Consider the following 50619-nt stretch of genomic DNA (forward strand, 5'->3'; position numbering starts at 1 on the left):
CGCTCATGCCGCTCATGCCGCTCATGCCGCTCATGCCGCTCATGCCGCTCATGCCGCTCATGCCGCTCATGCCGCTCATGCCGCTCATGCCGCTCATGCCGCTCATGCCGCTCATGCCGCTCATGCCGCTCATGCCAGCAGGGCCGTTCTCCATACGCCCCATCCCCATATCGATCATACTGCGTACGGGCCGCGGATCCATAGGGGGTATCGGTCCTGCCATGCCCAAGGCAGGAGCGAGTGTGCCGCGCGCAAAGCCGGTACGGTCTTCTGGCTGGATGAAGATTGTCCATGCCCGGTTCTCAGTCGGGGTCACGATCAGATCATAGGTTTCAGCCGGGCCGATGCGGAATTCCTCAACACGCACGGGGTGAACATCCGATCCATCAGCGGCAATGATATCGAAATCGAGCCCCGGTATCCGAAAGTCGAACAGGGTCATGGCCGACGCATTGACGACACGCAGCCGGATCCGCTCGCCGGGGGAAAAAAGGCCAGTCCAGTTGTCATCCGGCGATTGCCCGTTGATGAGGTAACTGTAAATCACCCCGCTGACATCAGAGATATCCGTGGCTGACATTCTCATGTGCGACCACATCAGTCGGCTCGCCAGAGCGTCATGCAATCCATGCTGGCGGGCTTCATGAAACAGCGAGGCCACACTGCGCTGGCGGAAATTGTAATAATCGTCTTGCTGCTTGAGGTTGCTGACGATGTCATGCGGCGCGACATCGCTCCAGTCTGACAGGACAAGAACATAATCCCGTTCATAGCGATGAAGTGGCGGCCCTGCCGGATCGATCACCAGCGCGCCAAAAAGCCCCTGCGCCTCCTCCATGCCGGAATGGCTGTGATACCAGTACGTGCCCGATTGGCGCAGTGGGAAACGGTAGGTGTAGCGACCCTTGGCAGGAATGCCGGCAAAACTCAGGCCCGGCACACCGTCCATGTTGGCTGGCAGCCTGATGCCATGCCAGTGGATCGAGGTAGGCTGATCAAGATGGTTGATGACATTCAGCACCATCTCGTCACCCTCGCGCCAGCGCAGGGTGGGGGCAGGGGCGCTCCCATTGACTGTAAAGGCGCGCCCCCTGCGCTTGCCGACCTGCCAGGGTGCCGTATCGACAGTCAGGTCGTAGGTGGAGGCGGGCGCAGGCGGAATGGCTGAGGGGTCATATATGTGTGCCGCAGGTGTCATGGCGGGCATGGCGCGGGCGGACGAGGCAACGCCGAGCCCCGCCAGCCCCGTGACGAATTTCCGGCGATTGAGCGCCGGTCCCTTGCGTGTCAAGGCAATCATGAAACAGGTCCTGAATGATCGGAACGGAACGCGCAGCCTGAGAAAATCAGACCGGCATACGGATCAGCGATTCAGGAAAAGCGGGGCGGTCTGGGGTCCGGAACCCGTTGCTGGCCTGCCAGAGCGAAGCCGGACGAGGCCGCATAGCGGGTTACTTGCACGGCGAGCGGACGGGCAGGTGACGTGGCACCAAGAGCGACATGGCCAGTTGTGCAGGACAGGCTCGGGGGGCAACCATGGCAGCCTTCCCCATGCAGTTTGTGCTGGGGCTGTTCCGCCTTGCCAATCATGCCGTTTGTGGCTGCGTCAGGCTGGCGCACCCCACTCATGGTGACGCTGGGGTGATGCATCGCACATCCCGCATGGGTGCTCTGAACCGTCATTACGCCGCAACCGGTCAGCTGCGCGCTAGCCGCCTGCGCCGGGAACGCCCCGCGCAGGATCAGGCAGAATGCAGCGAGCATCACGATCCATAGAGGCGTGCAGCGGTTCGGCATGTCGTCCCATAGACGTTACAGGGAAATAATCGGATCAGTTGCGACACTCTCTCAGAGGTATACGTTGATTGCAACCGTATTGATCACCATCTCGGTCTGGTCATATTGGCAAGGAGCATGAAACAATGAGCGAGACCCTTGATTTCAAGGTTGAAGGCATGTCCTGCGGGGGCTGCTCGAGCCGCCTCGAAAAGGCACTGCTCGAGATCCCCGGCGTGACGGATGTCAAGGCCAGCCACGAGACGGGCAATGTGCGCGTCACCACGGACGGTCCGGCTGTGCCACGCGCCGCACTGGAAACGGTCATTGAGGAAACGGGCTTCGACGTCGCACGAGGCTGACGTGCTCGTCTATCGCCGCCCGGAGATCATCGTGGCCCATTTCGTCGGTTACAACGCGGCGGGATGGGCTCAGCGGTCGTCGCCTTTCACACTCCCGTCGCTTAACGAGCCAGCGGTTCAATCTGACCGACACTGGTCAAATGTCGGCAGCCCGCACACTTCGTGCTGACGGCTGCCGCAAAATGGTTCAGCCGACGGTCCCTGCGGGGCAGGCGGTAGTGGCTCTACGCGATGGAGCGGCCAGATAAGGGATGCTTGATCGGTAGAGTCGAGCGTTTGAAACGACCCTTTCTTCCAGTCGAATGAGAAATGATTCCATGAGCGCCAGCAGTCTTGATCTGGAAGTAACCGGTATGAGTTGTGCTGCCTGCGCGGCACGGCTGGAGAAAGTGCTCAACCGGCAGGATGGGCTGACAGCATCGGTCAATTTCGCATCCTCGCGCGCGATCATCTCCCGAGCCGATGAGGGGCCAGACCTAGGCGCCATCGAAAAAATCGTCGAGAAGACAGGCTTCGGTCTTGGGCATCAGGAAGCACGATTTGCCATTGAGGGAATGAGCTGCGCCGCTTGCTCTGCGCGACTGGAAAAGGTGCTCAACCGCCTGCCGGGCGTCAGGGCAGCCGTCAATCTCGCCACGGAGACCGCGCAGATCGATTACATCGCGGGGGCGGTCACGGAGGATCGCCTCGTCGAGGCCGTTCGCAAGGCTGGCTTTACGGCAACCTCCACAGCGGACCAGCAGGGGCACGAAGCGCCTTCGAGAGAACCTGCAACGGCGCAGCGGGATCTGGCCATTATCGCCCTGTTCTGCATCCCGTTTGCCATCGAAATGCTGGGTATGGCGGTTGGCGCTCATCACCTCGTGCCGCTCTGGCTTCAGGCGCTTTGTGCGAGTGTCGTACAGATCTATGGTGCCCGTCATTTCTATCGCAGTGCCTATCATGCCCTGCGGAGTGGCTCGGCCAATATGAACGTGCTGGTCTGCCTCGGGACAAGTATCGCTTACGGCTTCAGCATGGCCGTCACGCTCTGCGGGCTCGATCTGCCGGTCTATTTCGAGGCAAGCGCCTTCGTGATCCTCCTGATTTCGGTTGGAAGGCTTCTCGAGGCGCGGGCGCGGCAAAAAGCAGCTTCCGGTCTGGAAGCTCTGCTCAATCTGAGGCCACAAACTGCCAACCGCGTAACGCCGAACGGTGTGGAAATCTGCGCTGTCGCGTCATTGCAACGCGGTGATGTGTTCGTGGTCCGCCCTGGTGAAGCTATTCCAGTTGATGGCGAGGTTATCGAAGGCGCAACCGAGATCAATGAGTCGATGCTCACGGGTGAGGCTGTGCCCGTCCTGCGTCAGGTTGGCGATACAATTTTCGCCGGAACGCTCAACACGACGGGTGTCGTGCGCGCCCGCGCAACCTCGCTTGGGAGCGAGACCGCACTGGCCCGCATCGTGGCGATGGTCTCGCGTGCGCAGGGATCGAAAGCCCCGATCCAGCGCCTGGCTGATCGTGTTTCGGCCATCTTCGTGCCCACCATCATCATCATCGCCTTGTTGACGTTCGTCATCGGCTGGCTGGCAACGCACGATGCGCAATGGAGCCTGGTCTCGGCCATATCGGTGCTTGTCATTGCCTGCCCCTGTTCCCTGGGCCTCGCGACGCCGACTGCGCTGATGGTCGGGACAGGAAAAGCGGCCTCTGCCGGTATCCTGTTCCGCAATGCTGAAGCGCTTGAGCGTGTTCATCGTCTCAGGGTGCTGGCCTTCGACAAGACAGGCACGCTCACAAAGGGGCAGCCTGAAGTCGAAGCGATTTATCCTGCAAAAGGGGTGACCGAGGCGGAACTTCTGGGGGTGGCAGCATCACTGGAGGCCAACTCGGAGCATCCATTGGCGAAGGCCATCATGCGGCGGGCAAGCGAAGCTGGGATCACCTCCGCATTCAGTCTGAACCATTTCCGCGCCGTGCCGGGCAAGGGGATCGAAGCGGCAGCAGAGGGAGAGATCTTTTTGCTGGGAACGCCCGAATTTCTGAAAGAACAGGGTATCGCTGTTGCGGCCCTGCCATTGGATGCCGAAACACAGAGTGTCGCCTGTATCGCACGCGGTGGCGTCTATCTTGGCGCCATAACCTTGTCTGACGCTCTGCGCCCCGAAGCGGCAGCTATTGTTTCCTGGCTTCACAAGCAGTCGATTGAAACAATCATGCTGACAGGTGATCGTGAGGCGGTTGCTGCGCGGGTCGCCCGGGAAGCAGGTATTGACGAGATAAGAGCCTCACTTCGGCCCGAAGGAAAGGTTTCTGCGGTGCAGGCGTTGCGCGGTGAGGGTCGTCTGGTAGGTATGGCTGGAGATGGCATCAACGATGCGCCTGCTCTGGCCGCTGCTGATATCAGCATTGCAATCGGCTCGGGCTCGGCGGCAGCGCTTGAGACGGCAGATCTCGTGCTGATGAGTGCGGATCTGCGCGCTATCCCGGATGCCTTGTCCATCTCCAGGGCGACTGTCGGCAAGATAAGGCAGAATCTCGTTTTTGCCTTTGGCTATAACGTGGCGGCCATACCTCTCGCAGCCTGCGGGCTACTCAACCCGGTGATTGCCGGCGGGGCAATGGCGCTCAGCTCCGTCTCGGTTGTTACCAACTCACTGCTTCTCAATCGCTGGCGCTCGCAACGATCCCTCTGAGTGTTGCGAGCGCCAGCATGTAAGCCTCAGTGTGTGATCAGGCCGACCTTGAGCGCACCGCCTTCGGGTGTCAGTCTGACAGCGCAATCGTCAAAGCTTGGCGGCCCGAAACGGACGCTCGGATCCCGCGAAAACCCTATGGGCTCCTTCGGTATGCCAATAAACGAACGGTCGAGCCGGGCATTGCCGTTGCGATCCTGATAGGCCTGCACGGCATAGACGCCTGCCGGTATATCGGCAAAATTCACGGTAACCTCTGGCGTCGCAGATTTCACCTCAGCATGGAACTTGCAGCTAGGCTTGAGGAACTCATCCTCCGTGCAGATGGCTACCTTGATGGTACCAACGTCGTCGGGGACGTTTTCGATAACCGCCTGAACGGGCCCCGCTATGGCCGTAAGAGGGGCAAGCGGCAGGGCCATGAGGGTGGCGAGCAGACCAAGTTCAGGTTTCATAATATCGTCCTTTCCAGGTGACGGGGCGTCCAAGCACATGCCTCAGGCGGGCGTGAAACTGGATGAAAAGCAGCATGAACACTCCGATCGGGCTGGCAACAACGGTGCGTAATCCCTGCTGACACCGCAGCGCCACCAGCAGACGCAGTGCGAGGCTCGCCAGTCGCGCAAACCGGATCGTCGGGGTGTCACGAAGCAGGAAGGGCAGGATATGCCCTCCGCCCAGCAGGAGCGTCCATATGGGCAGGGCGACCGGGCCGGCCAGTCCCTCCACGGCATTCTTCATCAACCCTGCATAGACTTCGCGCCCATTGCGGTACATCCGGCATGTGGCGAGATCGGTGGCATCGATCAGGCGTGTGCGAAAACCCGCTCGACGCATTTCGCGTGCCAGAGCAAGGCCGTCATGAAGCTTGTCCCGTATCTGTCCATGGCCGCCGCTCTGCCGATAGGCCTCTGCCTTGACCATGACCAGCTGCCCGCAGGCTGCCGCGAGTGCAGGTGTGCGACCCTTGTCGAAAACGAGTGGCAGGTAACCGAAAAGCAGGACATCAATGAAGGGCAGGAGCAACCATTCAAAGCCCGAGTGCATTTCCTGGCGTGGCACACCGCTGATCAGTGACGGGGCGTGTGCGCCCTCGGTAACTGCTAGCAGCCGTGATATTGCGCGTTCTTCCAGTCGGACATCGGCATCAATGAACAGCAGCCATTCCTGTGTGGCGGCAGCGGCCAACTGGGCGCAGGCATGGTTCTTGCCACACCAGCCTTCAGGGAGAGGCCGCCCGTGCAGCAACCGTACACGTCTGTCTCCAATGGCTTCGACACGTGCTGCAGTATCGTCCTGAGAGCCGTCATCGAGCACCAGAATTTCGCGTACTTCAGGACCGTTTGCGAGAACAGCCATGATGGCCTTCTCGATCTGTGCCCCTTCGTTGCGAGCGGGAATAAGCACAGAGATTCCGGCATTCCGAACATTCGCACCGGAAGGTGCACGGCTTAGGGCACGCAGGTTGAGCAACCCGATCAGCAATGGAAAGGCTGCGAGGGCCGCGATGGTCAGTTCACCTCGCGTCGGGGCTGACCGTCCAGCGCCCTGCGTGACGTGGGTCATGTTTTTTCCTTTTGATCAGGCTGCTGAGTCTCTGAAGCTGGGCATACAACCCGCCCATGCCGGAGCGGCCTTCGAGCAGAATACGAAAGCTTTCGGGGTCGCGGGCGATGACATCTGCTGCCAGAGCGTCCTGTGTCGCTTCAAGCGCATTTTCCAGACACGCGTGTTTGGCCTTGAGGCTCTTGGGCAGGCTGGAATGATGCACAGGCTGGCCGAAACGTATGAACGCTTCCGCACGGCTTTCGGAGCCGTAGGCATATTCGATTGCAACCGGGATGATCAGGCAGCCTGTTGCCTGACTGGCAATATGAGCCAGGCCCGGCTTGAGTCTGACGGGTCGCAGGCGGACATCGGCAAATTGCCCCTGCGCCGTGAGCCAGAAAATGCCGCCACTTTTCAGAATGGCCACGGACTGGTGCAGAAAGTGCCGTAGCGACCCATGCGATGAAGAATCAAGCGGCAGAAACCCGGCACGATTGAGGGTGGGATAACGCTTGAGTGTTTGGGCATCTATCGGGCCAAAACCCGGTCGGCCGGGCATGAAATGGGACTGTAGCAACGCAAATAGGGCAGGATCCCACCAGCCGGGATGGTTACTGTAAAACAAAGTACCTGAGGCAAGGGAAGCCTCCGGCTTATGTCCCGACCATTGTACGGAGGCGAAATGACGGGTCAGCCGTTGCCTGAGGGCCCTCGTGATCCAATGGGTGAGAAATGGAGATCGGCCATAGGCCGTCTCCAGTCCCGGCTGCCACGCATTACCAGGGTTGCCGCGTGACAACTCAGCCAGCCGCGCTACGTGATGCTGCACCCGATGGGGCGACGGGCGCGGGGCTATCCGTGTCGAGGCAATCTGCGGCGATCCAGCCGGACATGAGCGCCATAGGCATGCCAGGGCCCGGATGAGCGCTGCCACCCGCCATATATAGCCCTGCAAGGTCGTCCGACCGGTTTGCAGGCTTAAAGCCGCCGTTCAGCTTGCCGTGGCTGGCAAGGCCGTAAATGGCGCCCGCCTGAGGCGAGTATCTCGTATGGATATCCATAGGGGTCAGGTGGTGCTCGGCCACGATGCGCTCTTCGATATCAGGCATACCGCCCGCTTTCTTCAGCTTGTCGAGGATGACCTGACGATAGCCCGGGAACATCTCGGTCCAGTTCTGGCCGGGGCGCAGATACGGCGTGTGCACCAGCACATAAAGAGCCTCTCCACCTTCCGGCGCGGTTTGCGGTTCGGTCCTGGCGGGCGCAGCGAGATAGCAGGTCGGGTCCGGGGCAGGGCGGCCCTGGTGATAGATCGCATCGAATTCCTCTTCCGCATCGCGCGAGAAGACGAAATTGTGATGGGCAAGATGCTCATAGGCTTTGTTCAGGCCCAGATAGAGCACGACGCCCGAGCACGCTGGCTCGCGAGACTTCCACTGGCGACGGAACTGGCGAAAGGCCTTTGGTGCGGCCTTGCGATCAATCAGTTCATACATGGTACGCACGCTGTCCATGTTCGACACGACAGCCGATGCAGCGATGGTTTCGCCAGATTGGGTCTCGACACCATGAACCCGCTTCGCGTCGTGCAGAATACGCTTGATGCGACAGTTACTGCGAAACACGACGCCATTCTCTTCGGCGATCTTACGCAAGGCAACGGGTACCGCGCGTGTTCCGCCCATCGGATACCAGATGCCCTCATCAACCTGCATATGGGCAATACCGGTCAGTACCGCCGGTGCCTGAAGGGGGTTTGAGCCCACATATTGTGTGAAATGATCGAAAACCTGCACAGCCTGCGGGTTGGTGATGCGCTTTCTGATTTCCTGCCCAAGCGTAGAATGCATACGCAATGCGAGGACGTCTCGCAGTGTCTTGGGCGCAAAAGTCTCACCGATATTCATGGTGTCGCGCAGTCCGCCGACGGATTTCCAGAATACGAAACGCCGCGAGATATCATGAAGTCGCTCGCTGACCCTGAGCAGATCCTCATAACCGGCTCCATCGCCGGGCTTACGTTTTTCCAGCTCCTCTGACATGAGGGCAATGTCCTCAATCAGGTCGAGGGGCTGGCCATCGTCAAAGAAGCAGCGCCATTGCGGATCCAGACGACGCAGGTCCAGACGATCCTCCATACGCAGGCCGCTCTCGGCGATGATGCGGCGAAGCACGGAGGGAAGCGTGAGAATGGTCGGTCCCATGTCGAAACGGAAACCATCTTGATTGTGCTCGGCCGCTTTGCCGCCCGTCCAGTCATTGGCCTCGCATATGATCACCTCGTGACCGCGGGCGCTGAGCGTGCAGGCGGCAGCCAATCCCCCGAGCCCCGCCCCGATGATGACTATCGGTGCTCGCTTCGTCGTATTCAGCATGGAACTCTCTTCCGCTCAGGCGTGGCCACCGGTACATTCTGGCATCAGGTGCAGACCCGGAGGTGGGGTCTCGATAATCGTCGCTGGCGCCTTGGCCAGATCTTCGATGAGGAGCGTCGCACTGATGCGTGCCCCCTCGAAAATGACGGGCAGGCCACTGCCAGGGTGAGTGCCGCCGCCCGCAAGATAAACGCCTTTTACGTCTTCAAACCGATTATGGGGGCGTCGATGCAGCATCTGCCCAAGCGAGTGGGCCATATTGAACACCGCCCCACGATGGACATCGTGTTCCTCCTGCCATTGCAGCGGGGTGATGGTTTTCTCGACCAGGATACGCTCTTCTATATCGCCAAACCCCGCATCACGAAGACGCTGGAAGACGATCGCGCGCGCCTGCGCTGTGTTGGCCTTATCCCATTCGAAGCCATCCACGCGCAGATTGCCGACCGGCATGAGAACGTAGAGAGCTGAGCATCCTTCAGGCGCCTGACCGGGGTCTGTCACACACGCGTTCTGGATATAAAGGGACGCCTTGGACGATATCTGTTTACCTGCCTCGATCTCGGCAAAATTGTTCTCATAATCGCTAGAAAGGAAAATGGTGTGATGAGCGTGATCGGGCAGGCTGCCCTTGAGGCCCAGATACATCATGAACGTCGAGCAGGAGAATTTCTTGCTGGCGATGTTCTCATTGCTCCATTTCTTGCGTGAATTGTCTGGCAAAAGGGCGGAGATGGTGCGGGAAAAATCGCCGTTGACGACAACGGCATCGACCGGAACGGCACTTCCGTTCGTCACAATCCCGGTCGCCTTGCCCTTGGTGGTCTCGATTGTCTCAACGGTACTGTTGAGCTTGATACGGACCCCCATGGTAATAGCTGCCTGCGCCATAGCGGCCATGACGGCCTCGGTCCCGCCTTTGGGGTGATAGATACCGAACTCGTGCTCCATGAAGCTCAGGATGGTAAAGAGCGAGGGACACCGGTAGGGCGACATACCCAGATATTTGCTCTGAAACGAAAAGGCGAGACGCGTGCGCGGGTCGCTGAAGTAGCGTGACAGGTCCTTGTCGATGGAAGAGAACGGCGAGAGAACCGGAAGCGCCTTGAGCATGTCAGGCTTGAACAGGTCGAAGACGGAGTTGAAAGGCCGCTGAAGAGGCGCGATGAAACGTTCGAATTTATGCCTGTTATCTGCAAGGAAGCGTCTCACCTGTCTCGCATCCTGCGGCGAGATCTTGGCTATTTCCTCTTCTAGACGCTGTGGATCGGTCGTCAGCGAAAGATTAGGACCATCTTCGAAGCGCAGATCGTAAAGATGATGAAGTCTTTCGAGCTCGACCATCTCATCGAACTCGAATCCACATTGCGCAAAAATCTCACGGATTATCTCAGGGTAGAGAAAGAAGGTCGGCCCAGTGTCGAACCGGAAGCCCTCAAGCTCGATGCATGACGAGCGGCCACCGATCCTGTCGCCTTTTTCGTATATCGTGACAGTGGCACCAGCATGAGCAAGAAGCATGGCTGACGCGAGGCCGCCCGGCCCAGCCCCTATGACGGCAACGTTGCGCGAATGGAGCCGGTGATGGGGATGCTGGGTGCCTGGGGAAGCGGTAGAGACCATGAGGCGCAGGGTCCTGACAAGATAACGAAATTGCAATATTCTGAGGCGTTAACAAAAAACGATTATTCCGGGGTTGCACGCCCCGTTATCTCTCTTTTCAAGTTTTCCGCCTGCGGCGAGTCGCCCGAGCAGATGCATACGACCTCTTCATCAACGGACCGTGATCGATCAGGTTTCGTCGACAACAATCTTTATCTGCCATGCCATTGGCGTAGCCGCGGCAGCAGGTGAAAAGCGCCCCGCTTGCGTGTCGAGATGCTGACCGGTCGGGTAAGTGCGAGCAAGCCTTCGCGCCCGCGGGTGACACCAAAACCGCTCCTCCGTGCCCCGCCAAACGGCAGCCGGGGATCCGCGCTCGGAACGATGATGTCATTGATGGTAATCGTTCCAGCCGGAATGCGCCTCGCGATTGCCAGAGCCTCGCGTTCACTACCGAAAATGCTGGCGCCGAGGGCGTGTGTAGCCGCATCTTCAAGGCAGATCGCTTCCTCAACTGAGTGCGTCGTGATCACTGCAAACCAGGGTGCGAACAGATCGATATCAGCAAGTCCCGCCTGATGGGCGTTCAGGAAGATGACCTGTGCCTTGCCATAGCCAACTACCTCACCCCCTACGGCTTTTGCTGAACAGAGAAATCGCGCAAGCTTTGATGTTGAATCTTGCGCAGGGTCATTCCGTTCATCACCAAACACGCGGTGCAGTTCGTGCTGCAAGGGAAGTTTTTGCCCTTCGCTGATGAAGACCCTGCGAGGTGCGATGCATGTATGCCCGTTCTTGAGTGTCTGCCCGAAATGCAGCGCACGGGCCACGAGGGCAAGATCTGCATCGGGCAGGACGAAGACAGGGTCTGCCCCAGATAGCTCCATGATCGTGGGCGTCAGGGTCTCTGTCGCTGCGAGCGCAACCTTGCGGCCCGTTTCAGCTGAGCCGGTAAGGATGATCAGGTCGTAGCCACTCGAGACTGCCTGTGGCCCGCTATCCTCACCGACCAGCTGCACGACCCCTTTCGGCAAACCTGCCTGCTCGAGAAGCGCGACGAACCGGCGCAGGACTGCGGTCCGGCCGGGTGCCGGTTTCAGCGCGACGCTGTTGCCTGCCACCAACGCCTGTAACGTCTGTATTCCGGCGAGCATGAGCGGGTAATTGCCGGGAGCCAGGATGAGGACTGCCCCCAGTGGCTTGCGCACGACAGAAGTCTTGACGCCGTGCAGCCAGAGCGGGCGACCCAACCAGCTGAGCCGCCTCTCCTTGAGCAGAGATGACGCCTCACGGCAGAGGAAACGCGACGCGGACATGAGCGGGAGGATCTCGGCTGTCATGACATCGAGCGAGGCATGATCGGCGATCAGACGGATCAAGCTAGGCGCGTTCAGAAGCATCAACCTGTTGAAACGACGTAACACCCTCAATCGCGCGCGCAGGGGTACCGCTGCCCATCGGGGCTGCATCGCCTTGAGGTCCCGGCAAACCTCCTGCGACGACGTTGCGCTCGATTTGTCCTCGCATTCATCGTGCAAGGAGGCGGAGGCCTCGAGACTCTCAGCCGGGCTGTGAGAATTGTGCGTGACGGAGGTCGTGATGTCGCTCATGAAGGGTTCCGCTCATATCTCGAGTGCTAACCCCTCTTGATCGCCGCAGTTTCCCTGACTCAGCCTGTGCATCTTTACATCTGGGCCTGAGACACATCCCGCCACCCACAACAGGAAAACCATTGAGCGGAGGTAGATTGAAGCATCAGTGATGCCGGCAACCGGAGGCGTCACTCTGATCCTGAGCTGACAGCTGTCATGCGCTCGCATTGCTCGGATCCCGCGTTTGAGGAGAAGTGCCCGCTCGGCGCGCGGCATGGCGGCTGACGCCTTGCCCGGAAGATACATGCTATGCAGAGCATCATGATGCTGGCTGGAAGGCGCACTCGATGCGCGCTGGTAGGAACGGAGATAAGCTCGCCTGCTGGCTCGTCCCATTGGGAGGGCGAACCCGAGGCCGGCCCCTTGGCTTCTCCGTCCAGGAACCGGAGGCAAAGGGCGACCTGTTCCCATGCCGCGTCAGACTCTCCGGCTCTTTACCTGAACAACCGGAAGATGCCGCCTAGACCAGCATCTTCCGTTCAGGAACTTTCACATCGCGGCTTCAAACACGCCAATGATCTGGGCAAGCGTCGCCTTGCGCGGATTGGTGAGCATGCAGGCGTCTTTCTGCGCGTTTTCAGCCATCGTCTTGTGGTCTTCCGCCTTGACGCCCAGCGTCGAGAGGCCCGCCGGGATACCGACAGACCGCGCCATCTGGGTAATGGCGTCGATTGCAGCCTCAGCCGCCTCATCGCGGCTCATGAGATCGGTCGGTACCCCAAGCAGGCGGGCTACGCGGGCATACCGATCGGCGGCAGCGATGAGGTTGAAGCGGCAGACATGTGGCAATAGCACAGCGTTACAGACGCCATGCGGCAGGTTGTAAAAGCCGCCCAGCTGATGCGCCATGGCATGCACATAACCCAGCGAGGCATTATTGAACGCCATGCCGGCCAGATACTGCGCGTAACACATGGCAACGCGCGCTTCCATGTTCTCACCATTGCCCACTGCCTTGGGCAGGAATTCGCCAACCAGGCTGATGGCCTTTTCAGCGCAAGCATCGGTGATCGGCGTTGCTGCGGTTGAAACATAGGCCTCGATAGCGTGGGTGAGCGCATCCATACCTGTGGCGGCTGTCAGGGCAGGCGGCATGGCTACCATCAGGTTCGGATCGTCAATCGCGATCAGCGGTGTGCAACGCCAATCGACGATCGCCATTTTCACATGGGTCTGGGAATTGGTGATGATGCAGAATCGCGTCATCTCAGACGCTGTGCCGGCCGTGGTGTTGATTGCGATGAGCGGCGTCATCGGAACCTTGGATTTGTCCACGCCTTCGTAGTCGCGAATATTGCCACCGCCCGCTGTGACCAGGCCAATGCCCTTGGCGCAGTCATGGGCGGAACCGCCGCCGAGTGAAACGATGAAGTCGCAGTCATTATCCTGATAGATCTTGACGCCATCATGCACGTTTTTATCGGTCGGATTGGGCTCTGCACCGTCAAAAATGACAGTCTGCAAACCATCCTCGAGCAGGTATCCCGAAATGATGTCCGCCACGCCCATCTTCTTCAGGCCAGCATCGGTGACAATCAGGGCCTTTCTGGCACCAAGTGCCTTCGCCCGGTCCCCAGCCTGTCTGGCACAGCCAGGGCCAATGAGGGTCACGCAGGGAATGAAGAAGCTGTCGGTATGATCGGCAAGGGCAATATGCGCCATGGTCCTGATCCTTATGCCAGAGACGTTCGTATTGACTGGATTTCATCCCGCGCAAGCGGTTTTATCCGGCTCTCCTTACGAAACGTTCTAATAGATTTATGGCTCCCTCAATTGAGGATCAATAAAACTCGATTATGAAGTCAATAAATTACAAATAGTACTGCGGTGGTATAGAATTAATTTTGCACTATGTTCATGCCATCGCATGACAGCAAACGGACTGAAGATCAAACCACAAGGTGCAGGAAGTGCGTATAGTCCGGGCAGGGGCCGTAGGCCGTGCGAAAAGAGCGGATACGCTTGGCCCCTTGAGCAGACAGCTCGGACTGATGCGCATGGCGCAATCTCAATCAGATGAACAGATGAGTTGCAGATTCCCTCCATGCGCAGAGGCACTATGAGGACATGAGGTGTAGGCACGGCTCGAAGCCACGCCTACACTGATCTGCAAAACAGCAGAGATGACGGCTTAGAGAGCGGCCAGGAGCGCCTTTGTCAGTTCGGCCGTACCTGTCTCGCCACCCAGATCACGCGTGCGCACGCCATCAATGCGGATGACGCGGTCGATAGCCTGATCCACACGTGTGGAAAGGTCCTGACGACCGACATGAGCAAGCATCATGCTGGCAGCCATGAGCATGGCCAGCGGGTTGGCAACGCCCTTGCCGGCGATATCGGGGGCGGAGCCGTGCACCGCCTCGAAGATTGCAGCATCCGGGCCGATATTGGCACCGGGTGCCATGCCAAGACCACCGACAAGACCAGCAGTGAGATCAGAGAGAATGTCGCCAAACAAATTCGTCGTGACGATCACGTCGTACTGCCAGGGATCGGTGACGAGCTGCATGGCGCAGGCATCAACGATGCGTTCTTCAACAGCGATACGACCTTCGTATTCCTTGGCGACCTTGCGGCCTTCCTCGAGGAAAATCCCGCTGAAGATCTTTAGGATATTGGCCTTGTGGACGAGTGTGACCTTTTTACGGCCATTGGCGACAGCGTAATCAAACGCGAAGCGCACAATGCGCGCACATTCCGCGCGGGAGTTGAAACCGGCGCCATAGGCCAAACCCTTGGGGTCGTCACCGACAGGCAGGTAATGCTCCATCGCGGCGTACAGCCCTTCGATGTTTTCGCGCACGACCACGAGATCGACCTTGTCGAAGCGTCCGCCCGGAACAACCGTGCGCGTCGGGCGCAGATTGGCGTAGAGGCCAAATTCCTGACGCATCGTCACATTGACGGATTTGAAACCCGCGCCAACCGGCGTGGTGAGAGGCCCCTTTAGGGCAAGGCCGGTCTTTCGAATGCTGTCGAGGGTCGGCTGTGGCAGCGGCGCGCCGAACTTCTCAATGGCACCAAGCCCGCCGGATTGGTGGTCCCATTCGAACGGGGCACCGACCTTGGACAGGATCTCGACAACAGAGGCGGTGATTTCCGGCCCGATACCGTCACCTTCGATAAGGGTCGCGGGGATCATGTGATCAACCATTCTGTCTTTCCTTTGTTCAGTTCGTGATTGGCGCGCAGGCGTCAACAAGCCAGTTCCGGTCGTCCTCGTCCAGAAGCGGGCTGATATGGGCGAGCGTATCCTGATGATAGGTATTCAGCCAGCGCAGCTCTTCTGGTTCCAGTAACGATGCCATGATCAGGCGGCGATCGAACGGCGCAAAGCCAAGAACCTCGAACTCTAGGAAGGGCACCTGGCTGGGGACTGAAGCAGGCTTGACCAGAAGCAGGTTTTCCAGCCGGATCCCGTAGGAACCGGGCAGGTAATAGCCAGGCTCGTCAGAGACGATCATGCCTTCTTCCAACGCCACCGGGCGGGCGACAGAGCTGATGTTCTGAGGCCCTTCATGGACGGAGAGGTAACTGCCGATGCCATGCCCCGTACCGTGGTCATAATCGAGCCCGGCCTGCCACAGCGCATAGCGTGCCAGAGAGTCGAGCCTATGCCCCGTCGTGCCCTGAGGGAAGCGGGCGCGGGCGAGAAGGATGTTACCCTTGAGTACGCGGGTAAAGGCCTCGCACAACGCTGCGGGCGGCGCATCGGGGCCATTCCAGATGGTCCGTGTCACGTCTGTGGTGCCGGCATCATACTGGCCCCCGCTATCAATCAGATAGACCTGATTAGGCTGCAAAACCAGATCCTGACCGGGCAGGGCGCGGTAATGCGGCAGGGCAGCATTGGGGCCAACAGCCGAGATCGCCGGGAAGCTTTCGCCATGATAGCTGTTCGAAGCGCCGCGAAACCCGTCGAGGATTTCAGCCAGCATGGTTTCGCGCAGCCCAGAGCCCTCGCGGGAGACAAAATGGAGGAAGCGGCAAAGCGCGGCTGAATCGGTCAGATGCACCTTGCGCGCGCCGTCCTGCTCGGTAGGGTTTTTGCAGGCACGGGGCAGGGCACAGAGATCGCTGCCGCGCACCAGCGTTGCCCCTGCGTCAGCCAGTGTCTGGATGAACCAGAGCGATGTCTGGGCCGGATCGAAGCGAACGACCTGACCGGAAAGCGCCTTCAGACGGGCCTGAAGTTCCTCGGGGGGTAGCACAGAAACATTGCGGAACGAGATGGCCGCATCCGGGCTGACGCGACTGATATCGACGAACACTTCCAGAGACGCATCCTGATGCAGAATGCCGAAGGCGAGAATGACCGGCGTATTGGGAACGTCATCTCCGCGGATATTCAACAGCCAGGCGAGCGATGTCGGATCACAGACCAGCATGGCTTCCTGGCCCGCCTTGCGCAGCGCGCCGCCAATCTTGCGGCGTTTGGACAGGCTGCCTTCGCCGCTGAAGGCCTCCGGGTGGTACTGCACGGCGCTCTCGGGCGGCGCCGGTTGGTCGGTCCAGACGGCATCAACCGGATTGCGATCAAGTGCAACAAAGCTGTAATCGGCTGAGGTCAGGGCATTGAGCTGCGCTTCACCGACGAGCTTGGGATCATACCCGACTTTGAGACCCTTCGCATGGTGGGCGACCCACTCCGCCGCTGGCTGTTTTGTCAGATGCAGCCGCTCCCATTGCGTCCCATCGACCTGATCCTGCAACTGGCTGGTATAGCGGCCGTCGGAGAAGACTGCGGCGGTCTCGCGCAGGACGATGGCGAGCCCTGCACTGCCAGTAAATCCTGTCAGCCAGGCCAGCCGCTCGGCGCATGGGGCCACATATTCACCCAGAAATTCGTCCCCACGCGGCAGCAGAAAGCCATCCACCCCGCTTGCATCGAGTTCATGCCGGACAAGTGCCTGACGTTTGTCGAGAGGGATGAGGCTCATGGCGTTTTCTTTCATCTCGGGCCCTGCAAGCAGGGCATTGCGGGACGCTTGTAAGGGGGTTCCGGCTTGCTTAGACCGGGTGAGGCGGGCTCGTGTCGCTATCTGGCGACGAATGGTCCTGCGCCAGCCCTGAATGCCCATTGTCGTCGAAAAGACGATACATGAAGATCAGATCGAGCCAGCGACCAAACTTGAAACCCATCTGGGGCAGGGGCGTGCTCTCGCTGAAACCTGCTGTGCGATGTAGCGCGATCGAGGCGGTGTTGCTGGCAGTAATGGCCCCAATCAGCACATGCATCCCGGCATGTTCTGCATGGGTGGTTATGGCCTCAAGCAACATGCGACCGATACCTTTGCGCTGCGCCGCACGTGCCACATAAATGGAGTGTTCCACCGTGCGGGCATAGCCTTCGTACACGCGGAACGGCCCGTAGGAAGCGAAGCCGAGGATCGTCCCGTCTTCCACAGCCACGATAACCGGGAAGCCGGCAGCCTTGCGATCGGCCATCCAGCCGCGTCGCTCTTCCAGGCTGCGCGGTGACGTTGCCCATATCGCCTCGGAAGTCGCAATCGCATCATTGGTGATGGCGAGAATGGCGGGCAGGTCGCTTTCGGTCGCGTCGCGAAGTTCAGTCACGGCGGCGCAGAACCAGCGTGGACCACTCGCCTTCGTAATACTGCTTCTCAAGCACAAGTCCCTGGCGCCTGTGCGCGGCCAGCACCATGCGGGCCTGGGTTGTCAGCAGGCCGGCAAGAATGACCGTGCCGCCCGGGGCAAGGTGGCTACCCAGATCGCGCGCCATCTTGCAAAGCGGGCGTGCCAGGATATTGGCGAAAACGAGATCGTAAGGGGCCTTGGCACGAACCGCCGGTGTCAGCCAGCCATTGCCCAGGCGGGCGTCTATCAGCGGGCCGATGCCGTTGAGCTTCGCGTTGCTTGCAGCCACCCGAACCGACCAGGGCTCGATATCCACGGCAAGGATACGCTTGTTGAAAAGACGTGCCGCCGCCATAGCCAGAATGCCCGACCCGCAGCCCATATCGAGGATACGGGCCGGTTTGCGCCAGGCCATGTCTTCCAGTGCTCGCAGGCAGCCACGGGTGGAACCGTGCTCGCCCGAGCCAAAGGCAATCCCGGCATCCAGCGTAATGGTCAGGCGATCACGCTTGTGGCTTGGGGTGAGATGGGTACCCCGAATGGCAAAGCGCCGTCCGACATCCTGCTGCGGAAACGCTTCATAGGTGCGGGCAAGCCAGCCTTCTGCCTCGGTGCGCTCGCGCACAAGCTCGGCATCCACGCCGGTCATGAGGCGCGCCAGGGTGAGGGCACGAGCAAGCTCTTCCTCCGCATGGCCCACATCCTTCACGCCCTCGACGCGCCAGATGTTCTGGTCTTCATTAGCCTCGAAAATGCCAACCGTTGTGCAGACGGTCAGAAAGGCCTGTTCAAAAAGCGGCACGGCCTCATCAGCGACGGTGACGGAGATGGTTTCAAGCGCCGAAGCGTGTCGTCTGGATGCGCTCACGAGACCTGTTCCACAAAATGGGCCATGATGCGTTTTTCGCCTGCCTTCTCGAAGTTGATATGCAATCGGTCGGATTCGACACCGAGCACGGTGCCATAGCCGAATTTCTGATGGAACACGCGCGCGCCCGAGGCAATTCCATGTGAGGCATCGGGGCGCACATCTGTCACGCGGGGGGCGGGTGTGCGAAAACGTCCCTGCGTGCTGCTCAGCGGGCCCGTTGCGAAAATGGAAGTCTGCGCGGCAGCCTGACGGCGCTCCTGCATGGCTTGCCCGCTATGTTCGACCGTTTCCGCAGGGATCTCGTCGATAAAGCGGCTGGGCATGGAGTCCTGCCAGTTGGCATAGATGCGTCGACGGGCGGCATGGATGATGATCGCCCGTTTCCTGGCGCGGGTGATCCCGACATAAGCCAGCCTGCGTTCTTCCTCGAGGCTCTTGAGACCACCTTCATCAAGGCTGCGCTGCGATGGAAATACGCCTTCCTCCCAGCCGGGAAGGAACACGGTGTCGAACTCCAGCCCCTTGGCCCCGTGCAGGGTCATGAGGCTGACCGTGTCGGCACTCGCCTTGTCCTCGGTCTCTGTGACGAGTGCCACGTGTTCCAGAAAGCCTTCGAGCGTACCGAAATCACCAATGGCCCGGAGCAATTCCTTGATATTGTCGAGCCGCCCCGGGGCCTCAGGCGACTTATCGTCGCGCCACATCGGCAGGTAGCCGCTTTCCTCCAGCAACTGCTCCATGGCCACCACATGGCCTTCGCTCTCACGGGTTTCGCGGGCGCGGGTAAAGGCCTCCATAAGGCCTGACAGGGCTTCGCGACCCTTGCCCTTTACGAGGCCGGTGTCGAGGGCATGAGCGACGCCAACACTGAGCGGCGCATTCAGGCTGCGCGCCTCATGATGAAGCTTCTGCAACCCGGCGGCACCTACGCCGCGTTTTGGCACATTGATGATCCGCTCAAAGGCGAGATCATCGGCGGGTTGGGCCAGAACACGCATATACGCCATGGCATCGCGTATCTCGGCCCGCTCATAGAAGCGCAGTCCACCGACTACGCGATAAGGCAGGCCAAGTGTCAGGAAACGTTCTTCAAAGGGGCGTGTCTGGAAGCCCGCTCGCATCAGAATGGCAATCTGGGAGAGGGGGTGCCCCTCACTGCGCAGCCGCTCGATGGCCCCGGCGGCGATGCGGGCTTCCTCGTCGGAATCCCATGCACTGATGATCTGCAGCTTCTCGCCCTGCGCGTCCTCGCGACCGGGCCGAAGCGTTTTGCCCAGACGGCCCGAGTTATGAGCGATCAGCCCGGAGGCTGCGGCAAGAATCTGGGCTGTCGAGCGGTAGTTACGCTCGAGGCGAACGATCTTCGCGCCGGGGAAATCCTTCTCGAAGCGCAGGATGTTTTCCACCTCGGCACCACGCCATGAGTAGATCGACTGATCGTCGTCACCCACGCAGGCGATATTGGCCGGTCCGTGTTCGCGCTTGGCCAGCAGACGCAGCCAGAGATACTGGATCGTATTGGTGTCCTGATACTCATCGACCAGAATATAGCGGAACAGTCGGTGATACTGGGCCAGAACGTCCGGCTGTGTGCGCAGGATCTCAAGCGTATGCAGCATGAGATCGCCAAAGTCACAGGCATTGACCGCCTTGAGCCGGTCCTGATAGGCGGCGTAGAGCTTGCGCGCCTGTCCTCCTGCAAAATCCGTATCCTCGGCGGCCGTCACTTGCTCGGGCGTCAAGCCGCGATCTTTCCATCGCTGGAAAATGCCCAGCAAAGCCTGAGGTGGCCAGCGTTTCGTATCGAGGCGGAACGGCTCCATGATCTGACGCACGAGCCGAAGCTGATCGTCAGTGTCGAGGATCGTGAAGCCAGTGGTCAGCCCGACATATTCAGCGTGGCGGCGCAGCATCCGGGCGCACAGGGCATGGAATGTACCCAGCCATAGCCCTTCCACGGTCTCGCCCAGCAGGGCACCCACACGCTCGCGCATTTCACGCGCAGCCTTGTTGGTAAAGGTGACTGCCAAAATCTGGTAGGGGCGCGCGCGGCCATCGAGCAGGATATGCGCAAAACGCGTTGTCAGAACGCGTGTCTTGCCTGTTCCCGCTCCAGCCAGGATCAGAAGTGGGCCCTCGGTCGTCTCAATGGCCTCCCGTTGTTCGGGATTGAGGCGTTCAAGGTAGTCAGGCGAGGGGGATGGAATAAAGGATTGCGTCACCCGACCGATATAGAATGTAATGCTCTTATGGCCAAACGCTCATTTTCGCCTGAAAGCAAGAACCTGCTTCGCGGTGTGGGGCCGCATGGGCATCGCGAGCGCATGCGTCACCGCGTGCTGAGCGCGGGGGCTGACACGCTGGCCGATTACGAAATTCTGGAGATGCTGCTTTTCAACAGCATACCCCGGCGCGATACAAAACCCCTGGCCAAGGCGCTTTTGCAGCGATTTGGGAGCCTCTCAGCCGTCTTCGCCGCCCCGGCCCAGGATTTGCGGTCGCTGGGTGTCAATGAGAAGGCACTGCTGCTTCTGCGTTTCCCCCCGGTACTCGCCGATCGGCTGGCTCTGGCAGAAGATCGCCTGCGTCCCCGCCTCGGGAGCTGGGACCAGCTTTGTGCCTATCTTTCAGGGGTGATGGGAAGTGCTGTGCCTGAGCAGTTCCGGCTGCTTTACCTGGATAACCGCAACCGTCTGCTGGCTGACGAACCAGTTGATGATTTTTCCACCACTGCGCCCATTTTCCGCAGGGCTCTGGCGCTTCAGGCTGTTTCCTTCATCGGTGTTCAGAAGACACTGACCACGTTTCATGCCGCAACGTCGCCCCTGCGTCACTTTGCAGAGCGCCTCAGTCTGGAGGCCAGTGCTCTCGCCATGGTCGTTCATGATGTTGTGGTCGTATCGGAACGGCGTCCCCCTTTGAGCCTCAGACAGAAAGGGTTTTTCTAGGCCATCCCAAGCGCGCTTTCTCGTATCATCAGAGGCGGGCAAGTGCCGAGAACTGGCCGTGCAGGGCAGGTGTCAGATCGCCGGGAGAAGCGACGAGGAGGTCGGCCCCTGCTTCCGTCAATTCGGCCTCTCCGCCATAGCCCCAGAGCACGCCAAGCGCGCGCAGGCGATTGGCGTGGGCGCCGGAGATATCGAATCTCCGGTCACCAATCATGAGCGTCCGTGCAGACGATAGCCCCTCCTGCTCCATGATGCGGGCGATCATCTCAGGCTTTTCACCGCCGCTGTCATCATCGGCGGCGCCGTGGACACGATCGAAGCATGCGTCGAGACCATGCTGACGCAATATCTCGCGGGCGAGGGAGGCTGGTTTCGAGGTTGCCGTGAAGATTCTGACCGGCGAGCGCGCGAGCGTGCGCAGCAGATCAGCCATATGCGGGAAGACAGGCGTCTGGAACTTACCCGACTTGTCATAAAGGGCGCGGTACAAGGCTACCGCCTCCTCTACCCTGTTGTCACCATAAACGCGGATGACCTCCTCCATCAGCTCGGCCAGGGGGGGGCCTACAACCCATGTGAGGTCGATCGACAGATCAGGCTCGTGCCCAAGCGCCCGCACGACTCCATGAAGCGTGTCGATGATCCCGATGCGGGAGTCTATGATCGTGCCGTCAAGATCAAATAAAACAGAATAATCGCTCGTATATTGGTCAAACTCTGACATACATCACTCGATTGATCTTGGCGGAGATGCCGTTGAAAGAAATAACTTGTAAGCATAGCGGCATAGATGTGAGACCGGGTCTGCCGCCACCCGACGCCGCGCAGGCTGTTTTTGGCTCGATGGAACTACCTCACATGGCCATGGCTGGCGGGCAAGGGCCCGTATTGTCGGATGAAGCCCTTCTGCGTCTATTTTGCGAAGGCTCGGGTATCTCCGCCAGTGAACGCTCCTCTTTCTGCGAGAACATGTTGATGCGTTTTGGTTCACTTGCGGCCATGTTCTCGTCGGAGCAGCGTACCCTCTCAGGGATCATTTCGCTGGATCGCCCCCTCATCTGCACGATCGCTGTTCTTCACGAGGCTGCCATACGGGTCAGTCGGGCACGCATGGGTGCGGGGGATATCCTCTTCAATCCAAAGTCGATGCTTGACTACCTGAAATCCCGCCTGACGCGCGAGCCGATCGAGCAATTCCGTATCCTGTTTCTCGACGAACGAAACCGCCTTCTGGCTGATGAGGCACAGACACGAGGCACGGTAAATCACACGCCAGTCTATCCGCGTGAAGTAGCACGGCGTGCCATGGAGATCGGTGCGAGAAGCATTGTGCTGGTCCATAATCATCCGAGTGGTGATCCCACACCGTCTGATGGTGATATTGCCATGACGCGGGACACGCAGCGCGCAGCATCCCTGATTGACGTGCGCATTGCCGATCATATCATCATCGGCAATGGCAGCTATTCGAGCTTCAGGGAACTGGGTCTGATGAAGGACCGCTGATCAGATTTCCTGTTCAGGCAGGGTCTTGATGCCGAGCGCCGCATCGAGGCGCGCCGTGATACCGAACGGCCCCGGAAGCGCCCCGAGCGGGAAAAGGGCATTCACATGGCCCATCTTGCGCCCCTCGCGGCACGCGCTCTTGCCGTAAAGATGCATGGCCAATCCAGCGCCAGCAAGAACCGCGTCACAAACGTCCATGCCTCCCGGACCGATCAGGTTCTTCATGACCGCATCGCTATGGCGATACGGGTTGGGAAGGGGCAAGCCAGCGACCGCGCGGATGTGCATCTCGAACTGATCGATCAGACAGGCATCCATCGTCCAATGGCCTGAATTATGTGGCCGGGGTGCAATTTCGTTGACCAGGAGCTCTCCCTTGGCCGAGACGAACATCTCGACGCCCAGGATACCCACCAGATCAAGTGTAACCGCAATACGGTGTGCTAGCGCCTCGGCCTGTTCCGCCAGAGCCACGGGAATACGTGCCGGTGCCAGACTGATATCGAGAATACCATCCTTATGCTGGTTTTCTGTTACAGCAAAGCACATGGTGGCGCCGCTCGTGTTGCGAGCGACCATCACGCTCAGCTCGCGCTCGAAATCCACAAACCCCTCGGCAATGAGCGGGAAGGGTAGATCGCGATCAAGTGCATCCAAGGCGGCCTGATCCGCAATGCGGAACTGACCCTTGCCGTCATAGCCAAACCGCGTGGTCTTGAGAAGGAAAGGGAATCCCAGCGCGGTAACCGCACTCTCAAGTGATGCCGCGTTCGGGACTGAAATCCAGGGTGCTACCGGAATATCATTGTCGCTCAGAAAGGTCTTTTCAAGAATACGATCCTGGCTGACGGCGAGAACCGATCCTGCCGGATGCACCGGGCAAAGTGACGAGAGCAGGTCCAGACCATTCGCGGAGATATTCTCGAATTCGAACGTGATGACATCGACGCTCTGCGCAAAGCTGCGCAGAACAGCTTCATCATCATAAGCGCCAATGGTCACGCGCTGTGCCGTTTCCTGCGCTGGCGGATCAGCTTCGGCGCTCAGGATATGTACATGATAGCCCAGACGGGAGGCTGCTACTGCAGACATCCGTCCCAGCTGTCCGCCACCGATGATGCCGATTTTTGACCCCGGAGGAAGCGCAATGGCCCTCATGACTCAGGGGTATCAGCCACAGAGGCGGTTTGCATGGCGCGCCATGTGTCCAGACGTGCCCTGACACCTTCATTCTGCAGGGACAGGATCGAGGCAGCAAGCAGCGCTGCATTGATGGCGCCAGCCTTGCCAATGGCGAGCGTGCCAACCGGAACGCCGCCCGGCATCTGGACGATCGACAAAAGGGAGTCCATGCCCTTCAGAGCGTGGGACTCGACAGGCACGCCCAGAACCGGAAGTGTGGTCCAGGCCGAGACCATGCCAGGCAGATGGGCTGCACCGCCAGCCCCTGCAATGATGACCTGAAGCCCGCGACCCCGGGCGCTACGGGCGTATTCAGCCAGTCTGTCAGGGGTGCGATGGGCGGAAACAATGCGCGTTTCGAAGCTGATATCGAGCTCTGTCAGCTTCTCGGCGGCAAAATTCATGGTAGACCAGTCCGACTGGCTCCCCATGATAATCCCGACACGAGGCGTCTGGGCCAGATCGGTTGTCTGGCTGTATAGATCGAGGTCTTCGCTCATTCAGGCAATATCATCCGGTATAAGGCGGTTCTCGATAAAGTTGATTTCGTCCTTCAGAAGCAGCTTGCGCTTTTTGAGGCGCTGAAGCTGCAACTGATTCAGCGGATGCTGAACGAGACGATCGATCACCGTATCAAGGTCGCGGTGCTCGCTGCGCAGTTCATGCAGACGACGGAGCATGACTTCATGATCAACGAGCATCAGGTTCTTTCCGCTTCAATTTCAGCCACTACCCGTTGAATCCTACAACAGGGTTAACAGCCGACGCTATCCCTACTTAGCTCTCCGCGTCGTCAAACGCTGATATTTCTGCGACGACAGGCACGGACTGTCCTTCACGGGCAAGGCGTTCATTGGCGGCCTGCACGGCAGCATTGAGGTCTGTCTGGCTGCAAAGGCCAAGAATTACCGGATCGCGCGGCTTGATGTTGGCGCTGTTCCAATGCTGGCGGTCACGCACCTTGGCAATGGTGTCCTTGGTCGTGCCAAGCAGCTTGATGATCTGGAGTTCCGAAAGCTGGGGGAACTGGCGCAGAACGAATGCGATGGCATCCGGGCGGTCATTGCGACGCGCGATCGGGGTGTAGCGTGCGCCCTTGGCGCGACGGGCGACCGGGTTGGCCTTGGCAGAAAGCTTGAGGCGCAGATCCGGGTTGCCTTCGCAACGGGTGATCTGTTCCTGCGTCAGCTGGTTGTTCTTGACCGGGTCATAGCCATTGATACCCGCAGCAACCTCGCCATCAGCAATGGCCTGCACCTCGAGCGGATGCATGCCGCAGAATTCGGCAATCTGCGTGAAGGTGAGGGCGGTTTTGTCGATCAGCCATACTGCGGTGGCTTTCGGCATAAGCGGCAAGGTCATCTCGGTCCATCCTGCGTGAGGAGCATCGCTCCAGCAGGCACCGATTTGAATGTCCTTACCCGGCGTACCGGGGAGATCTGCGCGGCACCTGCTGGATGCATAGCAAAGTCTGCGCAGATATGGTCTGCGAGAGCGGCAGGGGTCAAGCCCCTGCGCGCATTATTGGCAAAAAACCCGAGCGCCAGGCAATGTTGCCTCAACAACGCCCCTCAAAGCGAGGCGACGTAACAGGCCTGAGTCAAGCAGCGTGACTGACGGGAAGGGGGGCAGCTGTCGTCATCCCGGAGGCTCCGGCACTGTTCGAGGCTGGCATACCTTGCGAAATCGGAATGCGACGAGGCTTGAGCGCCTCAGGGGTGACTTGACGCACAGAGACGGTCAATAGCCCGTTCACCAGTTCGGCACCGCTGACCTCAATATGATCAGCCAGTGCAAAGCGCCGTTCAAACGCCCGGGTCGCAATGCCGCGGTGCAGCAGTTCACCCATTGTCGTCTTGCGGGGCACGCTGCCCTTGATGATCAATTGATTCTCGGCCAGGTAAACCTCGACATCATCAGGGCCAAACCCGGCAAGTGCCATGGTCACCTGATAAACATCATCGGCGGATTTTTCGATGTTGTAAGGGGGATAGCTGGCATGGGCCGGCGCATTGGACACGGCATCATCAACCAGACGGGCCAAGCGGTCAAAACCGATCGCCGAGCGCAAAAGCGGTGCGAAATCGTAGGACATGAAGAACCTCCTTCAAGGCAGATCCGATACTGCGCCTCCGCGTGGGCCGGCACAGAAACATGAAGCGTCGTCGCAACCCCAAATGGGCATTGTGACAGGCTTTATGTGGGATCATTTCCGGGCGGGACAAGGCCCCGCCCGGGAAGGAGCGCCTGATATTACTTCTTGGCGGCGCGAGCGCCGATGCCGGCAAAACGCTTGTTGAACTTGGCCACCTGGCCTCCCGTGTCGAGCATACGCTGCACGCCGGTCCAGGCCGGGTGGGACTTCGGGTCAACGTCGAGACGCAGCGTGTCGCCAGCCTTGCCATAGCAGGACTGCGTCTTGAACTCGCTGCCATCAGTCATGATGATGGTGATCTCGTGATAATCGGGGTGAATGCCGGTCTTCATCTGTGCTGTCCTTGTTGCAATGCTCCGATGCCGACCGGAGCGGATGGCGGGGCTATAACGGAAAGAAACGGTCAGGGAAACGACAAAAACGCAGAAACTTCTGCGCCGCCATTGTTTTTTCTATCCGGCCTCAGGGTTTTATCCCACAATCCGGGGTGCCTGGCCATTTCGGTCACGGGTGATGCCCGCGTCACGAACCGAGCCTGAATTCGTTGTTTACCGCACCCATCCACTTTCTTGCCACAAGGAAAAAGATCCACGATGTCTGATCTACGTTCAAGGTTGCACACCCCCGGCTGGATTGCCGAATTTCAGAAGTTCATCATGCGCGGCAATGTCATCGACATGGCTGTCGGTATCATCGTTGGTGCAGCTTTCACGTCGATTGTCACCAGTCTCGTCAAGGATATCCTTACTCCCGGCATCGGACTGCTCACGGGTGGGATCGATTTTTCAAACATCTTCGTCACCCTCAAGGGGCCGGTGCTTCCTACCTTGGCAGAGGCTCAGAAGGCGGGAGCCGTCACGGTCAATGTGGGCGTGTTCCTCAACGCCGTGATTCAGTTTCTGATTGTGGCCTTTGCCGTATTCTGGCTGATCAAGATTGTCTCGCGTTTTCAGCACAAGCAGGAAGCAGCTCCGGCTGCCCCGCCTGCACCGACCAAGAGCGAGGTTCTGCTGACCGAAATCCGGGATCTGATCGCGAAGGATCCCAAATAAGCCAGTCTTTATCGACCTGTCTTGTCGCGCCCGCTTGGCGGGCGCTGTTTGGTGGCGCATGATCGGTTCATGCGCCATTTTCTTTCATCCGCTATTCTGGTTTCGGCCCTGTCTCTCACTGCTTGTGCCGGGGGCGCAGGCGACCAATTGATGCGGGGCCGCTCACCAAGCGTTCTGCTCACAAGCTATGCCATTGCCAACGGCATGGCGGAGCACGGCATGATCGTGCGCATCATGCAGCACAAGGCGACGAAGACCGATATCGCGCGCCTTATCGCGATCGATCACAATACGTGGCAATTGATCCGGCAGGCTGCGTTCTCGCCCACAGATTCCAATTTCAGGCGTGCTGACGGTGGAATCATGCAAATTCTGGATTACGCCACTCCGGTCGCACAGCCGGTCCCTGATGTTTCAAAATCAGGGCTCGCCGCCCCCTGACCGGATTCAAGCATTGGTCACGGAGCTAGGGGAGGCAAGCGCAGCCTAGCCTCCCCGAAACTTTAGCCTCAGGAGGCTTTGCTACGACGCAGGCGCTTCTCGCCCATGAGCAGAAGCAGCGGTGCGGCAATGAAGATCGACGACGACGTGCCGACCACGATGCCGAAGAGCATGACAGTGGCAAAGCCGGAGAGGCTATGCCCCCCGAAGATGGCCAGCGGCAGCGCCGCGAGGAACACGGTCATGGAAGTGCCGAGTGTCCGATTCAGCGTTTCGTTGATGGAGAGATCCAGCAACTCGCGCAAGGGCATGGTGCGATACTTGCGCAGGTTTTCACGAACACGGTCATAGACCACCACCTTGTCGTTGGTGGAATACCCCAGGATCGTCAGGATGGCGGCCACCATCACCAGATCAAACTGGAAGCGTGTAATGGCGAGAAACCCGATCGTCTTGGTGAGGTCGAGTACCAGCGTGATCACGGCGCTGACCGCGAATTCCCACTCGAAGCGGATCCAGATATAGACCAGGATCATGGCAAGGCTGAGACCGAGGGCAAGAAGCCCATTGCGAAACAGCTCGCTGGAGACCGAGGCGCCAACGGCATCGGCACGAAGGACCTGCGTACCTGGCTGAGCCTCGACAACCGCATGACGCACGGTATCGACCAGCTTTTGCGTTTCGGCTTCCTGCGTCGGGCCCGCAGGCGGTGTGTCGAGCTGAATCAACACATCGTTCTCAGCCCCGAAGCGCTGTAATCCCGCAGCAGAGATGTTGTGGACGGCCAGCGCATGACGCAGCTTGTCGAAATCCGTCGGTCCCTGGGTCTGGGCCTCGACAACAATACCACCATGGAAATCGAGACCGAGCTTGAGGCCCGGCACGAAGAACAGAATGACCGAAAGAGCCGACAGGATGGCCGAGGTTGCAAGGCCAGCATAGCGGCCCCGCATGAATGGGATATGCTTGTCTTCACGGACGAAGCGGAAAAGGGGACGTGAGAGCATCGCTTCAGACCGGCAGTTCTGTGGGGCGGGTGAGGGCATACCAGCGAACCATCAGCAGACGTGACAGCAGCATGGTGGTGAAGAGGGTCGTGACGATGCCGACCGTAATCGTCAGGGCGAAGCCACGAACGGGCCCTGTGCCGAACACGAACAGCATGACGTGCGCCAGAAAGGCCGTCGCGTTGCTGTCGATGATGGTGGAGGAAGCGCGTTCAAAGCCTGCCTGCATGGCGGCAAGTGCTGTGCGTCCGCGACCGACTTCCTCGCGAATACGCTCGTTGATCAGGATGTTGGCATCAACCGCCATGCCGAGTGTCAGCAGCATACCTGCCATACCCGGCAGGGTCAGTGTGGCCTCGAACAGCGAGAGGATAGCCGTCATCAGCACCAGATTGGCCAGCAGCGCGATGTTCGCATACAGGCCGAAACGCCCATAGAACAGCGCCATGAAGATGATCACGAACATGAAGCCAACAGCCAGACTGATGGCGCCGGCTCGGATCGAATCAGCGCCCAGGGACGGGCCAATCGAGCGCTGCTCGATAACCGCCAGCGGCGCGGGAAGGGCGCCTGCACGCAGCATTACAGCAAGATCGGTTGCTGTCTGAGCGGTGAAGTTGCCCGTGATCTGGCCGTTACCCTGCGTAATGGGGGTCCGGATGACTGGGGCCTCGATCACCTTGTTGTCGAGCACGATCGCAAAGCGTCGGCCGACATTTTCGGTGGTGGTCTGTGCAAAGGCGCGGGCGCCGGCTCGATTGAACGAGAAGGTGACAGCCCATTCGCCCGATTGCTGGTCGATCGATGCACCGGCATTATTCAGCGCCGCGCCATCAACAGCGACATGATCCAGCACCGGCAACATCGCGCCTGTGCTGATATCCTGCATGAGGGTGGATCCTGGCGGTGCGACGGCGCCCCCTCCGGCCGAATTGGCCAACAGGCGGAATGTCATCTTGGCGGTCGTACCCAGAAGACGCTTGATATGCTCGGGATCGCTGATGCCGGGCAGTTCGACAACGATGCGGTCGTCTCCCTGTCGCGTGATCTCGGGGTCCACTGCACCCGTGCTGTCGATACGACGGCGAACGATCTCGATGGACTGCCCGACGGCCTCGCGCGCGCGCTGACGCAACGCGGCCTCGTTCAGGGTCATCACGACGCGGTCGTGATCGAGTGCGGCGGCTACGTCACTGCCAGCGCCAGTCAGCGAGGAGAGAGCCTCAAGGCTGGATTGCTGCTCGCTTGCATCACGCGGGAGGAAACTGAGCGTTCGCCCAGCGGCATCCTTGCGAAAATCGCGATAGCCGAGGTTCTTTTCAATCAGGACCTGCTTGGCCTGATCCTCAAGACCCTGGAGGCGGTCATCAACAAGGCTCTGCTGATCGAGTCGAAGCAGAAGATAGGAACCGCCGCGGAGATCGAGGCCCAGATGGATCTGATGCCAGGGCAGCTTGGCCGCAGGCGCACGCATGAAATTGGGCAGGCAAAGCAGGAGGCCGAGGAAACAGACCCCGAGAACTCCCAGCATGGTAGGCCGACTATAGTACATCATCGAACGGAGCGGCGTCCTTCTTGTAACGACCGGAGATTTGAGGCTACCGCAAGGCGGTCAGGCTGCGGGAAGATGCAGGCAGGCGCTCTGCGTTGCAACCTCCCTGTGGCCCCTGCTACACCAAAAACATGATTTCAGACGCGTATAGACCGGGAAAAGACATGCTCAAGGTCGGAATTGTGGGGGCTGGGCATTTTGGCCGCTTTCACGCCCTCAAGGCAAAGGACTGTCCGCGCGAGCAGCTCGTCGCTCTTTACGACCCGGATCAGGCGCGGGCGCAGCTTGTGGCCAAGGAGGCCGGTTGTGCAGTTGCGACAAGCCTTGAGGCCCTGATTGCCCAGTCTGACGCGGTGATTGTGGCAGCCCCGGCGGAACAGCATTTTCCGGTCGCCTCGGCCTGCCTCACCGCAGGGCGTCACGTGCTGGTGGAAAAGCCCATCGCCGCGACCCTCGATGAAGCCAGAACCCTGGCGGCACTGGCGAAGGCTGAGGGTTTGGTGCTTCAGGTGGGACACTTGCTGCGTTACTCCTCCGAACACAAGGCGATTTCGGAGCGTATCGGCAAGCCTCTGTATATCGAGGCGACGCGGATTGCCCCCTTCAAGCCACGCGGCACGGATGTGTCGGTCATTCTCGATCTGATGATCCATGATCTTGATCTGGTTCTTTCACTGGTCGACTCTCCCATCGAGTCCATAGACGCGGTAGGCGTTGCGGTATCGAGCGCGCATGAAGATATTTCCAATGCGCGGGTACGGTTCGCCAATGGATGTGTCGCCTCCATCTCGGCCAGCCGTATCTCGCTCAAGACCGAACGCCGTATGCGTGTCTTCTCGGAGGAGGGTTACCTTTCGGCCGACTTCGTTCAGCAGGAGCTGACCATGATCGGCCGCAAGCGTGGCTTGCCTCTACCGGGCACAGGGGGCTTCCGGCGCGAGGCACTGCGGTGGAAGGACAATGATTGCCTTGCCGCCGAGCACGATGCTTTCGCAGCGGCATGCCTGGACGGCGCACCGATCCTCGTTGATGCAGAGGCGGGCATACGGGCGCTCGATGCGGCCATTCGTGTCAAGGCCAGCATGGATGAGACGAGGGCGCGCATGGAGATGTCGGGACTTGTCGCATCAGGCAGCAGCCTGTCTCCAGCCGAGGCCTGAGCTGCAAAAGGGGCACTTTCCTGCCCCGGCATCCCTTGATGACTTTAGGCCGGTGTTCAGACGCCGGACTCGATCTCTTCTTTCTTCATCTCGAGAAGGAGCCATTCCTCCTCGGCGGAGGTAAGCGCTGCCTCGGCAGAAGTCAGCTCGTCAGTTACCCGGGTAAACTTCTTTGCGTCCTTGCTATAGAGCGACGGGTCCGAAAGTGTCTCACGCAGGGTGACGACGAGCTTCTCGAGACGGTCGATCTCTACAGGAAGTTTCTCGAGTGCCAGCTTGTCCTTGTAGCTCAGCTTCTTGCTGTTGCGCTCTGATCTTGCGGCATTCTTATCCCGTGGTTCGGCGGCTTTGCTTTCCGGAATTGCATTGCGCTCAGCCGGGGCCTGGCCGCCTGTCTGGGCCAGCATGTCACTGTAACCACCGGCATATTCGATCCAGTTGCCGTCGCCCTCTGCCACAAGAACCGAGGTGGCCACGCGGTCGAGAAAGTCGCGATCATGGCTCACCAGCATGACCGTACCTGGATAGTCGTCCAGCATTTCCTGCAACAGATCGAGCGTCTCAAGGTCAAGATCATTCGTCGGCTCGTCGAGCACGAGCAGGTTTGATGGCTGGGCTAGTGCACAGGCAAGGGCAAGCCTGCCACGTTCACCGCCAGAGAGGACACCGACCGGCGTGCGCGCCTGTTCGGGGCGGAACAGGAAGTCCTTCATATACCCGATGACATGGCGTTTCTCGTCGCCAACCTGTACCATGTCGCCGCTGCCCCCGGTCATGGTGTCCGCCAGTGTCATAGACGGGTCGAGGCTTGCGCGTCGCTGGTCCAACGTCACAAGCGAGGTGGAGGGACCCACCTGCACGCGTCCAGTATCAGGCTGATCCTCGCCGGTGAGGAGACGAAGCAGCGTCGTCTTGCCCATACCGTTCGCCCCGACGATCCCCAGGCGGTCGCCCTTGAGCACGCGCAGGTCAAGATTTTTGACCACAACCCGCTCGCCAAATGCCTTGGTGACATCTTCCGCTACGGTTGTCAGTTTTCCGGTTGTCTGCGCCTCTGATACGGTCAGCTTGAGCGAGCCACGAAACTGGCTTGCGATGTCCTTGCGGCGCGAGCGCAGTGAAGCGAGTTCGGCAACACGGCGGACATTGCGCTTGCGGCGGGCTGTCACGCCATAGCGCATCCAGTCCTCCTCCCGGGCAATCTCGCGATCGAGCTTGTGGGCGGCAAGTTCCTCCAGCGCCAGAACCTCTTCGCGCCAGTCCTCGAAGCGGGCGAAACCCTGATCGAGGCGGCGGGTGATACCCTGCTCGAGCCAGACGACGGCACGCGAAAGAGTTTCGAGAAGGCGACGATCATGGCTGATCACGATCATGGCTGAACGCATGGAGGCAAGCTCGCGCTCAAGCCATGTGATGGTTGGCAAATCGAGATGATTGGTTGGCTCATCGAGCAGTAGCAGGTCGGGTCGCGCAGCAAGAGCCCGGGCGAGCGCACAGCGACGAGCTTCACCGCCCGAGAGTGTCGTCGTGCTTTCGTCACCTGTCAGTCCAAGTTCCGAAAGCATGCTGCGGGCGAGGTAATCTTCCTCGGGCTGCAAATCCTGAGCCACGTAATCGTAGCTCGTCTTGAAGGCCGAGAGGTCTGGTTCCTGCGGGAGATAAACGATCTTGATTCCGGGCTGCACGAAACACTGGCCAGAGTCAGGCAGGATCTCGCCGGCAGCAATGCGCAGAAGCGTCGATTTGCCTGAGCCATTGCGGCCCACAAGACAGAGCTTTTCGCCCGGGGCGACCCCGATTTCGGCGCCGTCCAGGAGAGGACGACCCCCGAGAGTATAGGAGATATCGCGTAAATGAAGGATCGGTGCAGCCATGCGCCCTATGTGTCGCACCGGCTGCGTCGATGCAAGTCAGATCGCTTTGAGACCACCCGTGACTGCCTGATAGGTCGTTATGGCCAGTGTGGTCGGCTCGAAAGGCTTGGTGATGATGAAAGACGGCTCTTCCTGCTCGCCGGTAAGCAAGCGTTCCGGGTAGGCAGTCACGAAAATTACCGGTGCCTGATGGTCTTTCATGATGCGCCCAACAGCGTGCATGCCGTCGCCGCCACCACCCAGATTGATATCTGCCAGGATAAGTCCGGGACGTGTTTCCTTGGCCAAGCGCACAGCATCGGCCTCGGTGTAGGCAACCCCCGCAATGCGATGGCCGCATTGCTGCACCACGTCCTGGATGTCCATCGCAATGATGGGCTCGTCCTCGATGATCAGCACACTTGTCTCGGCAACCGAACGCAGACCCTCATTCGCCTTGGCGATATCATTGAGAATATCGGCCTCAGTTCGTCCGAGGATCATGGCAACGGCGCTAAGGGGAACTTCCTCAAGGGATGTGAGGAGCAGGACGAAGCGCTGCGTCAGGGTGAGGGACGATGAGGGATGAGCACTGGCGTTGGCCGCCTGGAAGCAGTCGATGATCGACTTGTAAAGACGGAAGCGAACACTGACCTCATGTCCGCCCTTGCGCGTAGCCATGTCGCGTATGGCAAGCGCCACAAGCTGATCACCCTGCTTCTGTGTGCCTTCAAGAGCTCTTGCAAAACGTCGCGCAAAGGGCAAGGCTTGCATGAGGTCTTGGCGCTCTGCATCGACCATAGAGAAACGAAGCTCCAGAAATTTTCCGCCAACACAACGCGGTTCGTGGCGTTACGATGGCACTTTTTCTGCGCTGAGCAAAGAGGAATGCAGTCATGCGCTATCGGGAGATCAAAGGCTGAGCACCCCCAAGGCAGATAATCCGCAAGAAGCGGGCGCGAAGGCTGATCCCGTTCGGCGGGGAATTGCCACACACCTCGTCGATCTGCGCGGTTTTGCACGCTACCTCACCAGAGATGCCTCCGCCGCCGACGATCTCGTGCAGGACACGGTTCTGCGTGCGCTCGCCGCGCGTGACAGTTTCATTGCGGGGACCAATCTCAAGGCTTGGCTTTTTACGATCCTGAGAAATGTTTTCTTCGAGCAGCGCCGTCGCAAGGTGAAAGAAACGGAGATCCTTGGTGAGATATCACGAGGTAGTGAGGAAGGGTTTGATGAGCGCGATCGATACAAGGATGGCGTCATGGATCTTTCACAACTTTTGTGGCGTCTGCCTGACCTTCTGCGTGAGGCGCTGATTCTCGTGGGTGCCCAGGAGATGAGTTACGAGGAGGCCGCTGCGATTTGCGGTTGTCCGGTCGGTACCATGAAAGCGCGTGTGTCGAGAGCACGGGCCCAGCTTGCCGAGATTGCCTCACCACCTGAAAAATCCGTCTAGATTAACCCTAGAGAGCAGCAAGCGTTCTTCCTGACCGCCACAGACTGCCCTTGCGACAAGGCATTTAAGGACTCTGACAAAATTTTTCAGTTTTTTGTCATTGCATGCAACCTCTTCTCTCGCCCGTTCATTGGTCCGTTGAAAAGCACCGAGCGAAGAAGGATTTTCGCATGACCAGCTTCCATGACCAAGTTATCCAGATTCTCCCCAAACTGCGCGTTCAGGCTCTGTCCCTGACACGCAACCGTTCCGCTGCCGAGGATCTGGTTCAGGACGCGGTATGCAATGCCCTGGCTGCTCAGGACAGCTTCATCCCCGGCACGAATTTCTCGGCTTGGATGCACCGCATCCTGCGCAACCGCTTCATTTCGGATCTGCGCAAGCGTCGTGAAACGACGGATATCGAGGACGTGCCGGCTTCGTCTTTCGCGAGCAACGCCACTCACGAAGACAGCCTGGCTCTCAAGGATCTGTCTATGGCTCTGTCTCGCCTGCCGGCAGACCAGCGCGAGGCGCTTGTTATGGTCGTGGTGCAGGGTATGAGCTATGAAGCCCTTGCGGAAGCAACGGGTTGCGCGGTCGGAACCGCCAAGAGCCGTGTATTTCGTGCTCGTCGCCAGCTCGAAGCCTGGATGACAGGCGACCTGCCGGCTAACGATAAGCTTCGCGTGAAGGTCGCGGCACTGCGTGCTACGTTGGATGATCGTCGTCGTAAGGGACTCAAATCTGACGATCTTTTCACGTTCTGATTGTTTATCATGCTGTCAAGGCGGACGTAGGCTACGACATTTTTGCAGAACTGGCAGGGGGGATGGGAGTGCTCATTCCCCTTTTGCGCGATTGGGTCTTTTCTTTTACTCAAAATGCGCAGATTGATTTTTGTGAGTGCAACTCGTCCCGCAGCGCATTGTTAAGATCGCATGGGTTTATTCGTTTCGTTGAGGTGAGGACATGACTGGGGGAAAGGACGGTGCGCCGAAGAAGTCCCATCAGGCAGCCCCTGACCATGAGGTGGATAATCCGTTTGATCTTTGGCTGAAGCGAGGGTTGCACCAGCTTTTCGACGATGTCGCAAACGAGCCCATTCCTGACGAGTTACTGCGACTTATCGAGGAAGATCGTGACGAGACCAAGTCCTGACAGGACAAACAGCGTGCCCCGCGTAATCAATCAACCGTTGGGGTTCACAGGTTGAAGCTCTTCCTTCTCCGTCCTTTTAAAAATCTTCGCTCGCAGTCAGGCCTACTTGATACGGTAGGCTCGCGTGTTATGGCGCTCATAATATGTACATCGTTGCCCCTCGCATCGGTTGCCGGCGTGTTGGCGTGGCATGCTTATCTCGCAACATCGGATAACAGCTTCGAGCGAACGCGTGCTGATGCATTGAGCGCCAGGCATGAGATCTCCGCTGATCTGGGTCGATCTCAAGGCGCTCTTGAAACCTTGTCGCAAATCACCTTGCACGAAGAGTTGGCGCCCCGTGCGTTCCAGCTTGTCCAGTCCATCAGTCAGCAGCACTACTGCGCGTTGGAGTTGGTTGATCGGGGTGGCCATATCATCGCAAGCAGCGTGGGCGGGGAGCGTGACGGCAATCCTTGTCAGGCCAATCTTCTCGCTCTGACTAACGCGGCGCGTGATGCAGCGATCACCCAGGATCGTTTATCGAACGACAGCGGTCGTCCGGAAATCGTAAAAGCGGGGACCGTGCTTCTCGCGAAGTCAGCTATCAGCCTTGTCTATATTGACCGTTCAGGCTCGACAGTTCCCGGGCATCTCATCGCTTTTCGCCCGTTGGTCAATGAGGAGCTTGTCGCAACTGCGCAGTATGCACACCCATTATCGGATCTCGACGCGGGGGCCACCGATCTATGGCTGTTTACAGCAGACACCCCACCTGTCTCATTGACGTCCAGGCAACATGTGAAAATGCCTTGGTCCAAGGAAGTGACGGATCGCCTCATGGCCGATCTGAAGACCGGTCGCCATTCCGATCATTTCGAGGTGGACGATGTCTACTATACGCTGATCCCTGGATATGGCCCTACGAGCATCGTCGCAATCTCCGTCCGTAGCGCCGCCGAAACAAGAGCTTTGCAGTTGTTTCTCGCCCGGGTCATGCTCATCGTGCTTATTCTGATTGTCGAGCTGCTCCTCGTAGCATTGGCCGCTCAGCGTTATCTGGTAGAGCCTCTTGAGAAACTGGCATCGAGTGTCTCGGAATGGCGCCGACACGGACTTTTTCAGCCGGATCTTCCAAAATCACTCCCTCTTGAAATTCGACAAATGGAACGCGCTTTCAGTCGAGCCACCAAACGGCTGGATCGTCACGAAACCCGATTGCAAAAGGCGACGAAACAGCAGGATCTCCTGATTCGTGAGATTCACCACAGAGTGAAAAACAACCTGCAGATTGTGGCGTCACTCCTTAATCTGCAAGCAAACCGAATCAAGCTTCCCGAGGCAAAGGAGGAGTTTCACCTTGTCAGGGACCGTGTGAGGTCTCTCGCGACCTTGCATCGCTATCTGTATCCGGAGGGTGGTCTGAGCACTCTCGATATCAGGGCATTTCTCGAGGAGCTTGCCAGTCAGATATTTACGGCAAACAGTCATGCAAATAAGGGGCGCATAAGCCTGTCCGTTGATGTACAGGACTTGCCCATCACCCCGGATCAGGCTGTACCGCTCTCTCTTATCGTCACAGAGATCGTGACAAACGCCTTGCGGTACGCTTTCCCGAAGGGAAGAACCGGCGCCGTTCGCATACAACTCAGTCGCCTTGACGACACGGCCCTGTTATTGATTGAGGATGATGGTGTTGGTCTTGCCTTCCCATCCGACAGCGAAAAGCGCGAGGGAATTGGCTTGCAACTTGTTCGCGGCTTTGCCAGGCAGCTTGGCGCCACTCTGGATATCATTTCGGAAGAGGGCACGATTTATCGGCTGGTGTTCCCGGTGCACTTGCAGCGTCGTAATCTGGCCTGACGCGCTTCAGTCGAGGTCAGCGCATCACTTTGATGCAATATGGCCACATCGAGGAACATATATTCTGGCATTTCCATGTCAGCGCGAGGCTGGGTGGCACTCATGGCTGTGACCTATTCCACTTTAAAGCCTTTGTGCCTCATGTCGACCGATGGCAACCAAGTTGGCCCTGCATCGGGCACAAGCATTCCAGCGGCTGTAAACCCCAAACTATCGCTGTCGCTAGTAAATTCGCAATAATTTCCGTCGCATGATCATCGCGACCGGTTGCTGTTTTGCTGGATCTGGAAATTTTACCTAGCCACAATCAGAACTTTAACGTTCTTTTGTGGGAAAGCGAGAGATTGACATCTACGTTGACGAGATTGACCTACTCCCCGAGCATTGTAGACCTCGCTGATCAAAACTATTGACGAAAATGGTATCTGAATAGCAAGGTGATGTTGTTATTCGTTATCGTAATGCTAATAATATCGAAAGATCGTTAATGTTTCGTTCCATGGTCAGGCGCCAGTTTTGCCGTGGCTCCCTTGCACTCCCTGCGTATTTTTCCGTGGCAGAATGCGCATTTGCGCAGACGCAGGGCCTGGGTGATCCTGACTGGGAACTATACAAAAAGCGTTTCCTGCATCCTGAAGGACGTATTGTCGATACTGGAAACCACGACGTGTCGCACTCGGAAGGGCAGGGCTACGGACTGCTTTTTGCCTCCACGTTCAATGATCAGCCTGCCTTCGACCGGATATGGACGTGGACGAGAGAAAATCTAAAGCACAGGGACGGCAACCTTCACAGCTGGCGCTGGACCCCTACGGCACCACATGTGAGCGATACGAATAATGCGACCGACGGCGATCTGATGATTGTATGGGCTTTGCGTCGCGCGGCAATTCTTTGGCGATCCGAGGCTTATCTCGAACAGGCAAAGGCAATTGTACATAGCCTCGCGACGAAGTGTGTGCGCAAGATTGGAAGCCGGGTTGTGCTCCTGCCAGGCATGCGGGGGTTCGACCGTCCCAAATCAGCAATCGTCAATCTTTCCTACTACCTCATGCCTGCACTTGAGCGCGCTGCGCTGCTTGATCCTGACGGACCTTGGAAAACCGTTATCGAGCACGGTCAGCAACTGCTTCAGTCAAGTCGGTTTGGTCTTTGGGGCTTGCCCCCCGACTGGCTCGCAATCGATCGCAAATCAGAGCGACTTGTCCCGGCCCCCAACTATCCACCGCGCTTTTCTTACGATGCGATACGCATCCCTCTTTATATGAAATGGGGCAAGCGTATGCCTGCCTCGCTGACCCAATCGCTTTACGCCGTCAGCCAGAATTATTCGATGACGGCCCTGCCGGCATGGGTCGATCTCATGACGGGAGAGCGCTCGCCATACAATGCTCCTCCCGGATTCAGAGCTGTCTATCTTGTGGCTCTGAATGGAGCAGATGCTCTTCCTGATCTCCCCGAGTTGAAAGAAAGTGATGATTACTACTCAGCGTCACTCACTCTGCTTTCACGAATTGCGTCCATGGAGCTGGTTTGATGCCTGATACCTTCAAGATACTTCATGAGTCTTTTTCCGAGCCATTGCCAGTAACTGAAGACGATGGATTTCAGGATTTCAATGCCTTGTCGCGCATTGTCGCATCCGAGCCGGGCATGACGCCCGAGATCCCGCCGGGGCGTCCGGTCATGAGCGAAAGACCCACTATGTCGCGGAAGTTAACTGAAGAGGTGCCCGTCTTCTCCGGCAATGCAGGCACAGTCGAACCCCCAGAAAGCGTCATAAAATCGTCTCCCGAGCGTGCGCACCCCCTCATAAACCAGGCAACGCCAGCGCCTCAGGCGGGATCGGCGTCGGCTGTTCACGTCTCATCCCCCGGAAAGGTACCAGCGCCGAACTCTGAGTGGCGCGACCTGCCGCTCGGCGAACTTTTCAGCCGCCTTCGTTCTGGGAAATCCGCCGCAAGTGAGCCACCAAAGCGCCTTCATGGAATGTTCCGTCGCTGAAATGTTCGTAAACCGGTTTATGGAAGCACTCTGAGAGTATGACCCTCATCTGCATAGCCTCGCCAAAGGGTGGTGTTGGAAAGACCATGATGACAGCGCATCTGGCGGATGAAATCCGGCGCGCCGGTACGCCGAACGTCATCGTTATAGATCTGGATCCGCAAAACGCGCTTCGACTGCATTTCGGGGTTCCCATGTCACATCGCTATGGGCTGTCCAGTTGTATTGCCGCGGGTCGTTCATGGGAGGGGGCAATGGTGCAGACGTCTAACGACATTCGGCTTTATCCTTTCGGATCTCAGCCATTGCACGCCCAGGCGGATTTTGAGCACGCGCTGAGGCTACGCCCCGATCTGGTCGTCTCTGAGGTCGCGCGCCTTAGCGAGCAAGATGATACGGTGGTCATTGTTGATACGTCACCTGGCTATTCCGTGGCGTTTTCAACCATCTTGCCATTCGCCAATATCGTTGTCTCTGTCATGACGGCCGAAGCGTCCTGCATTTCCTTGCTGCCTGATATCCATTCAGCCAGTTGCTATGGAATTTCCCCTGCCGAGACAGCTAATTTCACACACAGGATTGTCGTCAATCGTTTTGATCCCCTCAACCGGGTGGGGTCGATGGCTATGCCCCAAATCGTGCGCAAAATTGGGCACATGCATCTTGGTACGGTGTGCCGTGACGAACACATTGGTGAAGCGTTCGCCAGCCAAAGGCTCGTTCAGCACTACGCCCCATACTCACGGGCGGCTGCCGATCTCGAGCTGATCGGCACACGCCTGATTCAGACCATCGACAGTCTGCACTGAGGCGGTCGCGCATATGAAGCACGTGAGACACATCGTTGCCATGCTGGAGTCATGGCTTGATAATGCAGATCACTCCACCGGGCGGACGGCCATCCGGACGGGGTTCGTCGCCTTCGCTATCCTGTGCATGGTGATTGCCGCTTTCGTGCATCTCAATCTGGCCGGACAGACGATCGTCTGTGTTTTCGGTATCGCGCTGTTCATGCTGGTCAACCGGCATCCCGGACCACGTGCCACGCTCGTGCTCAAAGGGCTCTCGATTATCGTATCGCTACGGTATCTGAGCTGGCGACTGACCGAAACGCTCAATTTCAGCACATGGACGCAATCGGCCTTGGGCACTGTGCTGGTAATTGCCGAAATCTATGCCTTTATCATGCTCATTCTGAGCTATTTCCAGACTCTCCATCCTCTTGAGCGCAAGGTCACGCCCATGCCCAAGGATGTTGCTGTCTGGCCCAGCGTGGACATCTACATACCGACCTATAATGAGGAACTGCGCATCGTCCGACAGACCGTCCTGGCTGCGTTGGGGATCGACTGGCCGAGCGACAGAATCAATGTTTATCTTCTCGATGACGGACATCGCGAGGAATTCCGCGAATTTGCCGAGTCCTGCGGGGCTGGCTATATCGCGCGCTCAGAACACAACCATGCCAAGGCTGGTAACCTGAATCATGCCATGCAGCTCACGAAGGGTGAGCTCATTACCATCTTCGACTGCGACCACATCGCTAGCAGAACGTTTCTTCAGGAGACCGTTGCGCCCTTCCTGCTCAAGCCGCATCTCGCCCTCATCCAAACGCCTCACCACTTCTATTCACCCGACCCGTTCCAGAGAAACTTTTCTCACGGGGCAATCGTGCCGCCTGAAGGAAACCTCTTTTACGGTCTTATCCAGGATGGTAATGATTTCTGGAACGCAACATTCTTTTGCGGGTCTTGTGCTGTCATCCGGCGTGCTGCGCTCGAGGAAATTGGAGGCGTGGCAGTTGAGACGGTCACGGAGGACATGCATACAGCGCTTAAACTGCAGCGGCGCGGGTGGTCCACAGCGTATCTCGCAAAGCCGCTAGCAGCTGGCCTGTCGACTGAACGTCTTATTCTTCACGTCGGGCAACGCATGCGCTGGGCCCGTGGCATGTTGCAGATTCTTCGCCTCGACAATCCCCTTACCGGTCCCGGTCTCAATTTTGCGCAGCGTCTCTGCTATTTCGCTGCAATCGCCAGTTTTCTGTTCGCAATTCCACGTCTGATCTTTCTGACTTCGCCTATGGCGTACCTGCTGTTCAATCAGACCCTGATTGACGCGTCACCCTTCGCGATTGCGATCTATGCGGTGCCACACCTGGTCCATAGTGTTCTGACGTCAGCCCGTACCAACCGGAACTGGCGCTATTCGCTCTGGAGCGAGGTGTATGAAACGACTCTGGCACCTTTTCTCGCTCGTGTGAGTGTAATGACGCTCATCTTTCCGCGCAGAGGAAAATTCAACGTTACGGAAAAGGGTGGGCTTCTGGACCGTTCCTATCTCGACTGGAGCGCAATTTATCCAAATGTCTACCTTGCAGTTGCTCTGTTTGCCGCGCTCGGTGTTGGATTTTACCGACTGGCCCATACCCATCATGATACGATCGTCACAAACGCTCTGCTGATGAACATTCTTTGGATCACTGTCAGTATCGTGATCGTGCTGGCCGCCATTTCAATCGGCCGGGAGTCCATGCAGATCCGTCGCAGCCACCGCGTTGACATGGTCGTACCCGTCACGGTCTGCACGGCTGATGGACGCATGTTCCAATATACGAGTGAAAATTTTTCCAGCGGTGGTGGGTTGCTGCACGGTCACGCGCCGGTCGATGCCCTGCCTGACAAAAGCCTGATCACAGTGCTCGTTCCGGATCGGAACGAGACTTATGCGCTTCCAGCGAAGGTTATCCGCGCCACAACAGAAGGCACTTTGGCGCTTGGTTGGGCCACAACAACAATTCTTCAGGAGGCCCAGATCGTGCGAGTTATCTTTGGACGGCGGGACGCATGGGCCAGTTGGGCCGATTACAAGCCGGACAGCCTGCCGCGGTCTATCCTCTTGTTGCTGCGAAGCATCGTAGACCTTTTCAAGCCTGCGACCTTCCGCAAGAAGAAAAATATTGTCGCTCTCAAGCCACGCATCGTGCAGTCCGTGCCGCAGAAGACTGCGGTGGTGGTGCGTCCAAAGGCAGGTATGGTCAGAGTGATGATTTTATGCCTTGGTCTTGGAAGCATGCCTGGCGTAACAGGAGCAAGAGCACAGCAGGGTCCTGGCGATCTCCCGATGCCATCGGGTGTGACGCCTACGGCATCTTCCGGGCAATCAGTGCCAGCCCCGATCTTGAGTGCAGCCCCTGCGGCTTCGGTCACAAGCGTCAAACCAGCGTCGGCGGACCAATCCGTCACATCAGCCGCAGGCGAGGTTTCCCCCCCGACCTCAGGCGCGGCGGTTCCACAGGCCTCGGACAATCTGCCTTCTGCCTCGCATGATGAACTGGAAAGTGCCAGAACCACGTCCTGGAGTTTCAGCCAGCTGGGAAGCGCTGATACCTTGATCATGACGCCCTGGATTCCCATCCAGGGATTGAACTTTGGCGTACCATCATCTGAAGTCGTTACGGCCGCTACGCTCACGCTTCATGGCGCCATGTCGCCAGATATGCTGCCCGCGGGTAGCGGCGTGACCATCTTCCTGAATGACCAGTTTATCGGCGTTATTCATCCGGACAAGGCAAAGCCGCAGTTTGACGGGCTGACATTCACGATCAATCCGCTCTTCTTCAAGGAGAGTAACGTGCTGACCTTTCATTTTGCGGGTCAGTATACGCTCAACTGCGGTGACCAGACGAGTTCATTGCTTTGGGCAAAGGTCCTTGGGCAGTCGAGCCTTTCCATCACGTCGGCGCCATTGCCGCCGTCGCGTGATCTGGCAGCGTTGCCTGCCCCCTTCTTCAATGAAGCTGTCCTGACGCCTGCTCGTGTCCCTTTCGTGATTGCACGTCAGAGTTCACCACATACACTTGAAGCCTCCGCAGTTCTCGCTTCCTGGTTTGGCGCTCACAGCGACTACCGTGGTGCCTCCTTTCCTGTCCTTTCGGAGTTGCCACCTTCTGGTGGGGCTGTTGTTGTCGGGCCTGCTTCAGGGCTCGGACAGACGCTGGCGGGTCAGGGCACAATCTCGGGACCAACTGTCATCGAGACCGTCAATACCAACGATCCATTTGGTGCGGTCCTTATCGTGACCGGGCGGACCGATGACGAGGTTCTGGCCGCCGCGCGATCGGTTGCTTTTTCAAGCAAGGGTTTTCCGCACGCATCCCGCATCAATGCACCGCCTGTGACCATAGAGCCCCGCAAGCCCTATGATGCTCCGGGTTTTGTGTCGCGCAGTCAGCCAATTCGTATCGGTGACCTTGTCTCACTCTCGTCATTGCAGGGTTATGGATATGTGCCAGGGACAATCTCTGTTCCTTTCCGCACTACGCCTGATATCTATACCTGGCGATCCCATCCCCTGAGCATGCATTTTACGGTGCGTGGACCGTTGGGAACGGAAGTCGACCGTCAGCGCTCGCATGTGGATGTCAGCGTCAATGGTATCTATCTCAAGAGCGTTTCGCTCGCACCGCCCTCCGATTTGCCGGATTGGCTTCGTCGCCTGTGGCCCGATGCTTCTCGAGCGCAATCCGCTCATGTCTCCATTCCGCCCTGGGCCATTTACGGTGCCAATACGCTTGGTTTCTATCTGGAGAGTCGCCCTGTCGGTCGACGCGATTGCAGTGGCATGACGCAGGATCTGCGTATGAGCATCGATCCGGATTCCACAATCGATCTCACACGGGCCTATCATTATACTCAACTGCCCAATCTGGCGTATTTCGCAAATTCAGGCTTTCCGTTCACCCGTATGGCTGATCTGTCTGATACGGCGATCGTCCTGCCGGCCAATCACTCTGAGGGTGTGGAATCAGCCTTCCTGGACATGGTCGGGATGCTTGGTGCGTCGACTCACTTCCCGGTTTCCGGGCTGACTGTTCTTCACGCCGATGCCGTGTCTGAAAACGAGACACGCAACCTGATCGTCATGGATAATTCAGTCTCTTCGCCTGCAGTCGAGCGATTTTTGCGTGGTACGCCTTACGGTTTTTCCGGGTCTACGCTTAATTATACCCGCTCGGGCATTTTGGAGCCTTTTCGTCTGCTCGCCCGTTCGATAAATGGCAGCGACGGCGGTGGACAGGCGAGCACCTTGCAAGCCCTGAGTGCGACGACGTCTCTTGGAGACGGTGGTGCCTTGATCGAGCGGCGCTCGCCTTTCTCTTCTGATGCCACGATGCTGCTGATGCTCAGCGAGACGCCCCAGGGGCTCGAACGCCTCATACAGGCCATGCGCAGCCCGAAAACCCAGCCCATGATCCAGGGCGATCTGACGCTGATCAATGGCACGCATATCCTCGCAACCCGCAATCTGCCGACCTATTCAATTGGATCCTTGCCCTTCTGGTTCTGGCCTGATCTGTATCTCGGTGATCATCCCTTCCGTGTCATCCTGCTGGCCGTCATTGGCGTGGGACTTGGGGTCCTGATCCTGTTCCACGTTCTCACCAACCATGCACGACGTCGCGCCAGGGAAATGCATCGTGACCACTGACCGTACCGGATACCGCAGGATCGCATTGCGCGCAGCGCTTCTCGCCAGTTTCACCTCTGGTCAGGCCCTTGCTGATGGCGCATCCCTGCCGCCGTCACAAAGCAGCCTGTCATCGGATAGCGGTAGAATCCTTCCGGCGGTGGTAAAGCGCGCTCGTTACTGGTTTGAGCACGGGCGCATGGATGATGCGCGCATTGCGCTTAATCAGGCCCGGCAACTCGCCCCTTCCGACCCGGATGTTCTTGTATTGCAAGGACAGATGAGCTTGCAGGACGGCGATATCGCCGGGGCACATCGTATCCTCAAGCAGATCCGCGATCACAGCAATGATCCTGATGCGGGACGATTGCTGGACATGGATCTGCAGGCACGGTCCGCTCCCGGGACCGACATACAGAATGCGCGTGCGCTGGCTCAACGTGGTGCCACAGCGCAGGCGGCGGCAGCTTACGTCAAGGCGTTTCCCGATCGCCCGCCGTCGCTTTATGCGCTTGAATATTACCGCACGCTCGCTGGTGTGCCCGCCCAGCGCGAAAAGGCGCAGCAGGGTCTGGCAAAACTGGTTTCAGGCGCGCCGAACAACGTCGAGTACCAGATCGCCTATGCCCAGTCCCTGGTCTGGGATGAGAAAAACCGTGTCACCGGAATCCAGCGTCTGGAGGCTTTGGCAAAAATGCCGGGCCTGACAGAGGCGCAACGTCAGCAGATCAACACGACCACGCGTCAGTCGGTCCTTTGGCTTCCCGCCACGGCATCCTCCGACGCTGTCATCAGCTCGTATCTCGCGACCCACCCCGAGGACAAGGATATCCAGGCTCTTCGTGGGCGCGCGCTGGGCAATACCCTGAAACCCTTTGAGGTCGAACGCCAGAAGGGATGGGATGCACTCCGGGCCAGTAATCTACAGGCGGCAGTCGTTGCCTTTCGTCAGGCCCTCACAACCGCCCCCAACGATGCTGATACCCTTGGAGGGCTTGGCGTGACCCTGATGCGGCAGCATCGTGATGCCGAGGCTAAAACTTATCTCGATCATGCCATGGAAGCGGATCCGGCCTCGGCAGCACGCTGGAAGGCTGCCGAGAGTGGCGCTGTGCTCGACGACGCCTATGCACGGGCAAATTACCTCTTCAACCACGAACGCTATGCCGAAACCCTGGCACTCATCAACCCGATGATCAGGCAGTCACCGGGGCAATCGTGGCTCCGTGCAATGCGGGCCGATATCATGGAGCGCACCGGTCGACGTGACGAGGCAATTGAGGCCTATCAGGCGCTGATCGCGGCTGAACCCCGTAACACGTCCTATCGTGAGCGTCTCGTACGAGCGCTGATCGAGGACCATCGCTATGATGAGGCCAACTCTGTCCTTTCGCAGAGTTCGATGGATAACCCGCAGCTCAAGGCGCTGATCTATGACAGCCAGGCAGATCAGGCCTCGACGCAGACAGACAGGCTGGCAATCTTCCAGCGTGCCGACCGTGAAAATGCGCTGTCGTCCTGGTCGAGGCTGCACTATGCGCAGGCGCTCCTCGCTGAGAACCGTCGTGCCGATGCAGAGCAGGTCATGACACCTCTGATGCAGCGCGATGGTTCGCGGGATCCTGCTACGCTGCAAGCGGCCTTGTTCTATGCGGCCCAGACCGGTGACGAAAGGGCGGTTGCTGAACTGAGGGCGCAGGTTCCGGAACGTTTGATGACGCCCGATCTGCGCAGGTTATTGAGACAGGCTGATCTGCGCGCGCAGGTAATCAACGCGCCGACTGACCCCGAATCAGCGCGGTTCTATTTTGCGCACATGCTCGACCAAGGCGACCCCGACGGAAGCCTGGCACAGGTTATAGCGACAACGCTCTATGACCGGGGAGATCGGGCAGGGGCATCCCAGGTCTTGGATCTGCAGATTGCCCGTGCCGGGGGGCGATTGAATCGCGCCCAGAGACTTGCCTATGCTGGGGCTTATCTCCACCTGCAGGATCTGGAGCGCGCCCGGCGTCTTTCATCGTCATTGAAGGGCGAGTCACTCGACGCAACGCAGGCGACGCAGCTTGCCCAGATAGATACCGGCCTTGCTGTGGCGACTTCCGATCATCTCAATGATCAGGGTAATCGAGCCCGGGCTTACGAGGCCCTGGCGCCTGCGCTCGACAGGCCCAACCCACCGGTCGCTGCCAATCTGGCGCTCGCTCGTCTCTACAGTTCGGGCGGACAATATGCCCAGGCATATCAGATCACCCTGCAAGCTGTGCAGCACGACCCAAGCGACCTTGATGCGCGTCTGGCGCTGATCCAGACATGTATCTCAATGCACCGCTATGCGGAGGCGAGCGGGTACGTGCAGCAGATGAACGCGATAGCGCCGACAGATCCCAGGAGCTGGTACGCTGCGGCGCAGCTCGATCGAGCCAGGGGAAATATTCGCGCAGCCGTGCGCGAGCTAGCCCAGGCGCGTCTTTTGCGCGTCGAGCAGATTTCGCCAGGCCGTGAGTCGTCTGTCCGGCGAGCCAACCCCTTTGCGAGCGAGGACGTCACGCTGCAGAGCAACCAGACCGACCCGCTGATCCATCAGATGGATGACGAACTGACACAGATCAGTGACAGCATGGCGGCCTCGGTGACAATATCCCCGGGCATTGACAGTCGTTCTGGTTCCGGACTGAACGGTTTGGGCAATGTCACAACAGATGTTGCCGGTTCGTTGCCCGTGGGCGCGGGGCATATTCGCCTTGCTGCTACGCCAACATTCCTCAGCAGTCGATCCTATCGAAGCGGCGACGTGAACGGGCTGCGTGATATTGGATATAATCCTCTCAACAGTGTCATAGGCGGCGCGCTCAATCAGAGCAGTTCGATGAATGCAACGGGTGTTGCGCTCTCGGCGCGCTATGACTGGCGCTGGCTCACCCTTGATGCGGGCACATCGCCTCTTGGCTTCGCGGTGACGAATGTATTGGGCGGCATAAGTATTTCGCCCAAACTTGCACGCAATACCGTCCTGACTATTGGTGCAGAACGTCGGTCAGTGCAGGATTCCCTGATCTCCTATTCCGGCCTTCGGGATGCTTCAGGCGCAACCTGGGGGGCGTCGTACGTAACCGGCTCTACGCCCAACTGGCTTACGGTGACGAAAATGCTTCGCTTTACGCGCGTGGCGGTGGCTCTTATCTGACGGGGCGTAACACGCGAAGCAATACCGGCTATGAAGCTGGGGCAGGGGGACAAATCAGGGTATGGGGTCAGGAGCGCCCCGATCTGCGCCAGAACCTGCATCTGGGGATGGACCTCACCTGGTTTGGTTATGATCGTAACGAGTATCAGTTTACCTTCGGGAATGGTGGGTATTTCTCGCCTCAAAACTTCGTCGCATTCACTTTCCCGGTCACCTATGCAGGAACATACAAGCAGATCGACTGGCGTGTTATCGGTCGTGTTGGTTATCAGACCTATCACTCGTCGCGGTCCCAAACCTTTCCAGCCAATTCGGATACGCAGGCATTGCTGGCGAATGTCGCCCCGCTCTATGCGTATCAGGATGGAAATTCCGCCAATGGTATTACAGGTGGAATCTACGGTGCCATCGATTATCGCATGACACCTAACCTCAAGCTCAGCCTGAACGCGGATTATCAGAAGGCTGGGCCTTGGAACGAAGTACGAGCTTTTGTCGCTGCCAAATACAGCTTTCTGGGGACGAAATGATTTCGCCTGATTTTTCCCTGTTTGTTCACTCCCTTGCAACCGAACTCGAATTGCAGGCTGGCGCGGAGGAAAGCGACGCGCTTCTCTTCAGCGTTGGCAAACGCATGGCGGCGCGTCTGCCTTTGCCTGCCTGCAATACCACCGCTTCCTTCGAGCTCGAATGTAATGCTCTTCTCGCGCTTATCGGGTGGGGCCGGCTTCAGCTTGTCTATGACCAGCGGAAGAATATCCTGAACGTTCGCCTGCATGATTATCCCAAAGTTGGATCGCTTGGGACGCCGGTCGGCACGTGGTTCGCGGGGTTCTATGCCGGCTTGCTCACGGGCTGGTTTTCCCAGATGGGCGAGACGGTGGCCCTCAGGCACGTCACTTCCGACGGTAGCGAGACCCTGGAGTACATCGCTGATGCCGCACTCTGAAGTGCGGGAGTCAAGACGTAATGATTTGACTGATACCTGCGGCTTCGCAAGCATCGAAGCCTGCGGTTGATGCGTTAACCGCCAGTGGCGCTGGAACAAAAATTACGGGGTGAGTTCAATGCACGACGATTATGACGAGGATGGGATACAGACCGAAACACGGCAGCTGGTCCTGGAGATACAAACTGATGCCGAAAACCTCAATATCGCCGCAAACCGTTCGGATATTCCTGATGACCTCAAGCATGCGATTGCTGCTCTGGCGGACAAGATTGACGGACTGCGCTCGATAATCCGATGATATTATGCGGTTCATCCTCCCGGTCATGGCACGCTGACGATCCCTTCATAATTACTCGGTCGGAATCTCATTGGATCAATGTTGATCTATGCATGTATGCACAGAGCGCATGAGGGCGGCTTCTGATTGATCGCGTGCAGCCTCGTCAACGCGATGAGCCAACATACACGCTTGCGCCCGACGTTGCATCTGAGCCTGCGAAGATGCGAGGTTACCTGACGACGTCCGTGATAGGGCGTCTTCAGACTTTGACCATCAATCAGCCGCATTAGCGCAAGGTTTGCCTCGCTTTGCCGTACGGGCCAATACTAGGCTCAGGACCGGTTAAGAGCAGTAGTGTACATTTCTGCACCATTGGCAGTTGAGCCCGCTTCAGATCGATTGGTTATCGCCCACCAGCGCGTTCAACAAGACAAAACCAACGTGCGGAAGTTTCCATCCTACCAGCCATTAATCACTTCCAACCATTAATCACTTCTCGCGTGAAGTTTCTCCACCTCGGCCAGTCTGGTTGTCGCCTCGGGCGCCTGCTTGTAGGCGAATGTCGCTGCCACGTGGAGGGTTCGAAGAACCCACTGGTTTTGAAACCAGCTCTGTGATTCCATTCGTCCGGTTCTGACTGAGGGAATGGCGCTATGAAGCAGTGTGGTTTCTTTGACGTTGAGGAGCGGCTTGCCCGGTTGAGCGGGCTTGGTGATCAGCTCGAAGCGTTTTCCCGGACTGTGGATTTCGAGGTGTTTCGTCCTGATCTGGAGAAGGCTCTGGCCTACTCAGACGGGAGCAAGGGCGGGCGTCCGCCGTTCGATCCGGTACTGATGTTCAAGATCCTGGTGATCCAGACACTGAACAATCTCTCCGATGAACGGACGGAGTATCTGATCAACGACCGTCTGTCCTTCATGCGTTTCCTGGGCCTGGCGTTATCGGATCGGGTACCCGATGCCAAAACG

Annotated in this window: 43 protein-coding genes and 1 pseudogene; 18 read left to right on the top strand and 26 right to left on the bottom strand. The window is 58.5% G+C overall.

What is annotated here, in order from left to right; genetic code table 11:
- Together ACWNRM_RS13200 and ACWNRM_RS13205 are read right to left on the bottom strand one after the other, a co-directional pair.
- A partial coding sequence (locus tag ACWNRM_RS13200; protein WP_485172227.1) for a copper resistance system multicopper oxidase occupies window positions 1–1300 on the bottom strand: 1300 nt, incomplete at its 3' end.
- A 71-nt stretch (window positions 1301–1371) separates the two neighbouring features.
- Window positions 1372–1764 carry a hypothetical protein gene (locus ACWNRM_RS13205; protein WP_485172228.1) on the bottom strand — a complete coding sequence of 131 codons (393 nt, stop codon included), beginning with the start codon at window positions 1762–1764 and terminating at the stop codon, window positions 1372–1374.
- 158 nt (window positions 1765–1922) lie between these two features.
- On the opposite strand from ACWNRM_RS13205, the gene ACWNRM_RS13210 reads away from it, so the two are divergent.
- Window positions 1923–2138 (top strand): heavy-metal-associated domain-containing protein, encoded by a 216-nt coding sequence (locus ACWNRM_RS13210; protein WP_485171046.1) that lies wholly within the window; start codon window positions 1923–1925, stop codon window positions 2136–2138.
- A 317-nt stretch (window positions 2139–2455) separates the two neighbouring features.
- Entirely contained in the window at window positions 2456–4816 is a 2361-nt protein-coding gene (locus ACWNRM_RS13215) for a heavy metal translocating P-type ATPase (protein WP_485171045.1), read from the top strand.
- A 26-nt stretch (window positions 4817–4842) separates the two neighbouring features.
- Here the strand turns inward: ACWNRM_RS13215 and ACWNRM_RS13220 are convergent, their stop codons facing one another.
- The 12 genes from ACWNRM_RS13220 to ACWNRM_RS13275 form a co-directional block, all read right to left on the bottom strand.
- Complete coding sequence (locus ACWNRM_RS13220) at window positions 4843–5271, bottom strand: DUF2141 domain-containing protein (protein WP_485171044.1); 429 nt, start codon at window positions 5269–5271, stop codon at window positions 4843–4845.
- Complete coding sequence (locus ACWNRM_RS13225) at window positions 5261–6382, bottom strand: glycosyltransferase family 2 protein (protein ID WP_485171043.1); 1122 nt, start codon at window positions 6380–6382, stop codon at window positions 5261–5263. The genes ACWNRM_RS13220 and ACWNRM_RS13225 overlap by 11 nt, the downstream gene beginning before the upstream one ends.
- Window positions 6333–7193, bottom strand: coding sequence for a lysophospholipid acyltransferase family protein (locus ACWNRM_RS13230; protein WP_485171042.1), 861 nt, complete (start codon window positions 7191–7193; stop codon window positions 6333–6335). The genes ACWNRM_RS13225 and ACWNRM_RS13230 overlap by 50 nt, the downstream gene beginning before the upstream one ends.
- Entirely contained in the window at window positions 7165–8739 is a 1575-nt protein-coding gene (locus tag ACWNRM_RS13235) for a phytoene desaturase family protein (RefSeq protein ID WP_485171041.1), read from the bottom strand. Before ACWNRM_RS13235 ends, ACWNRM_RS13230 begins: the two co-directional genes overlap by 29 nt.
- Before the next feature lie 15 nt (window positions 8740–8754).
- Window positions 8755–10362 carry a phytoene desaturase family protein gene (locus ACWNRM_RS13240; protein ID WP_485171040.1) on the bottom strand — a complete coding sequence of 536 codons (1608 nt, stop codon included), beginning with the start codon at window positions 10360–10362 and terminating at the stop codon, window positions 8755–8757.
- Window positions 10363–10553: 191 nt separating this feature from the next.
- Window positions 10554–11951 carry an aldehyde dehydrogenase family protein gene (locus tag ACWNRM_RS13245; RefSeq protein ID WP_485171039.1) on the bottom strand — a complete coding sequence of 466 codons (1398 nt, stop codon included), beginning with the start codon at window positions 11949–11951 and terminating at the stop codon, window positions 10554–10556.
- 531 nt (window positions 11952–12482) lie between these two features.
- Window positions 12483–13655, bottom strand: a complete 1173-nt coding sequence (gene mdh, locus ACWNRM_RS13250) for an iron-dependent methanol dehydrogenase (protein WP_485171038.1) — start codon at window positions 13653–13655, stop codon at window positions 12483–12485.
- 469 nt (window positions 13656–14124) lie between these two features.
- Complete coding sequence (locus ACWNRM_RS13255) at window positions 14125–15147, bottom strand: isocitrate/isopropylmalate dehydrogenase family protein (protein WP_485172229.1); 1023 nt, start codon at window positions 15145–15147, stop codon at window positions 14125–14127.
- A gap of 16 nt (window positions 15148–15163) precedes the next feature.
- Window positions 15164–16933, bottom strand: coding sequence for a M24 family metallopeptidase (locus ACWNRM_RS13260; RefSeq protein WP_485171036.1), 1770 nt, complete (start codon window positions 16931–16933; stop codon window positions 15164–15166).
- Between the two features lie 70 nt (window positions 16934–17003).
- Window positions 17004–17570, bottom strand: coding sequence for a GNAT family N-acetyltransferase (locus ACWNRM_RS13265; protein ID WP_485171035.1), 567 nt, complete (start codon window positions 17568–17570; stop codon window positions 17004–17006).
- A complete protein-coding gene (locus ACWNRM_RS13270) occupies window positions 17563–18459 on the bottom strand; it encodes a 50S ribosomal protein L11 methyltransferase (protein ID WP_062164606.1) in 897 nt (298 codons plus the stop codon). The genes ACWNRM_RS13265 and ACWNRM_RS13270 overlap by 8 nt, the downstream gene beginning before the upstream one ends.
- Entirely contained in the window at window positions 18456–20684 is a 2229-nt protein-coding gene (locus ACWNRM_RS13275) for an ATP-dependent helicase (RefSeq protein ID WP_485171034.1), read from the bottom strand. Before ACWNRM_RS13275 ends, ACWNRM_RS13270 begins: the two co-directional genes overlap by 4 nt.
- 27 nt (window positions 20685–20711) lie before the next feature.
- Here ACWNRM_RS13275 and ACWNRM_RS13280 point away from each other — a divergent pair, with 27 nt between their 5' ends.
- Entirely contained in the window at window positions 20712–21410 is a 699-nt protein-coding gene (locus tag ACWNRM_RS13280; protein WP_485171033.1) for a JAB domain-containing protein, read from the top strand.
- Between the two features lie 28 nt (window positions 21411–21438).
- On the opposite strand, the gene ACWNRM_RS13285 is transcribed toward ACWNRM_RS13280, so the two are convergent.
- Window positions 21439–22134 carry an HAD hydrolase-like protein gene (locus ACWNRM_RS13285; protein WP_485171032.1) on the bottom strand — a complete coding sequence of 232 codons (696 nt, stop codon included), beginning with the start codon at window positions 22132–22134 and terminating at the stop codon, window positions 21439–21441.
- A gap of 134 nt (window positions 22135–22268) precedes the next feature.
- Between ACWNRM_RS13285 and ACWNRM_RS13290 the strand changes: the two genes are divergently transcribed.
- Window positions 22269–22916 carry a JAB domain-containing protein gene (locus ACWNRM_RS13290; protein ID WP_485172230.1) on the top strand — a complete coding sequence of 216 codons (648 nt, stop codon included), beginning with the start codon at window positions 22269–22271 and terminating at the stop codon, window positions 22914–22916.
- Here the strand turns inward: ACWNRM_RS13290 and ACWNRM_RS13295 are convergent, their stop codons facing one another.
- The 6 genes from ACWNRM_RS13295 to rpmE form a co-directional block, all read right to left on the bottom strand.
- Entirely contained in the window at window positions 22917–24074 is a 1158-nt protein-coding gene (locus ACWNRM_RS13295) for a 5-(carboxyamino)imidazole ribonucleotide synthase (protein WP_485171030.1), read from the bottom strand.
- Window positions 24071–24598: a 5-(carboxyamino)imidazole ribonucleotide mutase gene (purE, locus tag ACWNRM_RS13300; protein ID WP_485171029.1), complete on the bottom strand. Its 528-nt coding sequence runs from the start codon at window positions 24596–24598 to the stop codon at window positions 24071–24073. Before purE ends, ACWNRM_RS13295 begins: the two co-directional genes overlap by 4 nt.
- The gene (locus tag ACWNRM_RS13305; RefSeq protein ID WP_023978056.1) at window positions 24599–24799 is read right to left on the bottom strand and encodes a DUF465 domain-containing protein; all 201 of its coding nucleotides are present in this window, start codon (window positions 24797–24799) and stop codon (window positions 24599–24601) included. It abuts the gene before it with no gap.
- A gap of 76 nt (window positions 24800–24875) precedes the next feature.
- Window positions 24876–25460 carry a DUF1013 domain-containing protein gene (locus tag ACWNRM_RS13310; RefSeq protein WP_485171028.1) on the bottom strand — a complete coding sequence of 195 codons (585 nt, stop codon included), beginning with the start codon at window positions 25458–25460 and terminating at the stop codon, window positions 24876–24878.
- A 238-nt stretch (window positions 25461–25698) separates the two neighbouring features.
- On the bottom strand, window positions 25699–26193 hold the full coding sequence (locus ACWNRM_RS13315; RefSeq protein ID WP_485171027.1) for an Hsp20 family protein: 495 nt from the start codon (window positions 26191–26193) through the stop codon (window positions 25699–25701).
- Window positions 26194–26351: 158 nt separating this feature from the next.
- On the bottom strand, window positions 26352–26585 hold the full coding sequence (gene rpmE / locus ACWNRM_RS13320; protein WP_023978053.1) for a 50S ribosomal protein L31: 234 nt from the start codon (window positions 26583–26585) through the stop codon (window positions 26352–26354).
- Window positions 26586–26846: 261 nt separating this feature from the next.
- Here rpmE and mscL point away from each other — a divergent pair, with 261 nt between their 5' ends.
- Both mscL and ACWNRM_RS13330 read left to right on the top strand, forming a co-directional pair.
- Window positions 26847–27305 carry a large-conductance mechanosensitive channel protein MscL gene (gene mscL, locus ACWNRM_RS13325; protein WP_485171026.1) on the top strand — a complete coding sequence of 153 codons (459 nt, stop codon included), beginning with the start codon at window positions 26847–26849 and terminating at the stop codon, window positions 27303–27305.
- 69 nt (window positions 27306–27374) lie between these two features.
- A complete protein-coding gene (locus ACWNRM_RS13330; protein ID WP_485171025.1) occupies window positions 27375–27746 on the top strand; it encodes a hypothetical protein in 372 nt (123 codons plus the stop codon).
- A 68-nt stretch (window positions 27747–27814) separates the two neighbouring features.
- On the opposite strand, the gene secF is transcribed toward ACWNRM_RS13330, so the two are convergent.
- Both secF and secD read right to left on the bottom strand, forming a co-directional pair.
- The gene (gene secF / locus ACWNRM_RS13335; RefSeq protein ID WP_485171024.1) at window positions 27815–28753 is read right to left on the bottom strand and encodes a protein translocase subunit SecF; all 939 of its coding nucleotides are present in this window, start codon (window positions 28751–28753) and stop codon (window positions 27815–27817) included.
- Window positions 28754–28757: 4 nt separating this feature from the next.
- The gene (gene secD, locus ACWNRM_RS13340; protein ID WP_485171064.1) at window positions 28758–30305 is read right to left on the bottom strand and encodes a protein translocase subunit SecD; all 1548 of its coding nucleotides are present in this window, start codon (window positions 30303–30305) and stop codon (window positions 28758–28760) included.
- Window positions 30306–30469: 164 nt separating this feature from the next.
- Between secD and ACWNRM_RS13345 the strand changes: the two genes are divergently transcribed.
- Window positions 30470–31465 carry a Gfo/Idh/MocA family protein gene (locus ACWNRM_RS13345; RefSeq protein ID WP_485171023.1) on the top strand — a complete coding sequence of 332 codons (996 nt, stop codon included), beginning with the start codon at window positions 30470–30472 and terminating at the stop codon, window positions 31463–31465.
- A 56-nt stretch (window positions 31466–31521) separates the two neighbouring features.
- On the opposite strand, the gene ACWNRM_RS13350 is transcribed toward ACWNRM_RS13345, so the two are convergent.
- Both ACWNRM_RS13350 and ACWNRM_RS13355 read right to left on the bottom strand, forming a co-directional pair.
- Window positions 31522–33339 (bottom strand): ABC-F family ATP-binding cassette domain-containing protein, encoded by a 1818-nt coding sequence (locus tag ACWNRM_RS13350; RefSeq protein ID WP_485171022.1) that lies wholly within the window; start codon window positions 33337–33339, stop codon window positions 31522–31524.
- A 36-nt stretch (window positions 33340–33375) separates the two neighbouring features.
- On the bottom strand, window positions 33376–34119 hold the full coding sequence (locus ACWNRM_RS13355; protein ID WP_485171021.1) for a PhyR family response regulator anti-anti-sigma factor: 744 nt from the start codon (window positions 34117–34119) through the stop codon (window positions 33376–33378).
- Window positions 34120–34303: 184 nt separating this feature from the next.
- Here ACWNRM_RS13355 and ACWNRM_RS13360 point away from each other — a divergent pair, with 184 nt between their 5' ends.
- The 5 genes from ACWNRM_RS13360 to ACWNRM_RS13380 all read left to right on the top strand — a co-directional run bounded on the left by ACWNRM_RS13360 (window position 34304) and on the right by ACWNRM_RS13380 (window position 39296).
- Complete coding sequence (locus ACWNRM_RS13360; protein ID WP_485171063.1) at window positions 34304–34777, top strand: sigma-70 family RNA polymerase sigma factor; 474 nt, start codon at window positions 34304–34306, stop codon at window positions 34775–34777.
- Window positions 34778–34947: 170 nt separating this feature from the next.
- Window positions 34948–35526 (top strand): sigma-70 family RNA polymerase sigma factor, encoded by a 579-nt coding sequence (locus ACWNRM_RS13365; RefSeq protein WP_023978043.1) that lies wholly within the window; start codon window positions 34948–34950, stop codon window positions 35524–35526.
- A gap of 202 nt (window positions 35527–35728) precedes the next feature.
- Complete coding sequence (locus tag ACWNRM_RS13370; RefSeq protein WP_485171020.1) at window positions 35729–35917, top strand: NepR family anti-sigma factor; 189 nt, start codon at window positions 35729–35731, stop codon at window positions 35915–35917.
- A 303-nt stretch (window positions 35918–36220) separates the two neighbouring features.
- Window positions 36221–37759 carry a sensor histidine kinase gene (locus ACWNRM_RS13375; protein ID WP_485172231.1) on the top strand — a complete coding sequence of 513 codons (1539 nt, stop codon included), beginning with the start codon at window positions 36221–36223 and terminating at the stop codon, window positions 37757–37759.
- A 487-nt stretch (window positions 37760–38246) separates the two neighbouring features.
- Window positions 38247–39296 (top strand): family 8 glycosyl hydrolase, encoded by a 1050-nt coding sequence (locus tag ACWNRM_RS13380; protein WP_485172232.1) that lies wholly within the window; start codon window positions 38247–38249, stop codon window positions 39294–39296.
- A 70-nt stretch (window positions 39297–39366) separates the two neighbouring features.
- On the opposite strand, the gene ACWNRM_RS13385 is transcribed toward ACWNRM_RS13380, so the two are convergent.
- Window positions 39367–39540 (bottom strand): hypothetical protein, encoded by a 174-nt coding sequence (locus ACWNRM_RS13385; protein ID WP_485171017.1) that lies wholly within the window; start codon window positions 39538–39540, stop codon window positions 39367–39369.
- 261 nt (window positions 39541–39801) lie between these two features.
- On the opposite strand from ACWNRM_RS13385, the gene ACWNRM_RS13390 reads away from it, so the two are divergent.
- The 6 genes and pseudogenes from ACWNRM_RS13390 to ACWNRM_RS13415 all read left to right on the top strand — a co-directional run.
- The gene (locus ACWNRM_RS13390) at window positions 39802–40572 is read left to right on the top strand and encodes a cellulose synthase operon protein YhjQ/BcsQ (RefSeq protein ID WP_485171016.1); all 771 of its coding nucleotides are present in this window, start codon (window positions 39802–39804) and stop codon (window positions 40570–40572) included.
- 13 nt (window positions 40573–40585) lie between these two features.
- Entirely contained in the window at window positions 40586–45253 is a 4668-nt protein-coding gene (gene bcsA / locus ACWNRM_RS13395; RefSeq protein ID WP_485171015.1) for a UDP-forming cellulose synthase catalytic subunit, read from the top strand.
- Window positions 45254–45926: 673 nt separating this feature from the next.
- A pseudogene (locus ACWNRM_RS13400) lies at window positions 45927–48949 on the top strand (cellulose synthase subunit BcsC-related outer membrane protein).
- Window positions 48946–49368 (top strand): cellulose biosynthesis protein BcsD, encoded by a 423-nt coding sequence (gene bcsD, locus ACWNRM_RS13405; RefSeq protein ID WP_485171014.1) that lies wholly within the window; start codon window positions 48946–48948, stop codon window positions 49366–49368. Before ACWNRM_RS13400 ends, bcsD begins: the two are co-directional and overlap by 4 nt.
- A 118-nt stretch (window positions 49369–49486) precedes the next feature.
- Window positions 49487–49669 carry a hypothetical protein gene (locus tag ACWNRM_RS13410; RefSeq protein WP_485171013.1) on the top strand — a complete coding sequence of 61 codons (183 nt, stop codon included), beginning with the start codon at window positions 49487–49489 and terminating at the stop codon, window positions 49667–49669.
- Window positions 49670–50304: 635 nt separating this feature from the next.
- The coding region (locus ACWNRM_RS13415; RefSeq protein ID WP_485172233.1) for a transposase at window positions 50305–50619 on the top strand (315 nt) is incomplete at its 3' end.

The sequence above is a fragment of the Asaia sp. A2 genome, from assembly GCF_057319415.1.

Excerpts from the sequence above, each read along its gene's own strand:
- ACWNRM_RS13295 (WP_485171030.1), bottom strand. The coding sequence starts at position 24,074 with ATGAGGGCCATTGCGCTTCCTCCGGGGTCAAAAATCGGCATCATCGGT.
- ACWNRM_RS13390 (WP_485171016.1), top strand. The coding sequence starts at position 39,802 with ATGACCCTCATCTGCATAGCCTCGCCAAAGGGTGGTGTTGGAAAGACC.
- ACWNRM_RS13350 (WP_485171022.1), bottom strand. The coding sequence starts at position 33,339 with ATGGCTGCACCGATCCTTCATTTACGCGATATCTCCTATACTCTCGGG.
- rpmE (WP_023978053.1), bottom strand. The coding sequence starts at position 26,585 with ATGAAGACCGGCATTCACCCCGATTATCACGAGATCACCATCATCATG.
- ACWNRM_RS13380 (WP_485172232.1), top strand. The coding sequence starts at position 38,247 with ATGTTTCGTTCCATGGTCAGGCGCCAGTTTTGCCGTGGCTCCCTTGCA.
- ACWNRM_RS13305 (WP_023978056.1), bottom strand. The coding sequence starts at position 24,799 with ATGCTCGTTGATCATGAAGTCATGCTCCGTCGTCTGCATGAACTGCGC.
- bcsD (WP_485171014.1), top strand. The coding sequence starts at position 48,946 with ATGATTTCGCCTGATTTTTCCCTGTTTGTTCACTCCCTTGCAACCGAA.
- ACWNRM_RS13345 (WP_485171023.1), top strand. The coding sequence starts at position 30,470 with ATGCTCAAGGTCGGAATTGTGGGGGCTGGGCATTTTGGCCGCTTTCAC.
- ACWNRM_RS13240 (WP_485171040.1), bottom strand. The coding sequence starts at position 10,362 with ATGGTCTCTACCGCTTCCCCAGGCACCCAGCATCCCCATCACCGGCTC.
- ACWNRM_RS13210 (WP_485171046.1), top strand. The coding sequence starts at position 1,923 with ATGAGCGAGACCCTTGATTTCAAGGTTGAAGGCATGTCCTGCGGGGGC.
- ACWNRM_RS13205 (WP_485172228.1), bottom strand. The coding sequence starts at position 1,764 with ATGCTCGCTGCATTCTGCCTGATCCTGCGCGGGGCGTTCCCGGCGCAG.
- secF (WP_485171024.1), bottom strand. The coding sequence starts at position 28,753 with ATGCTCTCACGTCCCCTTTTCCGCTTCGTCCGTGAAGACAAGCATATC.
- ACWNRM_RS13235 (WP_485171041.1), bottom strand. The coding sequence starts at position 8,739 with ATGCTGAATACGACGAAGCGAGCACCGATAGTCATCATCGGGGCGGGG.
- mscL (WP_485171026.1), top strand. The coding sequence starts at position 26,847 with ATGTCTGATCTACGTTCAAGGTTGCACACCCCCGGCTGGATTGCCGAA.
- ACWNRM_RS13225 (WP_485171043.1), bottom strand. The coding sequence starts at position 6,382 with ATGACCCACGTCACGCAGGGCGCTGGACGGTCAGCCCCGACGCGAGGT.
- ACWNRM_RS13215 (WP_485171045.1), top strand. The coding sequence starts at position 2,456 with ATGAGCGCCAGCAGTCTTGATCTGGAAGTAACCGGTATGAGTTGTGCT.
- ACWNRM_RS13255 (WP_485172229.1), bottom strand. The coding sequence starts at position 15,147 with ATGGTTGATCACATGATCCCCGCGACCCTTATCGAAGGTGACGGTATC.
- ACWNRM_RS13280 (WP_485171033.1), top strand. The coding sequence starts at position 20,712 with ATGGCCAAACGCTCATTTTCGCCTGAAAGCAAGAACCTGCTTCGCGGT.
- ACWNRM_RS13220 (WP_485171044.1), bottom strand. The coding sequence starts at position 5,271 with ATGAAACCTGAACTTGGTCTGCTCGCCACCCTCATGGCCCTGCCGCTT.
- ACWNRM_RS13355 (WP_485171021.1), bottom strand. The coding sequence starts at position 34,119 with ATGGTCGATGCAGAGCGCCAAGACCTCATGCAAGCCTTGCCCTTTGCG.
- ACWNRM_RS13310 (WP_485171028.1), bottom strand. The coding sequence starts at position 25,460 with ATGACCTTGCCGCTTATGCCGAAAGCCACCGCAGTATGGCTGATCGAC.
- purE (WP_485171029.1), bottom strand. The coding sequence starts at position 24,598 with ATGAGCGAAGACCTCGATCTATACAGCCAGACAACCGATCTGGCCCAG.
- secD (WP_485171064.1), bottom strand. The coding sequence starts at position 30,305 with ATGTACTATAGTCGGCCTACCATGCTGGGAGTTCTCGGGGTCTGTTTC.
- ACWNRM_RS13260 (WP_485171036.1), bottom strand. The coding sequence starts at position 16,933 with ATGAGCCTCATCCCTCTCGACAAACGTCAGGCACTTGTCCGGCATGAA.
- ACWNRM_RS13285 (WP_485171032.1), bottom strand. The coding sequence starts at position 22,134 with ATGTCAGAGTTTGACCAATATACGAGCGATTATTCTGTTTTATTTGAT.
- ACWNRM_RS13410 (WP_485171013.1), top strand. The coding sequence starts at position 49,487 with ATGCACGACGATTATGACGAGGATGGGATACAGACCGAAACACGGCAG.
- ACWNRM_RS13370 (WP_485171020.1), top strand. The coding sequence starts at position 35,729 with ATGACTGGGGGAAAGGACGGTGCGCCGAAGAAGTCCCATCAGGCAGCC.
- ACWNRM_RS13330 (WP_485171025.1), top strand. The coding sequence starts at position 27,375 with ATGCGCCATTTTCTTTCATCCGCTATTCTGGTTTCGGCCCTGTCTCTC.
- ACWNRM_RS13315 (WP_485171027.1), bottom strand. The coding sequence starts at position 26,193 with ATGTCCTACGATTTCGCACCGCTTTTGCGCTCGGCGATCGGTTTTGAC.
- ACWNRM_RS13385 (WP_485171017.1), bottom strand. The coding sequence starts at position 39,540 with ATGACGCTTTCTGGGGGTTCGACTGTGCCTGCATTGCCGGAGAAGACG.
- ACWNRM_RS13365 (WP_023978043.1), top strand. The coding sequence starts at position 34,948 with ATGACCAGCTTCCATGACCAAGTTATCCAGATTCTCCCCAAACTGCGC.
- mdh (WP_485171038.1), bottom strand. The coding sequence starts at position 13,655 with ATGGCGCATATTGCCCTTGCCGATCATACCGACAGCTTCTTCATTCCC.
- ACWNRM_RS13245 (WP_485171039.1), bottom strand. The coding sequence starts at position 11,951 with ATGAGCGACATCACGACCTCCGTCACGCACAATTCTCACAGCCCGGCT.
- bcsA (WP_485171015.1), top strand. The coding sequence starts at position 40,586 with ATGAAGCACGTGAGACACATCGTTGCCATGCTGGAGTCATGGCTTGAT.
- ACWNRM_RS13290 (WP_485172230.1), top strand. The coding sequence starts at position 22,269 with ATGGCCATGGCTGGCGGGCAAGGGCCCGTATTGTCGGATGAAGCCCTT.